Source organism: Methylobacterium sp. NFXW15, assembly GCF_049887755.1.
Lineage (GTDB): Bacteria > Pseudomonadota > Alphaproteobacteria > Rhizobiales > Beijerinckiaceae > Methylobacterium.
In genome coordinates this window covers 447,910-503,783 of the sequence record NZ_JAGEKG010000004.1, presented here as the reverse complement: position 1 = coordinate 503,783, position 55,874 = coordinate 447,910, and the positions used below count along the sequence as shown (strand labels likewise).

At 65.1% G+C, this 55,874-nt stretch carries 54 protein-coding genes, 1 tRNA gene and 4 pseudogenes (2 of these 59 only partly in view); 29 read left to right on the top strand and 30 right to left on the bottom strand.

The genetic code is table 11. The features are described 5' to 3' along the window. Both J4O73_RS12510 and J4O73_RS12505 read right to left on the bottom strand, forming a co-directional pair. Window positions 1–225, bottom strand: the 5' end (the start) of a protein-coding gene (locus J4O73_RS12510; protein WP_426217701.1) for a CatB-related O-acetyltransferase. 414 nt of this gene lie to the left of the window's left edge; the window shows 225 of its 639 coding nt (coding positions 1–225); it begins with the start codon at window positions 223–225; its stop codon lies beyond the left edge, outside the window. A 383-nt stretch (window positions 226–608) separates the two neighbouring features. Further along, a complete protein-coding gene (locus J4O73_RS12505; RefSeq protein WP_426217699.1) occupies window positions 609–3,572 on the bottom strand; it encodes a glycosyltransferase family 2 protein in 2,964 nt (987 codons plus the stop codon). Window positions 3,573–4,279: 707 nt separating this feature from the next. Between J4O73_RS12505 and J4O73_RS12500 the strand changes: the two genes are divergently transcribed. Beyond that, window positions 4,280–5,947 (top strand): methyl-accepting chemotaxis protein, encoded by a 1,668-nt coding sequence (locus J4O73_RS12500; RefSeq protein WP_426217697.1) that lies wholly within the window; start codon window positions 4,280–4,282, stop codon window positions 5,945–5,947. 192 nt (window positions 5,948–6,139) lie between these two features. Here the strand turns inward: J4O73_RS12500 and J4O73_RS12495 are convergent. Continuing rightward, window positions 6,140–6,412: pseudogene (locus tag J4O73_RS12495) on the bottom strand (MBL fold metallo-hydrolase); the annotation flags it as partial. Between the two features lie 467 nt (window positions 6,413–6,879). Between J4O73_RS12495 and J4O73_RS12490 the strand changes: the two are divergent. Then, on the top strand, window positions 6,880–7,974 hold the full coding sequence (locus J4O73_RS12490) for a hypothetical protein (RefSeq protein WP_426217695.1): 1,095 nt from the start codon (window positions 6,880–6,882) through the stop codon (window positions 7,972–7,974). 245 nt (window positions 7,975–8,219) lie between these two features. Here the strand turns inward: J4O73_RS12490 and J4O73_RS12485 are convergent, their stop codons facing one another. Then, window positions 8,220–9,485, bottom strand: a complete 1,266-nt coding sequence (locus tag J4O73_RS12485) for a DUF4214 domain-containing protein (protein WP_426217693.1) — start codon at window positions 9,483–9,485, stop codon at window positions 8,220–8,222. 367 nt (window positions 9,486–9,852) lie between these two features. Next, window positions 9,853–10,062 (bottom strand): annotated as a pseudogene (locus J4O73_RS12480) (type B chloramphenicol O-acetyltransferase); the annotation flags it as partial. Between the two features lie 285 nt (window positions 10,063–10,347). On the opposite strand from J4O73_RS12480, the gene J4O73_RS12475 reads away from it, so the two are divergent. Beyond that, a tRNA-Ile gene (locus J4O73_RS12475) sits at window positions 10,348–10,423 on the top strand. Window positions 10,424–10,488: 65 nt separating this feature from the next. Here J4O73_RS12475 and J4O73_RS12470 read toward each other — a convergent pair. From J4O73_RS12470 to J4O73_RS12430, 9 genes and pseudogenes are all read right to left on the bottom strand, one after another. Beyond that, window positions 10,489–11,508, bottom strand: a complete 1,020-nt coding sequence (locus tag J4O73_RS12470; RefSeq protein ID WP_426217691.1) for a tyrosine-type recombinase/integrase — start codon at window positions 11,506–11,508, stop codon at window positions 10,489–10,491. Window positions 11,509–11,525: 17 nt separating this feature from the next. Next, a pseudogene (locus J4O73_RS12465) lies at window positions 11,526–11,666 on the bottom strand (helix-turn-helix domain-containing protein); the annotation flags it as partial. Between the two features lie 79 nt (window positions 11,667–11,745). Further along, window positions 11,746–12,186, bottom strand: coding sequence for a hypothetical protein (locus J4O73_RS12460; RefSeq protein ID WP_426217689.1), 441 nt, complete (start codon window positions 12,184–12,186; stop codon window positions 11,746–11,748). A 142-nt stretch (window positions 12,187–12,328) separates the two neighbouring features. Continuing rightward, a complete protein-coding gene (locus J4O73_RS12455) occupies window positions 12,329–13,006 on the bottom strand; it encodes a hypothetical protein (RefSeq protein WP_426217688.1) in 678 nt (225 codons plus the stop codon). Continuing rightward, the gene (locus J4O73_RS12450) at window positions 13,003–13,713 is read right to left on the bottom strand and encodes a lambda exonuclease family protein (protein ID WP_426217686.1); all 711 of its coding nucleotides are present in this window, start codon (window positions 13,711–13,713) and stop codon (window positions 13,003–13,005) included. The genes J4O73_RS12455 and J4O73_RS12450 overlap by 4 nt, the downstream gene beginning before the upstream one ends. 63 nt (window positions 13,714–13,776) lie before the next feature. Next, a complete protein-coding gene (locus tag J4O73_RS12445) occupies window positions 13,777–13,992 on the bottom strand; it encodes a hypothetical protein (protein ID WP_426217684.1) in 216 nt (71 codons plus the stop codon). Then, window positions 13,989–14,225 carry a hypothetical protein gene (locus tag J4O73_RS12440; RefSeq protein ID WP_426217682.1) on the bottom strand — a complete coding sequence of 79 codons (237 nt, stop codon included), beginning with the start codon at window positions 14,223–14,225 and terminating at the stop codon, window positions 13,989–13,991. Before J4O73_RS12440 ends, J4O73_RS12445 begins: the two co-directional genes overlap by 4 nt. A 120-nt stretch (window positions 14,226–14,345) precedes the next feature. After that, complete coding sequence (locus J4O73_RS12435; RefSeq protein ID WP_426217681.1) at window positions 14,346–14,501, bottom strand: hypothetical protein; 156 nt, start codon at window positions 14,499–14,501, stop codon at window positions 14,346–14,348. 401 nt (window positions 14,502–14,902) lie between these two features. Next, the gene (locus tag J4O73_RS12430; RefSeq protein ID WP_426217679.1) at window positions 14,903–15,682 is read right to left on the bottom strand and encodes an XRE family transcriptional regulator; all 780 of its coding nucleotides are present in this window, start codon (window positions 15,680–15,682) and stop codon (window positions 14,903–14,905) included. A gap of 5 nt (window positions 15,683–15,687) precedes the next feature. On the opposite strand from J4O73_RS12430, the gene J4O73_RS12425 reads away from it, so the two are divergent. After that, window positions 15,688–15,888, top strand: coding sequence for a helix-turn-helix domain-containing protein (locus J4O73_RS12425; protein WP_426217677.1), 201 nt, complete (start codon window positions 15,688–15,690; stop codon window positions 15,886–15,888). Window positions 15,889–15,899: 11 nt separating this feature from the next. Here J4O73_RS12425 and J4O73_RS12420 read toward each other — a convergent pair whose 3' ends face one another. After that, a complete protein-coding gene (locus J4O73_RS12420) occupies window positions 15,900–16,193 on the bottom strand; it encodes a hypothetical protein (RefSeq protein WP_426217675.1) in 294 nt (97 codons plus the stop codon). 3 nt (window positions 16,194–16,196) lie between these two features. After that, window positions 16,197–16,502: a hypothetical protein gene (locus tag J4O73_RS12415; protein WP_426217674.1), complete on the bottom strand. Its 306-nt coding sequence runs from the start codon at window positions 16,500–16,502 to the stop codon at window positions 16,197–16,199. A 472-nt stretch (window positions 16,503–16,974) separates the two neighbouring features. Here J4O73_RS12415 and J4O73_RS12410 point away from each other — a divergent pair, with 472 nt between their 5' ends. The 3 genes from J4O73_RS12410 to J4O73_RS12400 are packed head-to-tail and all read left to right on the top strand — an operon-like array spanning window position 16,975 to window position 18,163. Beyond that, a complete protein-coding gene (locus J4O73_RS12410) occupies window positions 16,975–17,247 on the top strand; it encodes a hypothetical protein (protein WP_426217672.1) in 273 nt (90 codons plus the stop codon). A 2-nt stretch (window positions 17,248–17,249) separates the two neighbouring features. Then, the gene (locus J4O73_RS12405; RefSeq protein WP_426217670.1) at window positions 17,250–17,672 is read left to right on the top strand and encodes a MucR family transcriptional regulator; all 423 of its coding nucleotides are present in this window, start codon (window positions 17,250–17,252) and stop codon (window positions 17,670–17,672) included. A 56-nt stretch (window positions 17,673–17,728) separates the two neighbouring features. Further along, entirely contained in the window at window positions 17,729–18,163 is a 435-nt protein-coding gene (locus J4O73_RS12400; protein ID WP_426217747.1) for a hypothetical protein, read from the top strand. Between the two features lie 35 nt (window positions 18,164–18,198). Here J4O73_RS12400 and J4O73_RS12395 read toward each other — a convergent pair whose 3' ends face one another. Next, a complete protein-coding gene (locus tag J4O73_RS12395) occupies window positions 18,199–18,453 on the bottom strand; it encodes a hypothetical protein (RefSeq protein WP_426217668.1) in 255 nt (84 codons plus the stop codon). 452 nt (window positions 18,454–18,905) lie between these two features. On the opposite strand from J4O73_RS12395, the gene J4O73_RS12390 reads away from it, so the two are divergent. The 9 genes from J4O73_RS12390 to J4O73_RS12350 all read left to right on the top strand — a co-directional run bounded on the left by J4O73_RS12390 (window position 18,906) and on the right by J4O73_RS12350 (window position 30,236). Further along, complete coding sequence (locus J4O73_RS12390) at window positions 18,906–19,601, top strand: DUF1223 domain-containing protein (RefSeq protein ID WP_426217667.1); 696 nt, start codon at window positions 18,906–18,908, stop codon at window positions 19,599–19,601. Between the two features lie 165 nt (window positions 19,602–19,766). Next, the gene (locus tag J4O73_RS12385; protein ID WP_426217665.1) at window positions 19,767–19,994 is read left to right on the top strand and encodes a pentapeptide MXKDX repeat protein; all 228 of its coding nucleotides are present in this window, start codon (window positions 19,767–19,769) and stop codon (window positions 19,992–19,994) included. A 251-nt stretch (window positions 19,995–20,245) separates the two neighbouring features. Beyond that, window positions 20,246–21,421 (top strand): DUF3095 domain-containing protein, encoded by a 1,176-nt coding sequence (locus tag J4O73_RS12380; RefSeq protein WP_426217664.1) that lies wholly within the window; start codon window positions 20,246–20,248, stop codon window positions 21,419–21,421. Beyond that, window positions 21,418–23,190, top strand: a complete 1,773-nt coding sequence (locus J4O73_RS12375; protein WP_426217662.1) for a patatin-like phospholipase family protein — start codon at window positions 21,418–21,420, stop codon at window positions 23,188–23,190. Before J4O73_RS12380 ends, J4O73_RS12375 begins: the two co-directional genes overlap by 4 nt. A 61-nt stretch (window positions 23,191–23,251) precedes the next feature. After that, window positions 23,252–24,535, top strand: a complete 1,284-nt coding sequence (locus J4O73_RS12370; RefSeq protein WP_426217660.1) for a glycosyltransferase — start codon at window positions 23,252–23,254, stop codon at window positions 24,533–24,535. Between the two features lie 222 nt (window positions 24,536–24,757). Continuing rightward, window positions 24,758–24,991 carry a ferredoxin gene (locus J4O73_RS12365; protein WP_426217658.1) on the top strand — a complete coding sequence of 78 codons (234 nt, stop codon included), beginning with the start codon at window positions 24,758–24,760 and terminating at the stop codon, window positions 24,989–24,991. After that, entirely contained in the window at window positions 24,988–26,292 is a 1,305-nt protein-coding gene (locus J4O73_RS12360) for an NAD(P)/FAD-dependent oxidoreductase (RefSeq protein WP_426217656.1), read from the top strand. The genes J4O73_RS12365 and J4O73_RS12360 overlap by 4 nt, the downstream gene beginning before the upstream one ends. Next, on the top strand, window positions 26,285–27,550 hold the full coding sequence (locus tag J4O73_RS12355) for a cytochrome P450 (RefSeq protein WP_426217654.1): 1,266 nt from the start codon (window positions 26,285–26,287) through the stop codon (window positions 27,548–27,550). Before J4O73_RS12360 ends, J4O73_RS12355 begins: the two co-directional genes overlap by 8 nt. A 598-nt stretch (window positions 27,551–28,148) precedes the next feature. Continuing rightward, the gene (locus J4O73_RS12350; RefSeq protein ID WP_426217652.1) at window positions 28,149–30,236 is read left to right on the top strand and encodes a catalase; all 2,088 of its coding nucleotides are present in this window, start codon (window positions 28,149–28,151) and stop codon (window positions 30,234–30,236) included. A 233-nt stretch (window positions 30,237–30,469) separates the two neighbouring features. Here the strand turns inward: J4O73_RS12350 and J4O73_RS12345 are convergent, their stop codons facing one another. After that, window positions 30,470–32,383 (bottom strand): HWE histidine kinase domain-containing protein, encoded by a 1,914-nt coding sequence (locus J4O73_RS12345; protein WP_426217650.1) that lies wholly within the window; start codon window positions 32,381–32,383, stop codon window positions 30,470–30,472. A 320-nt stretch (window positions 32,384–32,703) separates the two neighbouring features. Here J4O73_RS12345 and J4O73_RS12340 point away from each other — a divergent pair, with 320 nt between their 5' ends. The 3 genes from J4O73_RS12340 (at window position 32,704) to J4O73_RS12330 (ending at window position 34,553) form a co-directional block, all read left to right on the top strand. Beyond that, complete coding sequence (locus J4O73_RS12340) at window positions 32,704–33,558, top strand: hypothetical protein (protein WP_426217649.1); 855 nt, start codon at window positions 32,704–32,706, stop codon at window positions 33,556–33,558. A 110-nt stretch (window positions 33,559–33,668) separates the two neighbouring features. Further along, a complete protein-coding gene (locus J4O73_RS12335) occupies window positions 33,669–34,097 on the top strand; it encodes a hypothetical protein (protein ID WP_426217647.1) in 429 nt (142 codons plus the stop codon). A gap of 180 nt (window positions 34,098–34,277) precedes the next feature. Next, on the top strand, window positions 34,278–34,553 hold the full coding sequence (locus J4O73_RS12330; RefSeq protein ID WP_426217645.1) for a hypothetical protein: 276 nt from the start codon (window positions 34,278–34,280) through the stop codon (window positions 34,551–34,553). A gap of 2 nt (window positions 34,554–34,555) precedes the next feature. On the opposite strand, the gene J4O73_RS12325 is transcribed toward J4O73_RS12330, so the two are convergent. Beyond that, entirely contained in the window at window positions 34,556–34,798 is a 243-nt protein-coding gene (locus tag J4O73_RS12325) for a hypothetical protein (RefSeq protein ID WP_426217643.1), read from the bottom strand. A gap of 186 nt (window positions 34,799–34,984) precedes the next feature. Here J4O73_RS12325 and J4O73_RS12320 point away from each other — a divergent pair, with 186 nt between their 5' ends. The 8 genes and pseudogenes from J4O73_RS12320 to J4O73_RS12285 form a co-directional block, all read left to right on the top strand. Continuing rightward, complete coding sequence (locus J4O73_RS12320) at window positions 34,985–35,815, top strand: recombinase family protein (RefSeq protein WP_426217641.1); 831 nt, start codon at window positions 34,985–34,987, stop codon at window positions 35,813–35,815. Then, window positions 35,812–35,964, top strand: a complete 153-nt coding sequence (locus J4O73_RS12315; RefSeq protein ID WP_426217639.1) for a hypothetical protein — start codon at window positions 35,812–35,814, stop codon at window positions 35,962–35,964. The genes J4O73_RS12320 and J4O73_RS12315 overlap by 4 nt, the downstream gene beginning before the upstream one ends. 129 nt (window positions 35,965–36,093) lie before the next feature. Then, window positions 36,094–36,381, top strand: coding sequence for a DUF5681 domain-containing protein (locus J4O73_RS12310; RefSeq protein WP_426217637.1), 288 nt, complete (start codon window positions 36,094–36,096; stop codon window positions 36,379–36,381). After that, entirely contained in the window at window positions 36,371–37,693 is a 1,323-nt protein-coding gene (locus J4O73_RS12305; protein WP_426217635.1) for a PBSX family phage terminase large subunit, read from the top strand. The genes J4O73_RS12310 and J4O73_RS12305 overlap by 11 nt, the downstream gene beginning before the upstream one ends. Further along, window positions 37,690–39,645 (top strand): portal protein, encoded by a 1,956-nt coding sequence (locus J4O73_RS12300; RefSeq protein ID WP_426217633.1) that lies wholly within the window; start codon window positions 37,690–37,692, stop codon window positions 39,643–39,645. The genes J4O73_RS12305 and J4O73_RS12300 overlap by 4 nt, the downstream gene beginning before the upstream one ends. A 61-nt stretch (window positions 39,646–39,706) precedes the next feature. Beyond that, window positions 39,707–40,132, top strand: coding sequence for a hypothetical protein (locus J4O73_RS12295; RefSeq protein ID WP_426217631.1), 426 nt, complete (start codon window positions 39,707–39,709; stop codon window positions 40,130–40,132). Beyond that, window positions 40,018–40,833: a N4-gp56 family major capsid protein gene (locus tag J4O73_RS12290; protein ID WP_426217745.1), complete on the top strand. Its 816-nt coding sequence runs from the start codon at window positions 40,018–40,020 to the stop codon at window positions 40,831–40,833. The genes J4O73_RS12295 and J4O73_RS12290 overlap by 115 nt, the downstream gene beginning before the upstream one ends. Window positions 40,834–41,233: 400 nt before the next feature. After that, window positions 41,234–41,839: pseudogene (locus tag J4O73_RS12285) on the top strand (DUF4113 domain-containing protein); the annotation flags it as partial. A 30-nt stretch (window positions 41,840–41,869) separates the two neighbouring features. On the opposite strand, the gene J4O73_RS12280 reads toward J4O73_RS12285, so the two are convergent. The 7 genes from J4O73_RS12280 to J4O73_RS12250 all read right to left on the bottom strand — a co-directional run bounded on the left by J4O73_RS12280 (window position 41,870) and on the right by J4O73_RS12250 (window position 49,045). Then, window positions 41,870–42,079, bottom strand: a complete 210-nt coding sequence (locus tag J4O73_RS12280; protein WP_426217629.1) for a hypothetical protein — start codon at window positions 42,077–42,079, stop codon at window positions 41,870–41,872. 49 nt (window positions 42,080–42,128) lie between these two features. Then, window positions 42,129–42,743, bottom strand: a complete 615-nt coding sequence (locus J4O73_RS12275; protein ID WP_426217628.1) for a hypothetical protein — start codon at window positions 42,741–42,743, stop codon at window positions 42,129–42,131. A 420-nt stretch (window positions 42,744–43,163) separates the two neighbouring features. Further along, window positions 43,164–44,270, bottom strand: a complete 1,107-nt coding sequence (locus J4O73_RS12270; RefSeq protein ID WP_426217626.1) for a YeiH family protein — start codon at window positions 44,268–44,270, stop codon at window positions 43,164–43,166. A gap of 20 nt (window positions 44,271–44,290) precedes the next feature. Then, window positions 44,291–44,611, bottom strand: coding sequence for a cytochrome c (locus J4O73_RS12265; protein WP_426217624.1), 321 nt, complete (start codon window positions 44,609–44,611; stop codon window positions 44,291–44,293). Between the two features lie 11 nt (window positions 44,612–44,622). Beyond that, window positions 44,623–45,831, bottom strand: a complete 1,209-nt coding sequence (locus J4O73_RS12260) for a molybdopterin-dependent oxidoreductase (protein ID WP_426217622.1) — start codon at window positions 45,829–45,831, stop codon at window positions 44,623–44,625. A 63-nt stretch (window positions 45,832–45,894) separates the two neighbouring features. Then, entirely contained in the window at window positions 45,895–47,262 is a 1,368-nt protein-coding gene (locus tag J4O73_RS12255) for an MFS transporter (RefSeq protein WP_426217620.1), read from the bottom strand. An 88-nt stretch (window positions 47,263–47,350) separates the two neighbouring features. Beyond that, on the bottom strand, window positions 47,351–49,045 hold the full coding sequence (locus J4O73_RS12250; RefSeq protein WP_426217619.1) for a GMC family oxidoreductase: 1,695 nt from the start codon (window positions 49,043–49,045) through the stop codon (window positions 47,351–47,353). Window positions 49,046–49,201: 156 nt separating this feature from the next. Here J4O73_RS12250 and J4O73_RS12245 point away from each other — a divergent pair, with 156 nt between their 5' ends. Further along, window positions 49,202–50,230: a histone deacetylase family protein gene (locus tag J4O73_RS12245; RefSeq protein WP_426217617.1), complete on the top strand. Its 1,029-nt coding sequence runs from the start codon at window positions 49,202–49,204 to the stop codon at window positions 50,228–50,230. Between the two features lie 16 nt (window positions 50,231–50,246). Here the strand turns inward: J4O73_RS12245 and J4O73_RS12240 are convergent, their stop codons facing one another. The 4 genes from J4O73_RS12240 to J4O73_RS12225 form a co-directional block, all read right to left on the bottom strand. Beyond that, window positions 50,247–51,164, bottom strand: a complete 918-nt coding sequence (locus J4O73_RS12240) for a succinate--CoA ligase subunit alpha (RefSeq protein ID WP_426217615.1) — start codon at window positions 51,162–51,164, stop codon at window positions 50,247–50,249. Next, window positions 51,161–52,288 (bottom strand): succinate--CoA ligase subunit beta, encoded by a 1,128-nt coding sequence (locus J4O73_RS12235; RefSeq protein ID WP_426217613.1) that lies wholly within the window; start codon window positions 52,286–52,288, stop codon window positions 51,161–51,163. The genes J4O73_RS12240 and J4O73_RS12235 overlap by 4 nt, the downstream gene beginning before the upstream one ends. Continuing rightward, the gene (sauS, locus tag J4O73_RS12230) at window positions 52,285–53,718 is read right to left on the bottom strand and encodes an acylating sulfoacetaldehyde dehydrogenase (RefSeq protein WP_426217743.1); all 1,434 of its coding nucleotides are present in this window, start codon (window positions 53,716–53,718) and stop codon (window positions 52,285–52,287) included. The genes J4O73_RS12235 and sauS overlap by 4 nt, the downstream gene beginning before the upstream one ends. 81 nt (window positions 53,719–53,799) lie before the next feature. Next, window positions 53,800–55,104, bottom strand: a complete 1,305-nt coding sequence (locus J4O73_RS12225; RefSeq protein WP_426217612.1) for an MFS transporter — start codon at window positions 55,102–55,104, stop codon at window positions 53,800–53,802. Between the two features lie 236 nt (window positions 55,105–55,340). On the opposite strand from J4O73_RS12225, the gene J4O73_RS12220 reads away from it, so the two are divergent. Next, on the top strand, window positions 55,341–55,874 hold the 5' portion of the coding sequence (locus tag J4O73_RS12220) for a LysR substrate-binding domain-containing protein (RefSeq protein WP_426217610.1). The gene runs 330 nt beyond the window's last position; 534 of the gene's 864 nt are visible here — the first part of the coding sequence; it begins with the start codon at window positions 55,341–55,343; its stop codon lies off the right edge, out of view.

Here is a 55,874-nt window from a genome sequence, read left to right as displayed (position 1 = left end):
GCAGTAGCGGCCGATTTGCGCATTGTAAAAGTCGCCATTTGAGCCGAAATACGTGAACGCGCCCACTCTTGCTGGGGCTCCCCACGTATTGACGCCAAACAGGTTCATCGGTGCTTCAAATTCGGTCGCGTCATCGACGGGAAAGACGCCCTTCGGCACCATTCCTATCCCGATGTCCTGAAGGTGGGCTACAAATTCCGAGGTAAAATCGACAGCTACGAGCACGGGCGCAATCCATTTAAATGAAACTACTGATTTTTTGCCTGAAGCGCTTCCTACGATCCCTAAATCCCGACTGCTCCTCTATCATCGCTTCGCTGCGCTCGTAATGACGAAAAAGCTATGTGGTTCAACTAAACCGTATTGGCTTTGGCCAGCATTGCCCATCTTGCCCTGAAACCGCGTGGCGTACCGGCCCCGCCGGTGAGCCGCGCCACGGCATCGCGCGAGTAATGTGTTGACGCCATTCGGCATCGCGCACCATCATCGCAGTATCAGACTGATTGATCGGTCGTTGATTCACCGGTTGAAGAAACGATGCAGTCGAAGCGGTCTCTCAAAGCTTCCGCAAGTGGCCGCAACTAGCATGCGTGTTCATCGAGGGCATGTTACGCATCAACCCAATCAACCATTGCGTCAGTGCTTTGCTTATATGCAAGTGAGCTCGTCGCCTGCCGCTCGGCGAATGTAGTCTCGAACCAGTCGCCCACCTCCGTGATGGAGGTGGCTCCAATCCGTCGGCCATTGAGGCGTCCGCGCCACCCCCAACTCGGTTCGATCGGAACAGGTGTACCGATCGGGCGAGGCGATGCCGTCTGGCTCTCAATGGCTTGAGCCAATGCAGCGTCGCCTGCGGCCTGAATGCCGGCGGCAGCCTCTGAAGAGATCCGGCCCTTCGCAACTTGGTTTCCGAGGTCGACAACAACCCGCTCGCGCCAGAGGGCATAATCGATCGGACAGGGCCCGATGCGGGGCGCCAGGGTCGAGGCCGCCGCGAGCGCGGCCTCGAACGAGAAGGGTTGCTGCCCCAGGAAGTGGAACCCTGTCCCCTCATGATGGGAGCCGATGTTTTCTTCGAGATCCGTTCCGTAGGCCGTGCCCGCGCCGCTGTCGTGATGCATCGACGTACCGATGCTCTTGTCGTGACGGCCGATGACGACGATCGGCCGGTTGACGAAGGCGACGCCGGCCGACAATCCCGCCGCAACCCGGTAGCTGGTATACTCAGCGAGGCGCTGCGCCATGAAGCGGCCGCCCATGATGTCCCGAACGCGCCGGATGAGGTTTCGGTGCAGGACTACGGCGCCGGTATGCCGAACGTTGCCCGAATTGATGCTGCGGCGTGCAACCTCGTCGCCCTCCATCAGGATGACCGTATCGCTGAAAGTGGCACCATCTAAAGTGTTCGCGAGTTCAGTGGCCATGAAATTTGGCCAATAATATCGGATCCGGTTTGCGTAGATCATCTCGGCGTCGGAATGAGATGCGATGTCATCGATCACTGCGAAGCGCGAGCTCAGGATCTGGTCGTCGTCGCCGAGATGCCCCAGCCATTCGCCCCGGGCATGGCGATAGGCCCAATCCGCGTTGCTCGCGTAATCGACACGCTCGGGAGGTTGCAGGACGGTGAGCCGTTCGTCGCGCAGACTGTTGATGAACTCCCAGGTGCCGTCCTCGGAATGGTTGTCGCTGACCACGACCTCGACGCCATCCGGAATCCGGGACAAGAGGTCGGGCAGGACGACTTCCAGCGTCTGGCGCCCGTTCAAGGTCGGGATCAGCACGGAGTGCCGTGGCGACGCGTGGGTGGCGATCGCTGGTCGCGGAGGCAGAGGCGGGGCGGCTTCGATCGTGATGAAGGTGGAGATAAGCGCGAGCGGGGCGGCTCCTTCCGAAGGCGGCGCGACTTCCCGCGCCTGAACGACAAGCCTCGTCGCGGAATCGACGATCAGGGCCTTGGAGAGACGCGCCGTCAACCGTGCCGCGCCGTCGAGACCGACCTGCTGAGCGGCGAGAATAAGATCCCCCAGACGAAGCTCCGCCGCCTGCCCGGCGCAACCGCCGTGTGTGCCCACTTGGATCGTGATCAGGACGTCGCATCCGACCGGTAGCGGGAGGATCAACTCCGCTTCCCTCGACGTGGTCCAGCGATAGACGATGTCACCGTTCGTTTCTGCTCCGGCCCAGCCTGAGCCGAACCATGCGGCATTGGTGAAATCCAGCCGGTCCGGCACCGCTGACAGGCCCAGGGGTGGTCCGAGGCGGGTGCGGATCGCCTCGACGGAGCGTTCCAGGAGCCGGGACCGCATCTCGTCCACATCCGCGATCGGCTGGGCGAAGTAGCCGACGACCCCATGCGCCTGCCAATGATCCAGTTTGGTGCGCAGATGCGACGAGAGCCAGCCGGGCTTTGCTGCCAGGCTGTTCGGGTAGCTGTAATGGAATGCCCACCAGGCAGCGTTCTCGTCCGAGAACGCATTCTGGCGAGGGCCTTCCGTCAAACTGCGAACCCCCTGTCCTGCGGCGAAGCGGTTCAAGTGGCTCTGCCCCAGCGCATGAAGTGGTTTGTTCCAGAAGAGGGCATGGAGGCCGACGCTGGAACTGGCGGCTGCGATCCGATCGACGCGGCGGGCGAGCATCTGCCCCGAACAAAGAGGCGTCAGCGCATCGGGGATGGCAATGAAGTTGGCGTGGCGCTCCTTGATGAACTCCATCTCGGCCAGGGTCATCCGGCGGCAATCGGGGTGCTCGCTGGCTATGACCGCCCAATGCGGCGGAGCGTTTTCGAGAACGTCGAGCAGTTGATGAACCTGTGAGCGGTATGAACAGCTCGCGTCGAAGAAGAATGAACCGTTCTCATGACCGATCACGAGAAGTGAGCTTTCGTAATTGTTGATCTGGTCCTCGATTTCCAAGAACGGCTTGTTTTGAAGATCATAGGCGAGTGCCAGGGCCGAGCGTAGCTCCCGGGTGGCAGCGATTGTCGCCTGATCGCTCGTTGAAGCCGGCTCGGTCGGCTGAGCCGGGGCCGACCAGGTGTGGAACCCGCGCGGATCGAGTGTGTAGGTCAGCGGAAGCGGTGCTCGCGAGAAGATTGATGTTTCTTTATGGAGGATGAGCGTGTTTGGAAACAACATGCGCAGATGTGGCACCGGGCACCATGTAATGATGATGTCCGGATTGAAGTCACCAAGGGCATTCTCAAGCACTTCTGCAAACAACGCTCGCGTGGCGAGCGCAGCGGGCCGATCCAGGCTGTCGGCTAGTGTCTCGACGGCGTCCGTAGAAAGCGGATCGAAATGGCGATGCAACAGGGTGTTTACATCGGCATGGGGGTTCCAGAGCCGGTTGACGAGGTCATCTTCGCTAACCGTGATCACGGCGTGACGGGGGATGCCGACTTTCCGTGTGACGGGCAGGAAACGCTCGTGAACGAGCATTCGCACGTCATGGCCATCCCGCATGAGCGCACGAAGCCAGGGCGCGTCGCAGCCGAGATGGGCTGATCTACGGAAGAACGATGCGTTGTCTGTTAGAGGATCTTCATAGAAGAGAATTCTCGGATCAGCCATCTATCATAGCACCCTGCGATCGAATTTAATCTTCATTAAGTTCACGAAATACTGCGGCAAGCAGCGTGATGCGTGGCTGCTTGCGGGGAGAAGAAAAACGGCCAACGGTCGACGAATAATTACTACAGGCGCACAGTCAACGCGTCACCCGGCCTCGTCAATGGCTGCGCACCCTGAAGCATGGCCAGCGCCTGCACCTCGTTACGCGTGATAAGGTCGTCGACGACATGCCCGCCGTATTGGGCTTCTGAGGCGTGATCGGTCGGCCACACGCGAAGTTGGCTATGGCGCCGCCCTGGTCGGCATGGGCGATGGCGGTGTCGTTCGTGGCTGAGAGGGTGAGACGTCACGCTGATCTGCGGAGTTTCTGTCGTCCGCCCGTCGCGGCCACAGTTTCAGCCATGTGATCGAGGTGGTGGTGCGCGACGTGCCGACGAAGCACGGCCTCGCCCATGCCCGCGACCCCTGCCGCCTCCTAAGTCGACACGCCTTGCTGCATCATGCGGGTGACGGCCGAATGCCGGAGGGTGTGCGGTGAGACGCCCTGTCTGTGACGAGCTGTCATCATGCGGGGCTGGATCCGTCGATGTTGAGCAGCCGTCGGATTAACCAATTGCCGCTATTTTGCGCATTCATGCAGCGGGCACCCCAGTGGTTTCGGTGGTGCCTGTCTCGGCTGTGATGATCAAAGAGGCAGTTTTTCGACGATGACGATCAAACAGCGGCTCGTTTCGGTCTTGGCCGCCATAGGCCTTATCCTCCTCGGTACGGCAGTGCTTGGGAACTTTGCGCTCCATTGGAGCCATTCAAGTCTGAAAACGGTCTACGAGGACCGAGTCGTCTGTCTCCGACAGTTCAGCATCATTCGTGACGCCTACGATGACATCATCGACGTATCGCGGATGCTGCGTAGCAAGACCATCGCGTTCACCACGGCAAAGGAAAAGATAGACCGCGACCTCTCCAAGCTGCACGCCCAATGGACCGCCTATCAAGCGACTTCATTGACACCGGAGGAACAGATCCTCGCCAAGGATCTGCGGGTTCGGATCGATCAGAGCGGTGTTGTCATCTCCGAGATCCTTAAGCGCATCGCGCAAGGCGGTACTCCGGACTTCGATGCGACGCATGCCGATCTGTTGAAGACCACGCAGGCCTCCAGCGCGACACTGAGCAAGCTGACCACGCTGCAGGTCCGCGAAGCGGAGGCCGAGTTCAATCGCTCCGAGCGCACGGCAGGCTGGTCCCGCCTCGCCCTGCTCGCGGCACTCGTCGTTGCGGCGCTCAGCATCGCCTACGGTGTCTATACGGTCGTCGTGCAGGTCACCCGTCCGCTCGGCAGGCTCGTCAGCGTGCTCCAGCGAATGGCTCGCGGCGAGACCGATGCCGAGATCGCGGAGTCGGTCCGTCACGACGAGATCGGCGCGGTCGGCAAGGCGGTGGACGGCATCAAGGCCATGGTCGCCCGGAAAGCCGCCGAGGAGGCGGAGGTGAAGCGCCTGGCCGATGCAGCAGCAGCGGCCGAACGGCGACGCACGATGATCGAATTGGCGGATGGCTTCGAGCGAGCCGTTGGCGGCATCGTCGGCACTGTTTCGTCGTCTGCCACGGAGCTGCAGGCGACAGCCAGCACCATGACCGCGACCGCGACCGAAACAGCCACCCAGTCTACGACCGTCGCCGCTGCTGCCGAGGAAGCAGCCTCCAACGTCAACACGGTCGCGGCCGCCGCTGAGGAACTCGGCACGTCCGTTCAGGAAATCGGACGTCAGGTCAGCGGCTCAGCACGCCTCGCCCAGCAGGCGGTTGTGGCGGCGGACCAGACGGCTCACCTCGTCCAAGCAATGAGCCAGACGTCAGCTCGGATCGGCGACATGGTTGGCATGATCTCCGGCATCGCCGGCCAGACGAACCTCCTCGCCCTCAACGCGACAATCGAGGCCGCACGGGCTGGTGAAGCTGGGCGGGGCTTTGCGGTGGTCGCTGCCGAGGTGAAGGAACTGGCCAGCCAGACAGCGAGGGCCACCGATGAGATTTCACGTCAGATTGGTGAGGTCCAGGGCGTCACGCAAGAGGCCGTTGCTGCCATCGGCGGCATTACGAGCCAGATCCGCGAGATCGATGTCGTTGCCACCAGCATTGCTGCGGCAGTCGAGCAGCAGGGTGCTGCCACCCAGGAGATCGTGCGCAACGTGAGCCAGGCGGCCATGGGCGCGGGCGAGGTGACGAGCAACATCGCCGGCGTCGCCCAGGCCTCGGATGAAACCGGGGCAGCCGCAAGCCAAGTGTTGGCGGCGGCTTCGGAACTGTCACGCCAGTCCGAACATCTTGGGGCAGAGGTCGGGCGCTTTCTGGCGACCGTCCGCGCGGCGTAAACCACCAACGATCCGAGGATCACAACTGCCTATTCCTCGTTGACTGTCTGCTATCCGATCCGCGCAGCCGGAAAGCGGACAGTCGAAAATTCACCCGAAGCGGTCCTTCCGACCGCGACCGGCTGCGGTCGCCAATGATCCCTTCGCGTGAGTCCGAAAGCAGACAGTTGCAGCCCCCAAGGTCTGGCGCAGCTAGATCAGCGCGAAACCCGTATCCGCGCGCACGATTTTTCCACTTGTAGCGAGGTGCATCCCGGTCACCCTCACGCCGTCTACCGCCGCACGGTCGAGGATGCGCCGCCGCGTCGTGGCCGCCTTCGCGGGATCGGTGTCCCAGATCACCGTCCAATCCGGATGCGGCATCTGCAGGATCCACGAGTGGACGATATCGCCCCAGATCAGCAGCCGGTCGGAGCCGTCCGCGATCAAGACGCCTATATGTCCCGGCGCTCTGCCTTGCCGGGGCGATCGCATGGACCGCATGGGACGCTCGCGCGAACCTCCGCCGGGAGGCTGCCATGTCAGCGAATCGGATCGCCGCGCAACTCGCGCTTCAGCCGGGCCTCGGAAGCGGCAGACCAGCGGCCATGTCCGCCAGCGCACCACACTCGCCGAGGTCCTGACCGGTCGCCAGACCTTCGCGCAACACGCCGAGGCGCGGGGCAAGCCCGGGGAGCACGGTTATATGTCAAGCACTCCGGCACTCTTTGTGGCTATACACGTTGTGGTTGAAAATAAGATACCTCTCAACGCATCTCAAAAAGAACTCAAATAAAAGCGAGCTTGTCGCACAACTTGTGAGATTTAGCGCCATTTTCTACTGTATAAAATATTATCATATGTTATTGCGATGCCGATGATTCGGTAATCACATTATTTTTACAAGAAGCGCTGGAGGGCGCTCCGCATTAGATTGATGTTGGGGGTCGATCGTGACGATTGTCTTTCTTGGTACGTCCAACTGTGTCATGGGCGCATCTATGGTTGACGCTGCCAGACAATCGACCGACGAGCAGATCGTCAATGCATCGATCGGAAGTTCTCCGTCGGAACTAGCTCTATACCTGCTTAATGATCTAAAACTTAAGCAGCATGATGTTATTTTTATCGATTACGCAATAACAGATGGATTTTATTTATTGAACGGCAATATCGATGAGAGCCGTGTACGGCGCGCGTTCAACTCGATCACGCAAAGGCTCAGCGTCGTTGGCTGTTTGCCGATATGCATCATCAATCCCCTGCTCGGATCATTCGACGCGGATCTTCCGGCTGAAAAACTACATAGAAGCATCTGCCAAGAGCTAAGAATACCAATATTCGATGTAACCGCGCTCGTTCGGCAGGTCGCCCGTCTCGGGTGCGAGCCCGGTAAGTTGATGCGAGATCCCGCACACCATTCAGCCGCCGTGAGTATGTCGCTGGGGACCGAGCTCATCAGCGCGGTTGAAGCTGTTCGCACGGCGTCGCGGCAACAAGAGGCAATCACGCACACACGAACGATCGCTCTGGCGCCCTTAGTTCCGATGGAACGCCGAGCGCTCTACAAAAGCTCGTTGCGGTCTTCTGAGATGGCGATCTTGCGACAGGGCGAGCCGCTCAATCTTCCCATCTCACGTGATGAAACAGTATTAGGTCTAGTCGTAAACATGGGGGGATCTGGCGCGAAACTTAGGTTGTATAGCTCGGAGGGTGAAGAGATCCGGGATCTCATATATGATTGGTCAAACACCGATCCCGATGCCTACATGAGCATCTTCGTCGCTTTGCGGAAAGCGCTTCCAGGTGGCGCTGAGGGTGTAACCCTAGAGGTCCTGCCGGTCGATGGTCCGGAAACGGTTCCCGAGCCGGGCAGGCCAAGCGTGCTCGATCAGCGCTACGACGAGATACGGGTTGAGGGTGTTCTCGTTGCAGGCGCGGATACTTCCCGGGTAACCCGGCATGGTGTCCTGCCCAACGGCCTGGATCTGCTCGCTGAGCGATATCAGGCACTGGCTCAGTCGATATTCGCTCTAGTGCACGCGTAGAGGCGCGGTTTCGCGGCGGCCAGACCTGCTCGGTCTCCGGCCCCTTCCGCCCACAGACCGTGCAGCGCAGACGTAGCCCTCCGTCGCGGACGGCCATCGTCCGCGGAAATCGGTCCAGCGCGACCTCGCCTTCGCGGTGGCGCGGTACGGATCGCCCTGTCCCGACCTGTAGGCTGACGAGGGAATGCGCAACCCGATCAAAGGAGCCTCGGCCGCTTCAGCGACCCGAGGCCGATTTACAGCTATCAGGCGAGGTGCCAGCCCAGTTCAATTTGGGCCAAGTGTAGGTTTTGGGACTCGGCCGACTGTGATAGAGACATCGCAAGGTCTGCCCGCGACACACCATGGTCGAGTTGATCGGTCCAATAGCTCAATCCGTTGGCTTCAGCGTGGCGGCCCAGCGCGTTGACATAGAGCGCGTCGACGTAGGCGATATTCGATAGCTTGCCATAAGTCGCTTGACTCTCCGCTGAGTTCAAGAAGGCCTGCGTGATGTTGGAAATTGTTCCGCCGTGGTCGAGCTGGTCCGTGTAGTACGTCAGACCACCTGCGTCCGGCGCCCGGCCGAGCATGGTGTAGTACACCCGTGCCACCTGAGCCGCCTGCGCATCGGGCACGAACAGGCCGGCGTCGAGGGTTGGCTGCAGGTTGACGAAGTGCTCGGGCGAGAACACAAAGTTTTGTGCCACATCGACGCGGCTGACGCCGTGGGCGAGTTCGTCGAGGTGATACTGCAGACCGCTCGCATCAGCGGCACGGTGCAGGGTGTTCTGGTAGAGTTGCTGGATGAAGGCGGTGTTATCGGCGGCCCCGAGGCGTGCTTGACCCTCTGGTGAGGCGAGGAAGTTGGCGGCCAGAGACGCTGGGTTAGTTCCGTGCGCGATCTTATCGGCGTAGTATTCAAGCCCGAGCGTATCGGGCGCGCGGCCGAATATGCCATCGTACAGCGCGTACACCGTGCCGCCGGCGCTTGCCGCAGAGTATTGAATGGTTCCGAACGCATTCGGGGCGCCGTAGAGGGCCTGGATCCCGGAGATATCAGAGGGGGTCAGGTCAGTGATGGAGCGGTCAACGATGGAGTTCATCACTGCCGGGCCGGCATTGTAATGGTCGAGGCCGAGCGCGTGGCCGATTTCATGCACCGCGACGACGAAGAAGTTGACGGCGTCGTTGCTGACAATCTGACTGCCGGAGGCGTGCCAGCCCTCGCCGCTGTCGAAGGTCACGGCTGCAGAGATCATCTTCGAGCCGGAGTAGGTGTAGTTGGTGGTGCCGAGCACCTTGTCCAGCCCATCCATGTAGGAGAGGTTGAAGGTGATCTGGGCACCGCTGATCGAGGCCTGCTGCTTGAAGGTGATGTTGGCCCGGCTCGACCAGTCGGCGAAGGCCGCGCTGATCTGGCTGATGAAGCCCGCCGACACCGTCGAGTCCACGGCCCAGGTGACGGTGCCGCCGCCCGTGCCCACCGCCCCGGTTCCCCAGCGAGGGCCTTCGAGCACGTAGTTCGCCATGTTCGCTCACCCCGAGAATCCGGCTGCAGCGCTACACGTAGAATAAGAAAAAACCGTCAACTCCCCTCTGTCGCACCGGCCGATCCTGACTGACCCCCTCCCCACCAGCAGCGGCATCGCTCTCGGGTAAACTGTGATCCGCAACTCGCCGCGCGTCGTCGCGAGGGCACGCAGAGCCGCCAGTTGCTTGCCACATAGTGGAACGGTCACATCGTCGGCGTCGTCAGGATCACGGCGGTGCGCACCATCGTCCCACGGAATGTGACACAGCTGCTCATCGCGGCTTGAGCTTTGATCCAGCTAGCTCCAATAGCTGTCTTCAGGTCGTTGGTTTGAAGTGCGGTATTATTTTCCACGACACATCATCGGGCCAGTCCCACCATTCAGCGGCCAGCATTCTACGAATCATCTCGTCGTCGAACCTCTGCCTAATGGGACGAGCTGAGTTGCCCGCCACTATGGTATATGGTTCGACAGACTTCGCCGCGAGGCTCTCTCCGCCAATAACCGCGCCGTGACCGATCTTCATGCCAGCCATGGTTGTTGCAGTCCGGCCAATCCAAACGTCAGATCCAATCTCAACACTCATGTTCCTTGAGTTGACCGATATTTGGTAAGGTCCGGCGGCAGACCATATCGAGCGGCTGGATCGGTCAGTCGAGCGCAGTGAGGGCTTCAGCCGCGTCCTGAGCGGCGAGAATGGTGGTGATCGCGGCTTCGTCCATGGCCAGGAGGTAGAGCGGCCCCTTGCCCTACCCTCCCCTGGCCGCTACTAAATCCGTGGTTTCTGTCGCCGTATCGGTCGTCAAGATAAGAAAAGATGCGAAGCAGATACCAAATAGCTGTTCTTCATGAATAGCTTGGGCCTGTAGCTCAATGGTTAGAGCCGACCGCTCATAACGGTCTGGTTGTAGGTTCGAGTCCTACCGGGCCCACCAGCTAACCCGTTGAAGAATATGGTTCCTGGCAAATTCTCTGCGGACTTCTTATAGGTTCAATGAACCTAAGAGCCCACTGACCGAAGCCGACCGAAGTCCAAAGCTGCCGCCTCTTCCTTCAGGTGCTCTGGCGCAAACCGCGCATAGACGCGCTCGGTGACGGTCGTGTTGGAATGCCCGAGATACTGCGCGATCCTTGACATGGGTCGGCCAGCCGCCGCCATGTGGACGCCTGCTGTGTGCCGCAGGACGTGCGGTGAGACGCCTTCGAGTTCGGCGGCCTTCACGCAGGCATAAAACCCCGTCTTGATATTCGCGACCGGCTTTCCAGCCCACTCAATCACGTAGTCTGTCAGCGCCGCGTCGCGCGCGGTCTGAAGCGCGGCGCGCAGCGTCGGGTTCATCGGCACGTTCGCGCGACCCTTCCGGGTCACGCTGTCGGCGGTGCGCAGATTCACATAGCCATCGTCAAACGATACCCGGTCCCAGGTCAGTTCCAGCACGGCACCGACGCGCGCGCCCGTGGCAAGCATGACATGAATGGCAGTCTTGATGTGTAGCGGAGCCGGCGCGTCGAGCAATTTGCCGATCTCGGCATGGGTCAGGTAGCGCTCGCGCGCGGCCGGCTTCTGCGGGCGCTCGATCTTGGGCGCCTTTTCGGCCCCGAGCGCCCAGACAAGCGCGGTGCGCAGGTGGCCGAGCTCAGTCCAGATCGTGCCGTCATGGACACATGTCGCCTTCCCGCGGACAACCGTCTTTCGGCGTGCGGCGGTGTAGGCGCGGCAAGTGCTCGTCTTGATTTGGTCCGGTCGCAGATGGCCGAAATGCGGGCCGATGGCCTTCCATTCATGCTTCATGGCGACCGCGACCCTGCGGCCTTCCTTCTCTGCCCGGTAAGCCTCCCAGATGTCGGCTACCGTGGCGCCGACAGGCGCGACTGCTTCGCGCTTGATTACGTCGAGGGCTTCCCTCTCCGCGCTCTTGGCGTCGCGTGCGTTAAGACGATAACGTCTCCGCTTTCCATCGACCCACCACGAGACGACGTATCGTCCGTTGAGGCGTCCGATCCGATAGTCTCCTGGCATCGCTCGAACTCCTCGACCGCTTCCGTTTTAATCCTAAGCAGGCGTGACCCGACCCTGAAAGCCCGTAGGTCGCCCCGACGTATCAGGTTGCGGACGTGATTTGGTGAACAGTCCCAGCGAGCAGCAACTTGCTCGGGGGTCAGGGGACGAACGATCATAGTCTGCCCTCCCTCTTGAGCCGCATCATCGTCTCGTCCGTCACCTCATCCCGACCGGGGATTCGTTCGCTACGGGACATCAGAAGTCCCCCGGCGCGACCTGACAGCAGACGATCCCGCGCGAGCGCCACAGCGCGACCACGCTGGCTCGGTCTTCGAAGACGAGATCCGGCGTGCGGCCCTCGTCGAGCCATTCGGCCTTCACGACCGTATCGGGGCGGTGGTCTCCGGCCCTGCGGGTGCGGATCGGGATATGGCCGAGCTCGTATTCATCGAGCCAAGCCGTCGTCTTGTCCCGGACCTCGTCCGACCGGCCCGACCAGATCTCGACATGCGCACCGGTCGCGTCGAGCGCGAGGAGCGTCCGGATGATCGGGTGGCAGGGCTCATCCTGGTCGCAGGCGGCGTAGAACCCGCGCCAGTCCTTCCGGCCCGGGCCGTTCAGGAAGTGCGCGCGGTGCTCGGTGAGGGCGAGCGTGCCGTCGAGGTCGAAGACGACGAACATGGGCTGGCCCTTCATTGTAGCTTCCTCCGGCAAGGCAGGGTGACGGGGCGAGGATCGTCGGCCCGGCTGTCGTAGCAGCGCGGATCAACGCCGTCGTAGCAGCCGCAGCGGCCGAACTCGTCAGAGCCGCAGCGCAGATTTCCGCAGGGACAGCACATCAGCGGGCGGACCTCTCGTCGGTGATGGAGGTGGATCCGGGGAAGTCGTCGTCGGCCGCGTCGGCGTAGGAGGCCGCCCGGTCCAGTTCGGAGAGGATCGGCGCCAGGGCCTCGTTCGCGCGCGGGTCCAGCCCGTCGCGGAAGGCGCTCAGCGCGGCGTTGCCCTTACCGGCCGCCTCGCGCGCGGCGGCGTAAAGCCGGTCGCGAGCGCTGGGCTGCTGACGCTGTTCCGTCGGGCGGTCGTCCGCGTCGGTGGAAGGCTGGCTCGGAGCAGGCAAGCGCTCCTCGGCCAGCGGCTTCACCGTGTAGGGCACGCGCCGGGCCTTCGTGGCAGTGAGCGCCATCGTCACCGCCGAGGAGATCCCCGACATGTGGCTGATCCGGATGCCGCCGACGGCCACGCCGCCGAACTGCACGCCATCGTCGCGGAAGAGCGTCATCCGGCGACCGGCATAGGCCGAGCCGTCGGCGCCCCAGATCCGGAGCATGACGCGCCGCATCGACTTGCCGGGCTTGTACGGCTTACCCCCGTCGCCCTCGAAGTAGATCGCGATCGGCTGATCCGGCTCGCTCATCTTCGATACCCGGGTGACGCGGATGGTGCGGGGGCCGACGATCAGGTCGTCGGCATTAAGCTGGTCGCTTCTGGGCGCAACCGTCTGCGAGATGTCGATCACGCGAAGATCTCCCGCTCGATGCGCCTTGTCGGGATCGCGCCAGCCGTGGCCTCGCGGTAGCGGGTCATCGCGTCCCGAAGGCGCTGCTCGAAGTCGTCGGCAGCGGCCAGGATCTTCTCCTGGATCCCCTCGTCGGCGTGGGCGCGGATCACGGCGAGCGGCAGACCGCCCGAGTAGGAGACGAGGTCACACCAGCGCCGCTCGGAGACGAGGAGCCCGGTCTGGATCTGGAGGAGGTATTCGGGCGGGATCGTGCCCTCTGCGACATGCACGAGGAAGGTCTCGACCTGATACTTCTGGCGCCGCGACTTGCACTCGACGAGGCCGTCGCTGCCGACCAGAGCGTCGGGCGAATAGCCGAGGGTGAAGCCCCACCGGTCGTTGGTGATGAAGCCGACGGACTCGGTCTCGGCGTAGTGCTTGGCATAGAGGGCGAGCGCCTCGACCTCGTCCTCCTGGCCGCGCAGCATGTCATCGCTGACGAAGCGCGGCTCGACGTAGCCGGTGATCCGCTGGGCGAGCAGTTCGTACAGGTGCGAGCGCTCCTTCTCGTTCTTCGCCGGCTTGAAGGTCGGCGTGACGATCAGCGACATCTCGCTGGCAGTGAGCATCCCGCAGCGGGCCGCGATCCACTCCTCTGTCCCTTGGTAGAGGTCGGAGTGGATGCGCACCGTGGACGGGCGCTCGCAGTCGTTGTGCAAGGCCACGTCAGGCTCCTGCGTGCGGGGTGGGACCAGCGCCGCGACGGGCGCGGCCGGCGGGGGAGAGGATCACCGGCCCCTCCCCGTCACGAGGTTCCGGTCGGTGCGGTGCTCGGCGAGCTTCGTGCGCAGATCGGCGACGTGGGCGCTCTCGCTGCCGTCGCCGAACCGGAGCGCTTTCATGCCGAAGTCGCCGCGGTCGAGAGCGTGGAGGAAGTCGGCCACGGCCTGAGCGAGCCGGTCACCAGCGAGGGTGACGGACGGGGCGCGGAACGTCGCGTTCATGCCGCCACCTGCAGGTCTTCGGCGTCGTACTCAGCGGCGGCGAGCGCGATGGCCGCAGCCTCGTCGGCCTCGCCTTGAACGATCTCCTCGATGCGGTCCCACGCGCTGGCCTCGCAGCCGAACTCGCGCTCGATGACCTCACGGCCGAAGCCGCCGGAGTGGATCTCGACGATGGCGTAGCCGTCGCGGAGCAGGATGATATCGAAGCGGTCGGGGGTGGTGGGGGCGGCCATGTCAGAGGCCCACCCGGAAGTAGACGCGGCCGCTCATCCAGAGGCCGCCGGTCGCCATGGCTGCGAGGACGAAAACCAGCGTCATCGCCTGCTCGAAGTTGAGCTGCTGGAGCGCGGCCATCAGAAGCTCCACGCCTGGATGCCGTGGGCGGCGCAGTAGGTGCGGGCCTCACGTTTCCCGGCGACAATGACCGTATCGACGGTCACGCCACCGGGGCCTTCCTTGATCGTCAGGAAGCAGCGCGTCTTCGTCTGGGTGAGGTAGGCGACCCGCATGACCGGCTCCGTCGCGGTGGCGATGGAGCGATTTAGCCAAATGGCAAAAATACCGTCAAGCATTTTTTGCCACATGGCGAAATTATCTGAGCGAGGTGCTCGGGCTTAGTCGATCTCCTCCTGCTTGACCGCGATGAGTGTCGCGATAGTGATGTCGCAATCTGCGCAACTGAAGTCCTGGTGCTGAAGCAAAGCGCTTTCCAGCAATTCCTCCACGTTGCCAGGGGCGTCTCCGAAATCGGGCGACTCGATCACTCGCTTGGTTATGTGGTGGCAGCCGTGACACCGCCGACGCATCGTGAAGCGAGCCAGGATCCGCGGAACCCATGAAGACTCGAGCCGCCCAACGCTTTATAAGGGCCATCTATAGATCATAAAGCATAGAGTTCGCGCGTAATATTTCAGCGTCGCGAAGTTTTTCTGACCCGCATAGAGACGTCCCGTACTAGACCTATTATTTCGAGCGCATTCCACTCGCTCGCCTCTGGGTTCATCGGCACCTTAATCGGGCGGTGATTTTTGTTCGTCGAACGCGGACAGAACCAGACTTCGTCGTCATGCAGCTCGATTTCCTTCACGGACCACTCACGAAGGTGTCCACCTTCGCGCGTCCGCTGAAGCACGACAATCAATCCATCAGAAAGCGGCTGTCCGGTTTGCTCGAAGTCTACGCATACTACGCGACACCCGTCTGGCATGGGCGGGTCGGCCGCATTCATGCTGTCGCCCTCCACCGTGAGGGCGAAGCGCCGAGCCTTGGGGAAGTCTTCGTCCTCTGGCTCGAAGACATACTCTGGCTCACCGTCATCGAACTCGACGACTTCACGGAAAACGCCTGCGGCAGTACGGCCGGCAATCGGAACCGGCATCAAACCGCCAAAGACCGGCGAGGCGGCGGGTGCCTCCATCTCAAGTAGCTCCGGCACAGTGCAGCCAAGAGCCTTGGCCAGGTTCTCCAGGTCAGTCTTCTTCGGCTCGCGCTCGCCAGTTTCGAAACGCTGGATCTGCGATAATGACAGACCAACCATCGCTGAGAGCTTCTCCAGCGACAGTTTGAGCGCCTTTCTGCGCCGCTTCAGCTCGGGCATTGCCATCCGGCGAACCTGCGTGCGGCGGCGGCGACCATCCAGAGCCAATCGGCAAACCCCTGATTGACTTTTTTCGCCAAATGGCAAACTCATGCGAAATGGACCTCGCCGCATACCTCGCGAAGCGCAAGATCAAGGCTGCTGCCTTCGCGGCGGAGATCGGCGTGCCGCCATCGACAATCACGCGAATCCTCAGGGGGGAGCGTGATCCTCGAGGCGCAACCATCCGAAAGATCGTCGAGGGATCCGGCGGCAAAATCACCGCTAACGACCTCATCAGCCAGCCGGAAGCCGCGTGATGCTTGTAGGCCTACAGATCGACCGGCACGGGATTTCCGCCGTAGACGCGAGCTCTCTGTTCCGCCAATACTTGGGCTTCGTCGTAAATATCGGCCATCGTGCGAGATTTGCTGAAAACCTGCCGGACCAGCCTTTCGGCGCAGTAGGTACATCTTTCGTCGCCCTCTGCCAGATTTGTCAAAGACCCCATCAGATCCTCGACCTGATCGCGGCTGAAGACGTCGCGCACCATCATGTGTCGGATCAGCTGCACAGTCAGGGTTTCGAGCGCGCGGTAGCGGTCTTCGAATTCGTCGGCGGTCATGGTTTAGCCTTCCAGGGCCATGAGCTTCGGCGAGGAGGGTCGGGTGCCAGCCCGGCCATCCACCATCACCGCATCGGCGCATCGGCTGGCTCCGACAAGCAGGCGCACCGCGCGAAACCTCCTTGACGGAACGCCGACATGATCGCGCGCTCCCTCCCCCATCGCGCAGAGTTTCGTCTCGCGATCGCCCACGCGGTTTCCTCTTCTGACCGCCGGGTCGACGTCCCTCTTTCCGCATCCCTGCCGCGTTGCCGCCAAGCTGTCGGCCGGGATGCTGTTGTGCCTGCGTTCCTCGCCATCCTCCTGCATTCGAACGCCCCTCCTTCGACATCCTCAAGATGTCGCGAAGGATTGGCGCCGTGCGGACAAAGATTGACCGGAAACGGACAATGGTGACGGCCACCGAAGTGCAGGACCAGATCCTGCCGAAACTCGTGAAGCTCGTCCGGCTGGCGCAGGCCGGGACCGGCTCGAAGATGACCGCCTACGACGCGGTTGACCGGTCGGCAGATCGACGAGGCCTTGGCCGAATTCCAAGATTTCTGGGTCGGCGTCCCCGGTGTCCGGGGGCTGAAGCTCGACTGGCTCGCCACCCTTCGGAACCGCCTCCGCGACACTGCCCGCCGCAGCGCTCGACCGCGCGACGCCCCGGCCCGGCGCGGCACCGGCAACGGCTACCTCGACGCTCTCCTCGACGACAACGGGGCTCCCCTGCCCCGGCATGATCTGGAAGGAGCCCGGTCCCGGTGGTCGCTTCGGCGTCTGGGCGGGCGTCCGAACCATGATGTTCCGCTTCGTCGAGCATTGGGGCGAGGAAGCCGCCGCGCTCGGCTGGAGCACGGACTCGCTGTTCGGCGTGCATTCGCTCGCCGGGGCGCTGCGCGCGGACAGCGTGGGCGCCCTCGTCACGATCTACCCGCGCAAAGTGATCGCCATGGACGAGCGCACGATCACCCTGGAGCGCAACGGCTCCCGGCAGGTCTTTCGCGGCCTGACCAACCCCGCCGAGAGCCTCCCGATCTGGGAGTTCTGGCGCTCAACCCGAAAGGTATGACCATGACCGAGACCTTCGTCGCCGCGGGGCAGACCGCGATCCTTCTCACCACCGAGATCGTCTCCGCCTACGTCGCCAAGAACCCGGTGCCGGTATCGGGCGTGCCGGACCTGATCCGCAGCGTTCACGCCTCTCTGGTCGGGCTTGCCGCACCCGTACCGGCCGAGCCCGCGCCGGAGCTGCCTACGCCCGCCGCGATCAAGAAAAGCGTCCGTCCCGACGCGCTGATCTCCTTCCTCGACGGACGGCCCTACAAGACGCTGAAACGGCATCTGACCGTCAACGGCATGACGCCCGAGAGCTACCGCGCTCGGTTCGGCCTGCCTGCCGACTATCCGATGACGGCGCCGAGCTATTCCGCGCGCCGATCCGAACTGGCGAAACAGCTCGGGCTTGGTGTCCAGCACCGACAGGCAGCGGCGTAAGAGAGCGTCCGCGTGCGGCGACATTCGAAACGTGAGGATCTCCGCACGCGGTGCTGATGAAAACCTCTCTGCGTCGCGAGGGTCCCGATCCGCCGGCGATGACGTGTCTCGACGTCGAACGCAGGCTGATCGCCATGTTCATGGCCCTCACCGACGCTCCGGTCTTCAGCGCCCGCGCACGGCGCATCGGGCCGACCAGCCCGAACATCGCGCCCGGCCCGCTCTTCTGGCTGGAGTTCGCGACCGTCGTGCTGGGCGCTGGCACGCCCGAGCTGATCGCGCTGCTGACCTGGGCCAGGGCGAAGGCACGGCGGCGGATCAAGCGCCATCATCGACTGCGGCTGCTGAAGGACGTGCCGGGTGGGACCGTGACCGATCACTGCCGGGAGTTCGGTGTGAATCGGCGGACCTTCGACCGGCAGCGGAAGCGCGCGGCTGAGAGGATCGTCGAGGCATGGAACAAAGACCGGTCGGTTGGGCCTGCACCCTGACCGCTTCCGACCCAACCTCGACGTGCGAGCTGGCGTCAGTGATTCCCAAAAGCAGTCGTGCCTATGCTCTTGCGAGTTGCGGCTTTTGACCGATGAACCTCGGTCCGCACATAGGCAATGCAACGACGGCGTTGCTCCGCTCCAGAGAGGTGCTGAAAAGCTTCCAAAAGTTCGATTGCATCTCGAAGCTTGGCAGCGCGTTCCTGTACGGCCCCGATTGCACGCAACTCGGCTGGTGTGACGTCAAGAGCTTCGGCAATCTCGCGGCACAAGGCGTCGGTGTGGTCCATTATGTCCCCGTGGGCTTCGTGCGTCTCGCCTACGGTTCAGTTTCCCAGAGTACAAGTCACAAGATTGCGCACAACCGGTTATCCGCTGCGAGAAGGCGGGCATAGCTGCGCCAAGTCCCAGCCAGGAGAGCTACCAAGTAACCAAGCTGCCGTTCTGTTTGCAACCCAACTAAGTCGTTCACACGTGACTAGGCGGTTCCCGAAAGCAGAAGTACCCTGCGCCTAAGCTATGGCGGTGATGCGCCCATCTTGGTCATTGAGTTGAGGCCATTTAAGCGCCAAATGCGAAAATTCCGAGAAAAAATTCAAAACAATAATATTTGCATTGTATATCCTAATTCTAAGCGTGGCAGGAGTTTTCCACAAAGGCTTTGCCAGCGAACACGCTCTCTGTAACCGGGTCACAGACCGTTGCGAATGAGCGGCATCGATCCAACGTCGATGGAAACCGCATGATGCCCCTCCCTCCTGTTCGCGCGCTTTGCGTTATGGCGCTCGGTCTTGCATCACTCCCTGCGCAGGCCCGGCCCCTCGTCCTTGAGCTCTTCACGTCACAGAGCTGCTCGTCATGTCCCCCGGCCGAGGAGCTGCTCGCGGAGCTGGCCGAGCAGCCCGATCTTCTGCCCCTCGGTTTCCACGTGACCTACTGGAACAGGCTGGGGTGGAAGGATGCCTTCTCGTTCGAAGGCGCCACGAATCGACAGGCTGCCTACGCCAACCAATTCGGAAGCGTCAGCTTCACGCCGCAACTCGTCGTCGATGGCGTACGAAGTCTCGTCGGTTCTCGTCGTGATGAGGCGGGTGCCGCTATCGCAGAGGCAAGAGCCCATGCATCAACTGCGGCGACTATCTCTCTTGTCAGCACGGGGAACGAGATCGGCATTACGATTGGCGAAGGGAAGGGAACGGCCCGGATTCTTCTGGTCGGCTTCGACCGGAGGCATCGCAGCTCCATCGCGCGTGGCGAGAACGGTGGACGTACGATCCTTCAAGCGAATGTGGTGCGCTCCCTGCGCGACCTTGGTTCCTGGGAAGGCAAGCCGGTGAAGCTCCGTGCCGAGCGGCCAGCCGGTGAAGATTTCGCCTTGATCCTGCAGGAACCAGCTGGCCGGATCGTGGGCGCCGCGCGCCTGCGAGCTGGAACCTGACCGCTTCATCGCAAGCGTACCGACACGTCGTGAGCCGAAAACAGGATCAGCCACCGCGAAAGGCACAATCAGATCAGAATATTATGTAGTTCGACGTAACATCAAAATAATATCGCCGAATTGAAAGCCGTGCCACTCTCGGCACAGCACTGAAGGATCTGCGATATGTCCAACCTTTTTCGATCCGTCTCTGCCGTTCTGCTCGCTGCTTCGTTTCTTGCAAGCCCGGTCTTTGCTGCTGAGTCGATGAACAAAGACCCTATGGCCAAGGACAACATGGCTAAGGACAACATGGCTAAGGATTCGATGCGCAAGGATCCCATGGCCAAGGATTCCATGCACAAAGGCGGCATGCACAAGGACTCCATGGGCAAAGACGCGATGAAAAAGTAGCGCGACGTGAAAGTCAGTCGGGTGGCCGTCACAGGCTACCCGATTGACGCGACTCTCGCGCTACTTATTCATAAGGTCTGTTCCGAACCGTCGTCACGGGATATAAGTCTTGGTGGAGTCGTCGCTTTAGTGCCGAGGATTTTGGCCGCATAGACGAGGGAACCCGCAGTCGGTTGCAGCCCAAATCTCAATTTCGGCCTTTGACGAAAGATCGGCGCACGTGTCTGATCGAGCGGTTGAGGGAGGGGGAGGTGCCCGATCTACGAACTCAGCCGCCTTTTTTCGACTACGCACGGCTGGATCCGATTGAACACTTCTCGGATGTCCTCGACGACGGCCGGTACGTTCCGGTTCCGGACTCATGGTGGATTGCCTTGAGCGATGTCGCCATGTCGACCGAGGCGATCGAGCAAGGGCGCTACCGGGCGGTCAACCTTGCCGGTGCTGCTGCCATTGCCGCAATCCGCAATGCCTTTTCTAAGATCGAGATCCCCTTCGTCTTCGGTGGCGACGGATCGAGCCTGCTCATACCGCCGGACCATCGCGGGACCGTGGAGGCGATTCTCGCCGCGACGGTGGCCTGGGCGCGCGACAGTCTGGGCCTGACCCTGCGGGCGGCTCTCGTCCCGGTTGCCGCCGTGCGGGCAGCGGGTCGCGATCTGCGCGTCGCGCGCTACGCCGCCTCCGCCGACGTCGCATACGCGATGTTCACGGGAGGAGGCCTTGCTTGGGCGGAGGCCGCCATGAAGGCGGGGTCCTATGCCATCGCCGCAGGGAGCAATGGCGTGCCACCCGACCTGACGGGGCTATCTTGCCGCTTCGCCCCGGTCGCGAGCCCTGGCAGGCTCGTGCTTTCCCTGATCGTGCTTCCCCGTCGCGAAGGCGATCCTGCTCGCCTGCGCGCCGTCCTCGAGGAAATCCTGGACGCCGTCGATGCCGTGCCGGAGATGGGCCGTCCTCTCCCCGTCGCCGGACCGGGGCTGCGGCCGCCCTGGTCCGGCTTGGCGGAAGACGCCAAAGCTGCTGGCCCGCTTCTTGGATCTTCTGTCCTGCGCTACCTCCGGCTCTTGGCTGGGCGAAGTGTGTCCTTCGCCGTTTTCCGTCTGGGGTTTCAGATCGGTCGCTTCTCGCCCCGGCTTTACCGCCGTCAGCTCACTGCCAATGCCGATTTCCGCAAGTACGACGACGGTCTGCGCCTCACGGTCGCCTGTCCGCCGGAGACGGCCGATGCGATCGAGACACGGCTGGCACGGGCCCAGGCCGAGGGCGTCGTGACCTATGGCCTCCATCGACAGGAGGCGGCCATCGTCACCTGCATCACGCCCTCGCCGACGCAGGCCGATCATCTTCATTTCGTCGACGGAGCCGGGGGTGGTTATGCCCGCGCCGCCCAGGATCTGAAGCGCGCCGCGAAAGCGTCGCGATGAGCGGGCCGGAGATCCCCCTCCTCGCAGGGCTCGATCAGGCCGCAATGCAGGCCGTCCGGGCACGCTTTGCCTCCATGGCGGTCGCCGGGGGCGTCCCGATCTTCGAGCAGGGCGCGGAAGGCGACGCGCTGTACACTCTGGTCTCCGGCGCTGTCGGCATCTCGACACGCGATCCGGTGGACGGGCAGACACGCCGTCTCGCCCGCCTGACGCCGCCGGAGACATTCGGAGAGATGGCGCTCCTGTCCGCGGAGCCGCGCTCCGCGACAGCCACGGCCCTGCGCGACACGCATCTCTTGCGCCTGAGCCGCAGCGCATTCGAAGAGCTGGTCGGCGACCATCCCGCGACGTTGCTGTACTTCGCGCGCCTTCTGGCCACACGCCTGCGTATCGCCGCGGAGGGGCGCTCCGTGGGCCATGCCCCCCGCAACTTCGCGGTGCTCGCCGTGACCGAAGGGCTCGACGCTCCGGCTTTCGGCCGTCGGCTCGCCTCGGCCTTCGACGTCAGCTTGCCGGGGAAGACCGGCTGCCTGACTGAATGGCCGGACGGCGCCGATGAGTCATGGTTCCACGAATACGAGACGCGGCACGACCGGATGATCCTGGTCGCCGATCGTGTAACCGACTGCCCGTGGTGCAGCCTCTGTTTGCGTCACGCCGATCACATCCTGCTGCTCGCGGAGCCCGGAATGCCACCGAGACCCGGTGCGCGGGCCAGCATCGAGTCCGTCCTTTCCGCCTGGATCCGGATCGACCTCGCGGTTCGCCAGGACGCCGGAGTCACACTCCCGCAGCCTCTTCACCCTGAGGTCACAAGCCTGCCAGCAACGATGCGGATCCAGGTTCGCGACGGCCATAGCCGCGACTTGGCCCGGCTGGTCCGCCTGACGACCGGCACCGCTCGCGGGCTCGTGCTGGGCGGTGGGGGCGCACGGGGCCTCGCGCATCTCGGCGTTCTGGAAGCTTTCGCGCAAGCGGATCTGCCCGTCGATTTTGTGGGCGGCACCAGCATGGGCGCCATCGTGGCGGCGAGTGTCGCGATGGATCTCGACGTGGCGGACATCCGCGCGAGGATGGTGGCAGGCTTCGTCGGGCAAAACCCGCTCAACGATTACACGCTGCCGTTCCACGCCCTGACCCGAGGCCTGAAGGTGGAGGCGGCCCTGCGCGCGGGCTTCGGCGAGGCGAGGATCGAGGATCTCTGGCTCCCCTTCGTCTGCGTCTCGTCGAACCTGACGACGGGGGCGGCCATGGTCCACCGCAGCGGCGATCTAGCGGCGGCGCTCCGGGCCAGCATCGCCATTCCCGGTCTGCTCCCGCCCGTGGTCTCGGAAGACGGCATCCTTGTCGACGGAGGCATGATGAACAACCTGCCCGCGGACGTGTTGGCGGCCATGCATCGCGGACCGGTGCTCGCCGTCGATGTCGGCAGCGACCGTGCCTTCACCGACATGCCGGAGCGATCGTGGCGGGGACGTTTCGTTCGGCGCCTGCTCGGCCTTCCCGATGCGATGCCGGGGATCGCCCCGCTCCTCCTACGTGCGGCGACGGTGTCGAGCGATGCGCAATCCCTGATGTCGGTGAGTCGTGCGACCGTCGTGCTGAAGCCGCCGCTGGCAGGCGTGGATCTGCGGGCTTGGTCGAGCCTGGGTACGACCGCCGCCGTGGGTTACCGCTGCGCGCGGGAGGCAATCGAGGCCGGTCACCTTCGGGACTGGGCGCATCCGGAAGCCGTGCGCCGGCACACTCACCCGAACGTGGGGCCGTAACGGGGCATGGGACTGTCCCGAATGAGGTGAAGGAGACACCAGCCAAAACCGGGAGCTCATGATGAGAGTGTTGATCGCCGCCACACCCTTGACCGGGCATGTCAATCCGCTCCTCGCCATCGGGCGGCTTCTCGCCTCGCGTGGCGACCGCGTCGTCGTCACGACCGACCCGGCCTTCGCCCGTAGAGTCGAGGATGCGGGACTGTCCTTTGCGCCCTGTGACGATTTCGGGTCGGCTGGGTATCTCGAACCGAACCTGCCGCCCGGTCCTGAACGCTGGACGCATGAATTCGAGCGCCGCTTCGTCGAGCCGATGCTCTCGCAGGCCACCCGGCTCCGCGAACTCGTTGCTGAGGAGCAACCCGATGTGATCATCGCGGGCAGCATGTTCCTCGGCGTGGTTCCCCTGCTGCTCAGCGCGAAACCCCGCCCCCCCATCGCCGTCCTGAACGTCAGTTTCCTGTTCCTCGACCGGCCCGACGGAGCCCCCGTGGGACTGGGACTGCCCCCTGCCCGGACCGAGACGGACCGAGCTCATTATGCACGCCTGAAAGCTCACATCGACGCGACCTTCGTGGGGCCGGTGCGGGCCTGCGTGGACCGGCGCCTCGCCGATCTCGGGCTTCCCCGCCTGCCCGCCTCGCTCACCCAATCCATCGTCGTGCTGCCCGATACCTTCCTACAGCCGAGCGTCCCGGAATTCGAATACGACTTCGGCGTGGAAGGGGACTCGGTCCGCTTCGTCGGGCTGCTGCCAGCCGGAGCCGGCACCGTGCCGGTCCCGGATTGGTGGACGATGCGTGATCGGAGCAAGCGCGTGGTGCTAGTCACGCAGGGCACTCTCGCGAATTCCGATTTCGGCGAACTCGTCGACCCGACCCTGACGGCCCTCGCCGAGCGCGACGACCTGCTCGTGGTCGCGACGACCGGCGGCCGGCCGGTTTCCGCCGTCGGCGTACCGGTTCCCGCCAATGCCCGCGTCGCGAGCTTCCTGCCTTTCGCCGAGATCCTTCCGGACGTCGATCTGCTCGTCACCAACGGGGGATACGGGAGCGTATGCCAAGCGCTGGCGGCAGGTGTGCCGATCGTCTCGGCGGGCTTGAGCGAAGACAAGGCCGAGGTCGGGGCGCGCATCGGCTGGTCCGGCGCCGGGATCAATCTCGCGACCAATACGCCCTCCGCAGCGGCGCTGCGCGATGCCATCGGAATCGTGTTGGCGGAGCCGCACTATCGGCGCCGCGCCGATGCCATGGCCGATGCCTTTGCCCGGCGCGACACGGACCGCGAGATCCTGTCGGCGATCGACGCCCTCGCGAGAACTCCGGAGATGGCCGATGCTCGATAGGCTCGCCATTCCCCGCAGACACTCGGCGACGGCAGCACTCCTTCGCCCCGTCCCTCCACACCGGGAACAGCGCGAAGGCGGCGTGACGGCTCTCCTTGCCGCCGTCGTGCTGGCACTCTTGGCCGGCGTTCCATTGCGGTCGGCCCATCTGCTGCTTCCCGAGCCGGAGGACTGAGCCGACACCCTGTTTTCGAGGCCCTTCCCCAAGGCAGGAGCTGCCGCATGCGCGTCGTCGTCGATTTGAATCGTTGCCAGGGCTACGCACAATGTTGCTACGCCGCACCGGAGAGCTTCGAGCTACGGGGGCACGAGATCCTCTTCTATGACCCGGCGCCACCGGAAGAGGCGCGGGCCAGGATCGAACGCGCCCGGTTGGCCTGCCCCGTTCAAGCGATCTTCGTCCAAGCCGCCGATCTGCCGGAGGTTGACCTGCCACCGGAGGCTGACCTGCCATGAGCAAGCGTCCTGGAATCGTGGTCGTCGGCGCCTCCCTGGCAGGCCTGTGCGGGGCCGAGGCGCTTCGCAGAGGCGGCTACGACGGTCCTCTCACTCTCATAGGCGACGAGCCGCACCCTCCCTATGACCGGCCCCCGCTCTCCAAGCATGTCCTGGCGGGGGAACTGGAGGCCGACGCGACGGCTCTGCCGCACCTGGTGGCCCTGCGCGCCCGCTGGCGGTTGGGCCAGCCTGCGACGGGGCTCGACAGGACCGGGCGGACGATCCGTCTCGCCGACGGGAGCGATGTCCCTTTCACCAAGCTCTTCATCGCCACCGGGGCCAGGGCGCGGACTTGGACGGAGCAGGGTGCCGACCTGAGTGGCATCTTCACCATCCGAAGTCGCGCGGATGCCGTTGCCCTGCGCCGGGCCCTCTCACAGCCCCCGAAGAGGGTCCTCATCATCGGTGCCGGGCTCATTGGGTGCGAGGCGGCCTCCTGTTGCCGCGACCTTGGGTTGCCGGTGACACTCGTCGATCCCAACCCAACGCCCCTGGCCCGTGTCCTCGGGACGATGGTCGGCGAGGTGCTCGCGCAGGTCCTCCGACGCTCCGGCGTAGATTACCGCCCCGGCGCGAGGGTTCGAGCTCTCGTCGGTGAGGCCGGGCACGTACGCCAAGCGCACCTTCATGACAGCGGGATCATCGACACAGATCTCGTCATCGTGGCCCTCGGCGCCATCCGGGAGACGGCGTGGCTCACACAGGCCGGACTTGTCGCCGACAGCGGCGGCGTGACGTGCGACGAGGCGTGCCGCGTTCTGACACGGGAAGGCCCTCCGGCCGTCGACATCGTGGCGGCCGGGGACGTGGCACGCTGGCAGAACCCGCTCTATGGCGGGCGGCTGATGACAGTCGAGCATTGGGGCAACGCCGTCGAACAGGCAGCCCATGCGGCGTCCAGCCTGCTGCGCCCCGAGCAGCCGAAGCCCTATTCCCATCTGCCCGCCTTCTGGTCGAGCCAGTTCGGGCTCAACATCAAGGCGGTCGGCCTCGCCGACGGAGCGGATGCGGTCGCGATCGTTCAGGGCGACCGGGCAAGCCGACGCTTTCTCGCCGTCTACGGACGCGCCGGACGCAGTGTGGCCGCCGTCTCGTTCGATCAGGCGCGCTGGCTCCCGGCCTACGCGGGCCGGATCGTCGCCGGCGCGCCGTTTCCGCCGATTCTCGACGCCACCGATCAACGACGGATTCAAATCTTGGCGCCGGGCTTTCCGCCTTCGCGCACCCAACGTCCCGTACCGGAGATGGCCCATGTCTGACGACACGCTGTTCTCGGAGGTTCTCGATGGAGCAAATCGGGCGAACCCCTATCCAATCTACGAGCGCTTGCGGCGAAAGCCGGTCTCGCGACAGCGGGACGGAGCCTACGTCGTCAGCACCCACGCAGCGATCCGCAGCCTGCTCTTCGACCCGCGGCTGAGTTCGGAGGACCTGCCTCCTTCGAAGCGACCGCGCACCGGCAATCCGCTCAAGGACTGGATCGTCAATCCCCTCAAGAACCGGGTGGCCAACGCGCACCGGCCGTTGATCTTCCGCGATCCGCCCGCTCACGACACCCTGCGCGGGTTCGTCATGAAGGAGTTCACCATCGCCCGGGTCAACAACCTGCACGGACGGGTGGGAGCACTGGTGGACACGCTCATCGAGCGGTGCCGCGGACGGGACGAAGTCTGCCTCGTCGAGGACTTGTCCTATCCGCTGCCCGTGGCTGTCATCTGCGAGTTGCTGGGTGTCCCTGAAGCCGACGAGCCACGGTTCCACGCCTGGGCGACCCAACTCGCGACCGCGCTCGAGCCGGATGCCCGCCGGGACGAGGAGGCGCGTCGCGCGACGGTGACGACCTTCGATGCCATCGCCGCCTACATGCGCCGTCTGATCCGCGACAAGCGCCGCCATCCCGCCGACGACATGCTGAGTGGCCTTGCGCGGCGCGGCGATCCCGGCGCGCCTGCCATGGGCGATGTCGATCTGATCTCGACGGCCGTGCTGCTCCTCGTCGCGGGGCACGAGACGACGGTGAACCTCATCACCAACGGCATGTTGACCCTCCTCAGGCATCCGCAGGAATTGGAGAAGTTGAAGTCCGATCCCGAACGGGCCCCGCGTCTGATCGAGGAGCTGCTGCGCTACGAGCCTCCGGTCCATTTTCGGACGCGCAAGGCGCTCGGCGCCATCGACATCGCGGGGACGACGATCCCGCAAGGCGCACCGGTGGTTCTGCTCTTCGCTTCCGGCAACCGCGACCCGCAACGATTCCCCGAACCGGACCGCTTCGACCCGAGCCGGGAAGACATCCAGCATTTCGGCTTCGGGGGCGGGCTGCATTATTGCGTCGGCGCGCCTCTTGCGCGGATCGAGGCAGAGATCGCGCTGGTCACACTGTGCCGCCGTCTCGTCGAGCCGCGACTGATGGCCGATCCGCCGCCTTACCGCGCCGGTGCGTCGCTGCGCGGTCCAAGCAACCTGGGAATTCACATCTCCGGCATCGTTGAGACGCCAAGATCGGCTTCAAGATGAGGCGCGCGGTTTCCAGCTTGCATTGATTGCCGGCGAGAGACACCAACCTCTGAGCACTGGGCCGGTAGACCCGCGTTCTCACCGTCAAAACTTGGCCTGCCGACAGATTTAAGCCCCTTGTCGACGATCTTACCCGATCCGTGCGCGCTCCAAATCGGTGCAGCTCAAATGAATTGAGCCGTTATTGCAGGATTGGTATGTCAAGCCAGCTCTGTGCGGCACCGATGTGGATCCTCTCGACGCAAGCCCGCAGGAAGCCGTCTGCTTTTGCGACCTAGTTTCTCGGAAGCTGCCATTCCACCACCGGCCAGCTTCGACCGGACCCCGGATGTCCGCTCTTTTGGCTCTGCATCCGAAAGCGGACTGGCAGATTTCCACTTGACTCAGCCGCTCAGAGACGCTTGCTCCCGCGACTGGACTTGGCCGTAAGCCGCAAGTCTGCTTCCAAGTCGCAACTGGGGCGTAGCAGACATGTCGTGTCACGGCGGCTGACTCATGGGAGCGAATGAGCCGATCGGCCTTGCCCCTTCGCCCCCCTCGCACGAAAGGGAAACTTACGGCTCAGCTTCCGGTTGGCCTCCTGCCAAGGAGGGATGCCATGACCGAACTGACCTCAATCAACGCCGGCCACGGCGGCGAGACACATCAGACCGCTGATGCAGACCACCCCGTGCTGACGACTAATCACGGCACGCCCATCTCCGATAACCAAAACCAGCTCAAGGCCGGGCCCCGTGGGCCGGTCCTGCTTGAGGATGAGGTTTATCGCGAGAAGATCAACCACTTCGATCACGAGCGCATCCCGGAACGGATCGTCCATGCGCGTGGCTCCGCCGCTCATGGCTACTTCGAGTGCACCGAGAGCCTTGCGGGCGTGACCGTCGCCGATCTGTTTCAACGGAAGGGGCAGCGCACCGAGGTATTCACTCGCTTCTCCACCGTGGCGGGCGGCGCCGGCTCGATCGACACGCCGCGCGACGTGCGCGGCTTCGCCGTCAAGTTCTATACCCGCGAGGGCAACTGGGACCTCGTTGGCAACAACATTCCGGTGTTCTTCATCCAGGACGCGATCAAGTTTCCGGACCTGATCCACGCCGCCAAAATGGAGGCCGACCGGGGCTATCCGCAGGCGGCTACCGCCCACGACACCTTCTGGGACTTCATCAGCCTCATGCCCGAGTCGACCCACATGATCATGTGGGCCATGTCGGACCGGACGCTGCCGCGCACTTTCGCCAATATGGAGGGCTTCGGCGTTCACACCTTCCGGTTCATCAACAAGGAGGGGAAGAGCACCTTCGTCAAGTTCCACTGGAAGCCCAAGGCTGGCCTCGCCTCGACCATCTGGGACGAGACCGTGAAGATCGCCGGAGCCGATCCGGACTTCCAGCGCCGCGACCTGTTCGAGCGCATCGGGCGCGGTGACTTCCCAACCTGGGAACTCGGCGTCCAGCTGTTCGACGAGGAATTCGCCAACAGCCAGCCCTACGACGTCCTCGACGCGACCAAGATCATCCCGGAGGAGGTGCTCCCCGTCCGCATCGTCGGCAAGATGGTCCTGGACCGTTACCCGGACAACTACTTCGCGGAGACCGAGCAGGCGGCCTTCGTGCCTAGCCACGTCGTGCCGGGCATCGGCTTCTCGAACGATCCGCTGCTCCAGGGCCGGCTGTTCAGCTACACGGACACGCAGCTCTCGCGGCTCGGCTCGGTTAACTTCCACCAGCTGCCGATCAACGCCGCCAAGGGGCGGGCCGCGGCGGCGGGCTGCCCGTTCATGAACCAGCAGCGAGACGGCCACATGCAGATGGCGGTGCCGAAGGGCCGCGCCAACTATGAGCCGAACAGCCTCGCCCGTGCGGGCGAGCCGGGCGGCGCCCGCGAAGACGCCTCCAAGGGTTACGTGACCTTTCCATCGGAGGAGGAGGGGCAGAAGCTGCGCATCCGGCCGGAGAGCTTCGCCGACCATTATAGCCAGGCGCGGCTGTTCTTCCGGTCCATGGACCCGGCCGAACAGGCGCACATCGCCTCCGCGCTGGTCTTCGAGTTGTCAAAGGTGAGCCTGGAGCACATTCGGCTGACGATGGTCGCCAACCTACGCAACGTCGATGAGGATCTGGCGACCCGCGTCGCCGACGGGCTGGCGATGGACCTGCCTCCTGCCTCGCCGACCGCCGCACCGGTCTTAGATATGGCGCCGTCGCCAGCCCTGCGTATCATCCGTGGTCCCCTCGAACGACACACGCTGGAAGGCCGCACCATCGGCATCCTGATCGCCGATGGGACAGATGCAGGCGAGCTGAAGTCGCTCAAGAAGGCGATTAAGGCCGCGGGTGGCCATGCGATGACTATCGCCCCAAAAATTGGCAAAGTGCCGCTCTCCGACGGCTCGGCCATCGCCGCTGACGCGCAACTGTTCGGCCAGCCCTCGGTCACGGTCGATGGCTGCGCGGTGATCCTCTCTGAGAAGGCCGCCGGCAAGCTCGTGAAGGAAGCGGCTGCGATACAATGGGTGATGGATGCCTTTGGGCACCTAAAGGCCATCGGCGCCAACGCCGCAGCAAAGCCGCTGCTAGACAAGGCGGGCGTCGAGGTGGACGAGGGCGTGACCGACCTCAACGGTTTTGTCGAGGCCGCGAAGAAGCGTTATTGGGATCGTGAGCCGAAGGTCCGTACGCTGGCCTAAACGACCGTAATGGGCGATCGCTTATACGTGCTGAGATACGTTTGGCGATCGTCCATATCCGCCGCGTCTGAAATGCAGGGCGTACCGACGGTAGCAGCGGAGGTTTGCCTGAAGTCGAAGGGCTGCTTCGGAGTGGGGCCATCAGAAAAGGTGGACGGCTCGCTACCGACCCATTACGGGCATAGGGAGGGTCACAGCGCCGAACTGAAAGCAGCCATACCTCCACTGCCCTCTCAGCCCCGTAGCTGTAAGCTCGTCAGCGGCAGGCTCAACGTGCAATGGACGCCCTCGGGCGGGTAGCTGATGACGACGTGGCCGCCGCCCATGCCACGTTCGATCAGACGCGAGCCAAACCCCTTCCGGGTGGGTGGGACGACCGGTGGCCCATTTCGTTCCTGCCACTCCATCCGAAATTCGGCATCTTCGCCCTCGCTGGACACAACCCACCGCACATCGACCTGACCGGATGTGTTGGAGAGGGCGCCGTACTTGGCCGCGTTGGTCGCTAACTCATGCATCACCAGCCCCAGCATGAGCGCGGGGCTCGGTCCGATAAACAGGTTCGGCCCCGACATGCGGAACCGCTTCGCCTTGTCCTGATGCAGAGCGAGCGTTCCTTGGACGATATCTCGGACGTTGGCGCTCTCCGAGTGCCCGAGCAGCAGCACGTCGTGGGCCTTGCCGAGCGCGATGAGCCGGGCAGCGAGAGCTTCCTGCGCGGCCGGAAGGCTTGCAGCGTTGCGCAGGGTCTGCGTAGCGATGGACTGCACCATGGCCAAGGTGTTCTTGAGCCGATGGCTCAGCTCTCGGTTGAGCAGATCTTGCGACGCCTCAGCCGCCCTCTGGTCGTTGACATCGCTGACAGCCACCACCGCGCCGACCGTTGCGCCGATTTCATCCTCAATCGCCTCGCCAGAAATCGTAATCCAGCATCGTGCGCCGTCAGGCCGCTGATACAGCACCTCCAGGGCTGCGTGTTTGCAGGCACCGCTGGTGATCTGGGCGAGGGGATACTCATGCCCCTCGACCAGACGACCATCCTTATGAAAGGCGACGAACGCGCCGTAGGCATCGCTGGACGAGGCGTACACCGTGTCATGGCCGAGGATTTCCGCCAAACGTCGATTGCCTAGCAAGATGCGCCCTGAGGGTGCTTCGGCGAGCATGATGCCGACCGGCACAGTTTCCATGATGGATTTCAGCCGCGCCTCACCGGCAAAGCTTGCCGCCTCGGCCCTCTTGCGGTCGGTGATATCGACGGCGACGCCGGGCAAGCGCAGCGGCTTCCCGTCGGCATCAAGGAAGCACCGCCCCCGCGCATGAACCCAGGTCAGCGTGCCATCCCCGCGCAACAGGCGGTAGTCCTCGATGAACTCTCCGCCGGTATCGAGCGCGTTCTGGATGCGCTCGCCAACCCATTCCTGGTCGTCGGGATGAATGCCACCCACAAAGGCGGCGAGCGGTGCGCCTGCAGCGGCTTCCTCTGGGTCAACGCCGTACATTCCGGCGAACTGCGCTCCGGCATAGAGCCGGTCGCCAGGAATATCCCAATCCCACCAGCCCAAGCTGCCGGAAGCCGCGAAGGCAAAGGTCAACCTCTCTTGTGACGTGCGCAGCGTTTCGCGGGTCGCTCGCATCTCCGCATTGAGTTGGCGCTCGCGCAGCACGGTCGTAACCTGCCGAGCCAGTCGGCGTAGCCCGTCTGACTGCTTCGCCGTCAGTCCCTCAGGCCGGGGCTTACGATCAATCACGCACAAGCTGCCGAGCACTTGTCCATTAGGGTCATGCAGCGGCGCTCCGGCATAGAAACGGATGAACGGCTCGCCAATCACCAGCGGATTGTTCTGCGTGCGTGGATCTGTGGTCAGATCCGGGATGGTCAGCAGGTCTGCCTCGGCCAACGTGTAGGCACAGACAGAAGCGTTGAGAGCTGTCTCACACAGTGGGAAGCCAACCCGTGCCTTGAACCATTGCCGGTCGCTCGCGACGAGGCTGACCAAGGCCACAGGCGTATCGCAGACGATCGCCGCCAGTTGAGCGATGTCATCGAACTCAGCTTCCGGCGGGGTATTGAGGAGGTTGGTGGTGCCGAGGGCGTCGAGCCGAACGGGATCGTGAACGAGAGGGGGGAGGAGGGACTGTGACATCAGCAAAGGCAATCAATGTTGCAGCCTTCTAGCCGCATTGCGCCCAACCGTCTCGCGTCCCCTCGTCACGACCGCACTTGAAACTCCTCCTATCTACTTGAGCTATCGGCGGCTCGGGGAGCAGCGTCCGCTTCGACCCATTTGGCACTCGGTAGCAGACGGTCGCAAATCTACCCCAAGCGGCTTTTGAGAGCGTGATGAAGAACCCAGTCACCATAGGCTGACGCTTTCAATATTCACGCTTGCATGTGTCCAAAACCGTGCAGAGCTTCGGGTGTCGCGGCCCGGCGAAAGACCGAGGCGCCTTAAGGGGCATCACCGTGACCTCCAGAAAGAAGGCCTCCGTCTCCCTCGCCGGCTCACCGGCCACCCACCCCGCGACGTCCGAGCGGCGCCGGGATCCGCGCGGCGATCGGTACGATCACTCGCAAGCCTTCGACGCCCGCACCAGTCTCTCGCGGGCCACCCGGCGCCGCGGACCGGTACAGGTCACGGCCGTCGCGGTCGCCGATCCGTTCTTCCCCGCCACCCGCGTGATCGCCTCGGCGAACCGCAACGTCGACGTGCTGGAGATGGAGCGCAGTCACGGCCGCATCACCGTCTCGCAATATGAGGTCGGGCGGCAGGTCCAGGCGATCCTCGAGCGCGGCGTCGGCGCCCGGCTCGGCTCCGTCGCGTACGACGTGCGGGGCTCGAAGGATCTGTCGATCGCTCACGAGCTGGCGATCATCTACGCCATTGAGGACGCCCGCCTTGTCGCGATGCTGAAGGACAAGATCATGCGGGCAATCGGCGTGACAGGCGCCCGCTTTCTCGCCGAGGTCCTGACTGGCCGGCAGACCTTCGCGCAGTATGCCGAAGCTCGGGGCAAGGGGGGCGAGCGCGGCACGGCCTACGTCGCCGAGCACTTCCGCATCCTGCTCGAAGACCTCGACGCCGAGTTCGCCGCCGTCGGCGTGCTTCAGGCGATCCGGGCCTTCCAAGGCGAGCCGACCGGCGAAGAAACGGACAGCCGGGGGCGCACCGTCCCGGAAGGCCAGGGTGCCTACTTCGGGGAGCTGCAGGCGCGATACGCCCCGCAGGCCAAGCCAGAGGTTCGGCGGGCGGTCGCCGGGCGGGGTCGGGTCAGAGATCTGGTCTCCGCTCGTTTCCGGACGTCAGATTGTAATCGGTGACCTTATATTCGGCGCGCCGGTATGCTGTTTCTTTTCTATGTCTGACTTCTGACGACCGACATATATTGCGACGCAGACATACGTTTAGTTGCGCGGATATGCGGGGCCAGATGCTTCAGGCGATCCAAGATAAACACAAGCTCCGACGCCTGCAGAAGGAGCGGCGAAAGATTGACCGCGAATGGACTGAGCGGGTTCGCGCAAGCGACAGAGAAGGTGGTTTTACTCCGACGGTCCGGCGCGAGCACGCCCTCATCAGGGAGCAAATTGATTATGAAATATCAAGACACATAACTGAAGTGCTGCGAAATCAGGCTGAGTATTACTTCATACCATTCCCAGAATATGATGATGAGACAAGCTGGCAAGATAACGGCGATCAGCGAATGCCAACACTCAGTCCAAAAGGGGTTCTCGAAGTTCGGTCGGCTATTCGAAAGGAGCGAAAAGAGGCGTGGGAATTCTGGGCTGGTCGATTAACAACAGCGACCGGTTTGATCGGTGCCCTTATAGGCTTGGTCGCCGTCTTCAAGAAGTAGCCCTTGAGGAACGCTTCTTGACCCGTCGGGCGAAACACGGCATTTGGATCAAGTCGCGAGACGCGTGCCCGGGATCGAGAGATCGCCGGGCGTTTGCATGTCCGCTCCCTTCTTCCACAGCTCAGCCGGCATAGGTATCCTCGGGATGCCGCCGCGGACTTGCGCCATGATCGGCCACCGATGACGCTTCGTAAGCGCTTCTGCTACGCGACCGAGTTGCGGGGCTTCGCCCGTGAGGTCGATGCCCTGGCCCTCGCCGACCAGCGGGACCCGGAGGCACCTATCGTCACCAAGGTCGATCTGGCTAAGCGGATGCGCGAGCGCGCCGCCGAAGTGATGCGCCACGAGGATCCGGCCGAGCGCGGGACGTTCCGGGCCGAGACGGTTTTCGGCAAGCGCAGCACCCGGCCGGTTCGAGCCGAGATCCGGGGGCCGCGTAAGGTTCAGGCTGCCTAAGCTTATTTGGCGCTGCAACCAATGCAGATGCCTTTGGCGATACTGTCCTGCCGCTGCTCATTCTGCGAGCGGCGGTTGATGTTGCTGCGCGAGGTCGGACTAGCGTCCCGGCTTGGCGGCTTAGTCTGACCGAGAGCAGTGACATCGCGAACGGGGGTAATCGCTGCGCCCGTCATCTGCGCCTGCGCAACATCGCCGGCGAGCAGCGCGAGCATGATCGCCGTGGCGCGTACAAAAATAAACATGAAGTCCTCCAGTCTGGGGAACGTCCGGTGATGACGGATGGGTCGTGCGGCCCATTCACCGCCCCGAGCCGCCGCCAGATCAGAGGCGATTTCCAAGGTCCCAAGAGACTTTGAAAATACGGGCCATTTAGGCGCTAATAGCGCAGCAAAATCATGGGCTTATCGGTGGTTTCAGGCTCGCGTCGCGTGGGCCGCCAACGGGCCCGGAATAAAATCCAGACGGAGACGAAGGCCTCCCGCGCCACTCGGGCGCTCGGCTACCTCCGGGTCTCCACCGAAGAGCAGGCCGCCAGCGGCCACGGCCTCGACACGCAGGAGAAATCGGTCCGCGCCTTCGCGGAGAGCCAGGGTTACGAGCTGATCGCGGTGCTGACCGACCCCGGTGTCTCGGGCGCGACGCGTCCCGCCGATCGTCCCTCCTTCGGGCAGGCGCTGGAGATGGCGGCGGCCGGCGCCTTCGACGTCCTGCTGGTGGCGAAGATCGACCGCCTCTCGCGCGACATCCGCCACGCCATGACGACGGTCTCCGACCTCGCCGAGCAGCACGAGGTTGCGTTCCGCTCGGTCACGGAATCGGTGATCGACACGTCCAACCCGATGGGGCGCACCTTCTTCGCGATCTTCGCCGGCATGGCGGAGAACGAGCGCTTCGTGATCCGGGACCGGACGGCCGGCGGCCGGGTCGCCAAGGCGAGCAAGGGCGGCTTTGCCGGAGGGCAGGCGCCCTACGGCTACACGAGAGATCTCGAAGGCGGCCTTCGGATCGTCCCGGAGCAGGCTCGCATTGTCCGCCGCATCTACCAGGAGCGCCGCCGCAAGCGGACGCTTCAGGCCATCGCGGACAGCCTCAACGCCGACGGCATCCCAGCCCCGCGCGGCGGTCGCTGGGCGGTGTCGACGATCTCCTACGTCACCGACAACCCGAAGTATCGCGGCGCGATCGAGTACCTGTTCCGGTGGAGCGGGGCCGAGACGCACGTGCTCGCCGAGGGCATCCACCAGGCCATCGTCTCATGAACCGCGAGACGCACACAGCGGCCGATGCCGAGCGCTGGGTCCGCGCGATGCAGCGCGATCCGGCCGCGAAGGCCTACGGCGATCACCTCCGGCGGAAAGGCCTGCTCCCGCCTGTCGTGAAGGTCTCCACGAAGGTCCAGCCCGCATGATCGCCGCCCTCCTTCGGCTGTTCGGTCGCCGCGCCGCCGTCATCACCGCGCCCGATCCGGTCATCCGCACGGGCCGCGTGCTCTCGCAGGGCTGCGGTCGCTGAGGTTTCTGAGAACAAGGTTCGAGCAATGGCTTTCCAACCTGGGCAGTCCGGAAATCCCGGTGGCCGTCCGAAGGCATCGGCGCGCGTCCGCGATGCCGCCCGCGAGCATACCGAGCGTGCGCTTCAGGTCCTCGTCGAGATCGCGACGGAGGGGGAGAGCGAGGCCGCTCGCGTGGCCGCCGCCAACGCCATCCTCGATCGCGGCTACGGTAAGCCCAGCCAGCCCGTCGACGGCGACGGCGAGGGCGGGGCGATCCCGACGAGCATGACCGTCCAGTTCATCCGGCCCGGGCCGCCGCCCGATGAAGGTTGAGTTCCCGGAGAAGCTGGCCTTCCTGTTCGAGCCGGCCCGCTACAAGATCGCCTATGGCGGTCGCGGCGGTGCCAAGTCCTGGGGCTTCGGCCGCGCGCTCCTGATCCTCGGCGCCCAGCGCCCGCTCCGGGTTCTGTGCGCCCGCGAGTTTCAGAACAGCATCGCGGAATCGGCGCACGCCCTGCTCGCGCAGCAGATCGATCTCCTCGGGCTGTCGGGGCACTACGACACGCAGGAAAAGAAGATCCTCGGCCGGAACGGGACCGAGTTCATCTTCAAAGGGCTCCGTCACAACGTCGCCTCGGTGAAGTCGACGGAGGGTGTCGACATCTGCTGGGTCGAGGAAGCCCGCACCGTCTCGAAGACGTCCTGGGACGTGCTGGTGCCGACCATCCGCAAGGAAGGCTCGGAGATCTGGATCAGCTTCAACACGGAGCTGGAGGCGGACGAAACCTACCAGCGGTTCGTGAAGAAGCCGCCGACCGGCGCACGGGTGGTGAAGATCGGCTGGGAGGACAATCCCTGGTTCCCGGCAGTGCTCCGGCAGGAAGCACTCGACCTCAAGGCTCGCGATCCGGTCGCCTACGAGACGGTCTGGGGCGGCAACTGCAAGCAGGTGCTCGACGGCGCGATCTACGCGAACGAGATCCTCGCCGCGACGCGCACGAACCGCTTCACGCGGGTGCCGCACGACCCGTCGAAGCCGGTCCTGACCTTCTGGGATCTGGGCCGGGCCGACATGACCTCGATCTGGTTCGCCCAGATCGTCGGCTTCGAGTTCCGCCTGATCGACTTCTACGAGAGCCGGGGCCACGCCCTGAAGCACTACCTCGACATGCTGGAGGAACGGGCCAAGCCTGGTCCGGACGGCGCGCCGGGCTACACCTACGGGGAGCACTGGCTCCCCCACGATGCCCGGAACGAGCTGCTCGCCTCCGAGCGGACCATCGAACAGCAGATGTGGGCCGCCGGTCATACCGTGCGGATCGTGCCTCGCCTGACCGTCGCCGCAGGGATCGACGCCGCCCGGCAGGTGTTCGACCGGTGCTGGTTCGATGAGGACCGCTGCGCCGACGGGCTGAACGCGCTCCGGAACTACCGCTACGACGTCGACCCGCAGACGCAGCAGTTCTCGAAGAACCCGCTGCACGATGCGGCGAGCCACGCCGCCGACGCCTTCCGCTACTTCGCCATCGGCATCGCCGAGCCCCGCGCGGAGGCTCCGGCCGATGACACACCGAACGACCGCTATGGCCGCCGACGGCGCCGCGACGCGGAACAGACCTCGACGGGATCACCATGGGCGGCATGACGGACAGCGATGAGCGCGCCGATCCCGAGCGCACGCCCGAGGGGAAGGCCGCCCTCGATCGCGACGCGCTGTTCCGGAAGCTGAAGGGCTGGCACCGCACCGACCGCGACGCCTCCTCCAAGTGGCGCGAGGATGCGAAGGAGGATTACGACTTCGTCGCCGGCCGCCAGTGGTCGGCGCAGGATGAGGCCGCGCTGCGCGAGCAGGGCCGCCCGCCGGTCACGTTCAACCGCCTGCTGCCGGTCATCAAGGCGGTGGCCGGTTCCGAGGTGAATGCCCGCCAGGACATCCAGTACCTTCCCCGCGAGGTCGGCGATGCGAACGTCAACGAGCTGCTGACCGAGGCCGGGCGCTACCTCTCGGATGAGGCCGAGGCGGAGGACGAGGAATCGGACGCCTTCGTCGACTGCGCGATCACCGGCATGGGCTGGGTCGAGATGCGCCTCGACTACGAGATCGATCCGGACGGCGCCTATGTCGAGGACCGGGTCAATCCGCTCGAGATGTTCTGGGACGCCTCGGCGCGGAAGAAGAACCTGTCCGATGCCCGCCGCCTGTTCCGGGCGAAGAGCATGGACCGCGCCGAGGCGCAGGAGCTGTTCCCCGACGCGGACCCGGCCGACCTCGACGCGTCCTGGGCCGAGGACCGCGAGGACCAGGAGACGCATCACCAGATCCAGCCGGGGCAGCATCGCTCCGACCGGCCGAACGGCTCCGGCGACGGCTCCGAGAAGGTCACCATCGTCGAGTGCCAGTGGTGGGAGCGCGCCCGCGTTGCGGTGGCGATCGACCTGACCACGGGCCAAACGACCGAGATGGAGCCGGAGAAGGCCGCCATCCTCGAGCGCCGGGCCAACGTGCTCGCGATGCCGGTGCAGATCGTCCACCGCACGAAGCGCGTCTACCGCCGCGCCTTCCTCGGGAACGTGGTGCTGGACGAGGGGAAGGCGCCGGCTGGCGACCGCTTCTCCTATGCCTGCCTGACCGGCGACCGCGACCACAACAAGGGCACGTGGTTCGGCATCGTGCGGGCGATGAAGGATCCGCAGCGCTACGCCAACAAGTGGCTGTCGCAGACCCTCGACATGCTCAACCGCCAGACGAAGGGCGGCTTCTATCTGGAGAAGGGAGCGGTCCCGGATCAGGCCGCTTTCGAGCGTTCCGTGGCCAAGCCCGGCTCCGTCACCTTCGTGCAGGACGGTGCGATCACGGGTGGACGCATCAAGGAAAAGCCGCTCCCGGTCCTGCCGGCGGGCCACTACCAGCTCATGGAGTTCGCGCTCCTCTCGATCCGCGACACCTCGGGCGTGAACCTCGAACTGCTCGGCCAGCAGCGGCAGGAACAGGCCGGCGTGCTGGAGTATCAGCGCAAGCAGGCCGCCATGACGATCCTGGCCACGCTGTTCGATGCGCTGCGCCGGGCGCGCAAGCAGATCGGGCGCGTCCGCCTCTACTTCATCCAGACGTATCTCTCGGACGGGCGCCTGATCCGCATCGTCGGCGATCAGGGCGCCAAGGTCGTGCCGCTGATCCGCGACCAGACCATCGGCGACTTCGACGTGGTGATCGACGACGCCCCGGCCTCGCCGAACCAGAAGGAGGTGGTCTGGGCGACCTTCACCAGCGTGCTCCCGATCATCAAGGACATGATCACGCCGCAGGTGCTCATCGAGATCCTGCCCTATTCGCCGTTCCCGGCCTCGTTCGTGGCCAAGATGCGCGACCTGCTCTCGCAGGCCGGGGACAGCCCGGAGCAGGCGCAGCAGAAGCAAATCGCGATGCAGACCGCCCTCGCGAAGATCCAGGACCTCGCCGCCGGGGCGAACCTGAAGAACGCCAAGGCGGGCCGCGAGCAGGCGCTCACCCATCACGATCACATCGACGGCTTCGCGAAGGTGGCGGCGATGGCCGCGCCTCCCGCCGCCGATCCGCAGGCTGGCGTCGCCGCCTGATCCCCAACGCCCAGCCGGCGCGCCAGTCCGGCTTCCGTCTCCATCACGTCACGAGGACCCCATGAACGACCACGATGTCTCGTCGGGCGAAGACGCCTTCACGGCCGAAGAGCAGGCTGCTTTCGACGCCTACGCCTCCGGCTCCGAGCCCGCAGTCTCGGCGTCCGCCGCTGCGCCGGCCGCTCCCGTAGATGCCGCCGCTGCCGCCGCTGCGCCGGGCGAGCCCGCCGCTCCCGGCGAGGTCGTCGATCCCGAGGCCGAGGAAGGCTCGGTCGACGAGAACAAGGGCAAGTTCGTCCGCCATGGCGCGTTCCACCAGGAGCGCGAGCGCCGGAAGGCTGTCGAGAAGGAACTGGCCGAGTTCCGGGAGCGATACGCGCGCGGCGACGAGCGCCTGCGCCTCCTGACCGAGGCCATGCAGCGTCCAACCTGCGCGACGAGGCCCACGACGGCCTGGTCGACTGGTTCCAGCTCCGCACCTCCGTGACCTTCTTCAACCACGCCTGCGGCTTCACCGCCGCGAACGTGGTCCAGGTCGACGGCTCCGGCGGCGTGAAGTTCACCGGTAACAACGTCGTCACCCCGGCGACCCGCGTCATCCGTCCAAACGGCCGTGCCAATGACGGCGCGCTCGTGGCCGGCGACATCCTGACCCTCGACCTCATTGATGCCGCCGTCGAGATTGCCAAGACCGGCGGTGCGGCCGGCGACGTGAAGATGCGCCCGGCCGAGGTGAAGGGCATGGGCGAGATGTGGGTGATGTACATCCACCCGACCCAGGTCACGCAGCTCCGCCGCAACACCTCGCAGGGTCAGTGGTTCGACATCCAGAAGGCCGCGATCCAGGGCTCCGAGATCTCGAAGAACCCGATCTTCACCGGGGCGCTCGGCGTCTACAACAACGTCGTCCTGCGCGAGTCCCAGCAGGTCACCCAGGGCGTGGCGCCCGACGGCAAGACCATCCTCCCGGTGGTGCGTCGCGCTGTGCTGCTCGGCGCTCAGGCCTGCACCGCGGCCTTCGGCAAGGGCGGCGGTGAGAACAAGTACCGCTGGAACGAGGAGCTGTACGACCACAAGCGCGAGCTTGAGGTCTCGGCGTGGTCGATCTGGGGCCTGAAGAAGACGACCTACAACGGTCGCGACTTCTCGGCGATCGTGATCCCGACCTACGCCGTCAACGCCGGCTGATCGGCTCTCCCTCCTGAATGAACCCGACCCGCGCCCCTGACCGGGCGCGGGCTCCTCCACCCACGCGCGACGGGCCGACCGCCCGCTTCCGCATTTCTTCGAGAGGGGTCTGTCATGGCCACGAACGTGAACCCGACCAAGCCGCCGGTGCGCTCGCTCCTGCACGGTCAGGTCGGCGAGATCCGCACCACCGTCGCCTTCAACGACGCCAATCGTCCGATGAGCGCCGCCTTCCCGGCGGGCGCGCAGATCCTGTCCACGACCATCACCGTGACGCAGGCCTTCAACGGCGGCACCAATGCCCTCACCGTCGGCTCGGCGCCGGGCGGAAACGACCTCGTCGCGGCTGGGGATTCCGCCGTCGGCAACGTCGGCGTGAAGCGTCCCGACACCGCCACGGCGCTGGGTCGGCTGCCTGCCGCTCGACCTCGTGCCCGCCCGGCGGAAGGGCTGTGCCGTCACGCGTTCGTTCTCTGCACGCATCACCGACCGGCCGACCCTCGAGGAAGCAGTGGCCGCCCACGCGACCCGCTTGGGTGAGAAGCTGCGCCGGGAAGGCCTCGGCACCGATCACGTCACGATCTTCTATCATACGAGCGAGCACGACCGGGACGCACCACAGCGCTCGGTCGCCACCACCGTCAGCCTACCGGAACACACCTCGGACACCCTGGCGCTGATCAAGGCGGCGCGATTCGGCGTGGCGAAGACTTGGCGCGATCCCTCCTCCGATCGGCCGGCGTGGCGCTACTCCAAGGCGGGCGTGGTGACGAACGATCTCGCACCCCTCAGCCACAGCCCACGGGCGCTGTTCGGAGCGCTCGACCGGGAGCGCTTTGGCCCACTCATGGCGGCGATGGACGCCTGCAACGCGCGATGGGGGCGTGGCGCCGTCGTTCCTGCAAGGGCGGGGCTGACGACGAAGCGGGATTGGAACACGAAGTTCGAGATGCGGACGCCGCGCTACACGACGCAGGTAGCCGAGCTTCCGGTCGCTGTAGCCTAGCCAAACGACAGCGAGTCGCGTCCGCAGCTGCTACTGCAGTCGCCCAATTGACGCTTGATGCGGCCCGCTTGACACCTGCACCCCATGCCGCGCGGCGAGGCCCATCAGCTCGTCGTTGGTCCAGATCAGATCGCCGATCTGCCAGAGGTCCATGTCGGGGCCGTGCGGGAGGACGGGCCAACCGAGCGCGATCAGGGCTTCGGCCGCGTCCTGGGCGGCGAGTGCGGGGACTTCGTCCATGCCCGCAACATAGCCGGGCATGGGAGGGCGGCGATAGCGATGACATCCCTCAGCTCTGTCGTGCAGCCTTCCGAGCCTGCGCCTCCGCGATCATCGCTGCCCGGTGCCGCCGAGCAGCGGACTCCATCGCCTCACGCTGGGACTCGACCATCTCGTTCGTCAGATCAGCACACAGCTGATCGTCCCAGTGGAAGTCCACCGCAATGAGGCGGCGCGGCGTGCCGTCGAGCCAATGCGTTCGCTGGAAGGGGATGAGCGTGAACCGAGGGCACTCGTCATCGCGGATCGCGTCGAGCAGCTTGTCGACGCTCGAGTTGCCGACCTCAACGATCCAGTCCGCGTCGGCGCTGTAACCGTCGAAGCGGCCGTCATAGCCGCGAACCTCCTCGGCTGCGTCGGTCGCGCCGTTCTCGCGCATCCAAAGCAGAGCGGCTCGTTTTAGATGCAGGTGGTCGACGCTCTCGCGTGCTCCTGACCCGGCAATGACTGACGCCGCTTCGGAGCAGGACGACAATGGAAGTCGGTGCATCATGACCGTCACCCGGTCCGCGCCGACCAGCGAACCTAAAATACGGTGGGCTTCTATCCCAGACCGTGCGCCCCACCCATCCGGCTTGCGGGTGAAGAGCCGCCGCAGCCTGACAATGTTGCGCCCCGCAGCCATGCCTCTACTCCCTGCCACAATCTACGGACTTCTCGCAGGTTCAATGAACCTGGCTCTGAGAACGCAAATCGAACGAAATGCGCAAATCGCGCCGTTACGGCCTTCTCTATTCCTTGAAACCATTGAGAATTTCTGGGGAGCACGTTGCTCATAACGGTCTGGTTGTAGGTTCGAGTCCTACCGGGCCCACCACCAATCAGCTGAGTCGCTACGAACACTCAACGATCCTCGACCATCCGGCTGTCGACGGGGCCGGGATGTGTCACGCACCGCATGACTTGGACGACGACGTGCGCCTCCGATGCCACGTGACCCGCTGGAACGGTGTGGTCCCGGACGGGCGCTGACGTTTGTCGGAGTGCCGGAACCGGACGTCGCAAATGCAGGCTGAGCGCGCTCGGTGCGCTCAGCCACGGTTCGTCATACGAGCCCCAGGGCCCGGATCAGCAGGATGGCGACGGCAAGGAGGACGAGGAGCGAGGCGGTCACCGCTAGGGTCACCCGCCCACCAACCTGCGCCAGTACCCGCACGTCGACGCCGAGGCCCAAGGCCGCCATCGACACGATCGTCAGGAACCCTGCCACGCGCGACAGCGGTGCCACCCAGGCATCCGGCACGAGACCCAGGGAGCGAAGGGCAGCGAGCGCCAGGAAGCCCAGGATGAACCATGGCACCAGTTTGGAGAAGCCGAGCTTGCGTGGGCCCGCCTTGCCGCTCGCCCCTTCCGCTGGCAGCCGCGGGGCGATCAGCGAGAGCGCCAGCACGACGGGCCCCAGCATCAGCACCCGGACCAGTTTCACCAGCGTGCCGACCTGCGTCGCCAGCGCGCTCACCGGCAGGGTGGCGGCGAGGACCTGCGGTACGGCGTAGACGGTCAAGCCTGCGAGCACGCCGTACTGGGTGTCGGTGTAGCTCATGAGGGGCACGAAGAGCGGCAGCCCGAGCACCATCAGCACGCCGAGCACCGCGGTGAAGGCGATGGCTGCGGCCACATCCCGGCTCTCGGCGCCGATGACCGGGGCGACGGCCGCGATGGCGGAGTTGCCGCAGATGGCGTTGCCGCAGGCGATGAGCAGGGCCATGCGCACGGGCAAGCCGAGCGCCCGGCATATGGTGCAACTCGCCAGGATGGTCAGCGCCACGGCGCCGACGATGCCGGCGAGGAGGGCGGGACCTGAGGCAAGGATGGCAGCGAGGCTGACGGAGGCGCCGAGCAGGGTAACGGCGACTTCCAGAACCTGCTTGGCGGAGAAGGCGATGCCGGCACGGAAGCGAGTGCCGGGCACCCAGACGGTGCGCAGGGCCGTGCCGAGGAGGATGGCCAGCACCAGGGCCTCGACGTAGGGATGGCCCGTGAGGTGCTCCTCGCCCCATTGCAGGGTCTGGGCCGCGACGGTGATGGCGAGGCACAGGAGCACCCCCGGCAACAGGCTGCCCACCGACCTGGCCCAGACGAAGGGGGCCGGTTTGGCCAACCTCTCTCCTTCCGACGAAGCCCCCAGGTGGCCAGCGATCCTGGCTGTCATCGTGGTCTCCCCGCGGTCCGTCAGTAGGCCGCTCCGAGATAGGCCGCGATGGCTTTGGCCTGTGCCGGCTCGATCGGCGCATGGTAGACCTTGACCATCTTGGTCACCTCCGCGTCCCAGAAGGCTGCGCCCTTGCCCGGCGGCTGCATCGCGACGTAGTCGGGCGAGTGGCAGGTCATGCAATTCTCCTGCGCGGCCTGGAAGCCCGCCGCGTGTTCCGCATCCGGCGCCGGTTTGAACTGGGCGGTTGGCTCCGGCAGGGCATAGGTTTCCGGTGCGGCCTGGGCCGCGGGGGCGAGAGCGAGGGCCAGGAGCGCCGCCAGGGTGTAGACCTTGTGCATACCTGCCTCCTTCACGCCGCCCGCACGCGGGTGGTCTCGACCACGTTGCGCAGATAGCCGGCGGGGTTCCAGCGCGGCTCCATCGGTTGCGTGCCGCCATCGTTGCCTGTGGCCCGGACGCGCAGGGCGTGCTCTCCCGGTGTCACATCGAGTTCCGTCGTCCAGGTCCGGAAGGCGTAGCGGCCGAGATCTTCGCCCAACTTGGCGGGGCGCCAAGTCTTACCGTCGTCGGCTGAGACCTCGACCTGCCGGATCCCCGAGCCACCGTCGAAGGCGATGCCGCGTAAGCCCACCAGCCCGGCCTTCACCTGTGCCCCGTCGCTCAGATTGGTGAGAAACGAGCGAATGGTGAATCGGCCGATGGGGATGGTCTTGTCCGGCGCCTTGCCGGGCTCGGTGCAGCCGCACGCGTTGTCCGGGATGCGGTAGGCGGTCTTCATCCAGAAGCCTTCGAAGGGCTTGTCGAGGACGGTGATCGCGTTGAGGTGCTTGACCCAGTACGTCCCGTAATAGCCAGGAACGACGAGGCGCAGAGGGAAGCCGTTGAGCCAGGGCAGATCCTGCCCGTTCATGCCCCAGGCCAGCATCACTTCCCCATCACGGGCGTGATCGAGGGTGAGCGCCTTGGCGAAGTCCGGTGTCTCGGGGAGCACCGGCCCGTCGAGCCCCTCGAACGCGACCTGCACGGCCCCGGCCTTCACCCCGGCCTTGTCGAGCACCGTCTTCAGGGGCACGCCGGTGAAGCGGGCACAGCCCATCGCGCCGTTGGCGAGCTGCCCGCCGGCAACCCGGGGGTCGAAGAAGCCGCGGGAATTGCCGGAGCATTGGTTGACCGCCACGACCTCGGTGCCGGGCATCGCCTTCAGGTCGGCGAGGGACAGGGAGAGCGGGCGCTCCACCTGCCCACCGATCTCCACCCGGAAGGCCGCCGGGTCGATCCGGGTCGGAATGTCCGCGAGGTGGTAGCGCACGAAGAAGGCGTCGTTCGGGGTGATCGCGCCGTGATCGAAGACCGCGAAGGGTGTCTCCAGCTGCGGTGGCCGGGCGGTCATCTGCAGGAGCGGGCGTTTACCAGGATAGGCTACAAGGGGCCGCTCGCCGTTGCCGAACGGAAGCTGCACCACCTCTTCAGCGGAGGCCGGACGAAGGCCGAGGCCAGAGGCAGCGAGCGCGAGTCCACCGCCTGCCAGGATGCCGCGCCGGGTGGGAGCTTGGTTCATCGGGACCTCCTCGAACCGTTACCGTGGTTTGGCGGCCGGGAGACCCAACCGCCAGCCGCATTCTTAGGCGACCTGCGGACGGACGCTGCCGCCCGAGGGATGCCGGGGCGCCTCCTCCAGAAGGCGACGTCGGTGAATCCGGGCAATCCATATCGCCGACAGAGCGCTCACGATGCCCGACAAGGCGCAGTAACCGCAGACGAGCCAGGGGTTGGTGGGGCCGGAATACTGCAGCAGGGCCGTGGCGATGATCGGCGTCAGGCCGCTCGCGAAGATCCCGGAGAATTGGTACACGAACGAGATGCCCGTGTAGCGGACCCTCGCGGAGAACAATTCCGAGAACAGGGCTGCTTCCGGCCCATAGATCGCGGCGTAGAAGATCCCGAACGGGATGATGATCGCGAACCAGATCGCCCGGATGTCCTCGGGATGGGTGACGAACACCCAGAAGGCCGGAAAGGCGGCGAAGCCCGAGATCACGGCGCCCCAGGCGAAGACCTTCGTCCGTCCGAGCCGGTCGGACAGCCAGCCGAAAAATGGAATCGTCGCGCACATCACGATCGCGGCGGCGGTCACGCCGAGCAGCGCTTCGGTGCGCGGCACCTTCAGGGTCTGCGTCAGGTAGCCGATGGCGAAGACGGCGAAGATGTTGAACACCACGCCGTCGACCATGCGGGCGCCCATACCGGCGACGATCTCGGCCGGGTAGCCCTTCATCATCGATACGAAGGGGATGTCCGCCTCGCGGTTCGCCTGCTTCACCTTGGCGAATTCGGGCGTCTCCATCACGTTGAGCCGGATGTAGGCGCCGACCGCGACGAGGACGACGCTGAGAAGGAAGGCGATCCGCCAGCCGTAGGACAGGAACTGCTCCTCGGTCAGACCGTAGGACAGGAGCGCGACCACGCCGGAGGCGAGGCACAACCCCAGCGCAAGACCGATCTGCGGGATGCTGGCATAGAAGCCGCGCTTCTCCTTCGGCGCGTACTCGAAGGCCATCAGCACCGCGCCGCCCCACTCACCGCCGAGCCCGATCCCCTGCAGTACCCGCAGGAAGAGCAGCAGGATCGGAGCGGCGACGCCGATCTGCGCGTAGGTCGGCACGAGACCGATCAGGAAGGTCGCGACGCCCATCAGCATCAGGGTGATGACGAGCATGCTCTTACGGCCGACCTTATCGCCGAAATGCCCGAAGATCACGCCGCCGAGGGGCCGTGCGATGAAGCCGACGGCGAAGGTCGCGTAGGCAAGCAGGGTCGAGACGAGGGGGTCGCTCACCGGGAAGTAGAGCTTGTTGAAGACGATGCCGGCGACGACCCCGTAGAGGAAGAAGTCGTACCACTCGATCGTCGCCCCGATCAGCGAGGCCGTGACGACCTGGCCGATCTTGCCCCCGCCAGGCTGCGCTGATCCCTGCTCCCGATACGACATCCGTCCCTCCTCGCTTCGATGGTTTGGCGTTGTCCTCGCATCACGGACGCCTTCACCGGGCGTCTCATGTGAGTTTCGTCGTCCGTTTTCAGGAATGCGCCGGCTCGGCCAGCGGCGCCCCGCGCGGGGTCGTCTTGCGAGCCTGCGCGGCTTCCCGGGCCTCGGCCAGGATCAGGTCCGAGGCCTTCTCGGCGATCATCACCACCGGGGCGCTGGTGTTGCCGGAGACCAGCGTCGGCATGATCGAGCAATCGACCACGCGCAGCCCGCTCAGGCCGTGGACCCGTAGCGCCGGGTCCACCACCGCCGCCGGATCGGTGCCCATCTTGCAGGTGCCCGACGGGTGGAAGATCGTTGCGCCCGAGGCACGGGCGAAGGCAAGGAGACCGGCATCGTCCGTGACTCCGGGACCCGGCTTTTCCTCGGAGAGGATCAGAGGGCGCAGGGCCTGGGTCGCAGCGAGACGCCGGGCGAACTTCATACCCTCGACGGTGCAGCGCCGGTCGGTCTCGGTGGCGAGGTAGTTGGCCCGCATGACCGGTGCCGCGAACGGGTCGGCGCTGCGCAGGGTGACGGTGCCCCGGGATTCCGGCCGCAGCTGACAGACGGAGAAGGTGCAGCCGGACCAGGGATGCGGCTGCCCGCCCGCCATGTCCGCCGAGAGGGTGGCGAAGTGGAACTGCACGTCGGGCGTGCCCGGTCCCGGCATCACCCGGGTGAACAGCCCGCCCTGGTTGATGCCGACCGCGAGGGGCCCGCTCCGAGTCAGGAGCCAGCGCAGGCCGATCCGCGCCTTGCCGAACAAGGTTCGCAGATCGTCGTTCGTGGTGATCGGCTTGGAGAGGCGGTACATCAGGCGGATCTGCAGATGGTCCTGCAGGTTCTCGCCGACGCCGGCGAGTTCGTGCCGCACCGGAATGCCGTGCGAGCGGAGCGCTTCTGCGGGGCCGATGCCCGACAGGAGCAGGAGCTGCGGGCTCTGCAGGGCTCCTGCGGCGAGGATGACCTCCCGCGCCGCCGCGATCTCGACCTCACGAGTTCCGATCCGGGCGCGGACGCCGGTGGCGCGGGAGCCGTCGAGGATCACCCCCGTCGCGTGGGCGTCGGTCTCGACGCGGAGGTTCAGACGCGTCTCGGCCGGGCGCAGATAGGCGACCGCCGTGCTGCACCGGAGCCCGTTGCGCGTGAAGAGCTGGTAGTAGCCCACCCCCTCCTGATCGCCGCCGTTGAAATCGTCGGTGCGGCGGACGCCGAGTTCCCCCGCGCCCTCGATGATCCGCTCAATGAGCTCGTGCTTGTGGCGGATATCGGAGCACCAGAGCGGGCCGTCGCCCCCGTGGGCGGCGCTTGCGCCCCGGGTATTGTGCTCGCTGCGGATGAAGTACGGCAGCACATCCCGCCAGGACCAGCCGTGATTCCCGAGTTCGGCCCAGTGGTCGTAATCGTCCGATTGCCCGCGGACGAAGATCAACCCGTTGATCGAGCTCGAGCCGCCGAGTGTCCGGCCACGGGGCCAGTAGATCGCCCGGCCGTTCATGGCCGGCTCCGGCTCGGTCGAGAATCCCCAGTTCAGGGTCTTGTGAACCATCGTCTTCCCGTAGCCGATGGGAAGGTGGATCCAGGGGGAGCTGTCCCGGGGGCCCGCTTCGAGCAGCACGACCCTGTGGCGCCCGTCCGCCGACAAGCGGTTGGCCAGGACGCAGCCGGCGGTCCCGCCGCCGACCACGACGTAATCGCAAGCGATGCGCTCGGGCGCAGCCGCGGATGAAGGGTGTTTCCTCAAGATTGTCTCCGTCCCGAGGGTTTGTCTCGAAAAACGGTACGTTATGTTCTATTTGATGAGAGGATTGCCGGTGTGTCAATATGGCTGCCGGTGATTTCACGAGACAGGGCCGAACCCTCGATACGGGGCTTACGCCGAGCGGCAGGGAGTGGTGCGATGCAGGTGTTCCACCGTGGCGACAGCCTTCGGCACGATCCGGACCGCTACTTCCGGCGCGGCGCGATCGTCGACCATCCCGAGCGAGCCGAGCGCTACGCGGTGCTGCTGGAGGCGGTACGGTCCGGCGGGCACAGAGTGAGCGAGGCGGGGGATCTCGGACTCGATCCGATTCTCGCCATCCACGATGGGGGCTACGTCGCCTTCTTGCGGAACGTCTGGGCGCGTCGAGGGGAATTGCCGGGCTCCACGGACGAGATCCTGACGGGGCACTTCGCCCGCCCGCACATGAACCGGCGGCCGGAGGGCTTGCTCGGACTGATCGGCCTCTACACCGCCGATACGTCGACACCGGTCCGGGCGGGGACCTGGGATGCGATCTATGGCTCGGCGCAGGTCGCCGTCGCGGCCGCCGACGCCGCCCTGACGGGAGCCACCGCCTACGCCCTGTGCCGACCGCCGGGCCACCACGCCTACGCCGATTCGGCCGGTGGGTTCTGCTACCTCAACAACAGTGCCATCGCCGCAGAACGCTTGCGTGCCACGAGCGGCGGCCGGGTCGCCATCCTCGACATCGACGTCCACCATGGCAACGGCACACAGGGCATCTTCTACGAGAGGGCGGACGTGCTCACCGTCTCGGTCCATGCCGACCCGATCGATTACTTCCCGTACTTTGCGGGCTATGCCGATGAGACCGGCGCAGGCGCGGGCGAAGGCTTCAATCGCAACCTGCCCCTGCCGCAGGGATCGGGCGACGCGGCTTGGCTCGCGGCGATCCGTGAAGGGTTGTCCGCCATCGCCGCCTTCGCGCCGACGGCCCTCGTAGTGGCGCTCGGCCTCGACGCGTCCGAGGACGACCCGATTGGCGCGCTGAAGGTGACGAATCGAGGCTTCCAAGAGGCCGCGATGCTGATCGCCGACGCCCAATTGCCTACCGCCATCGTGCAGGAGGGCGGCTACCTGTGCCCCGCCCTCCCCCGCAACCTCGCCGCCTTCCTCGCCGGGTTCGACGGCGGGCGGACTTGAACGCTCCGCGTCTGGCTCAAGCCCCGGCGTGAAGGGCGATCCCGGCCGATTTCGGCACGGGATGCCCGAGCGCGGTCCGCAGCAATTCCGGTAGCTCCCCCGGTGTGTCGGCAACGGCCACGCCTGCTGCCTCCAGGGCTGCGCGCTTGCCCGCGTAGCTGCCGCGATCCCCGGAGACGATGGCGCCGGCATGCCCCATCTTCTTGCCGGGGGGCGAGGCGCGGCCGGCAATGAAGGACACGACCGGCTTGCTCATCCCGGCGGCGTATTTGGCCGCCGCCTCCTCCATCGCCCCGCCGATCTCGCCGACGAGGACAACGGCGCGGGTGCGCTCATCCCGGTCCAGTGCCATGAGCGCGTCGCGGGTCGTGGTGCCGATCATCGGATCACCGCCGATGCCGAGGAAGGCCGACTGACCGTAACCCGCCCGCGTCAGGTTCAGGCAGACCAGGGTGCCCAGGCTGCCGCTGCGGGAGATCACGCCGATCTCCCCCGGCTGGAAGATGTTGGGGTTGTGCCCCGGCATGATCCCGACGAAGCCCTCGCCCGGCGTCACCACTCCGGCAGTGTTCGGCCCCACGATCCGCGTGCCGTGGGCGCGCGCTGCATGGTGGATGGCCAGCACGTCCCGCATGGGGATGTGTTCGGTCAGCACCACCAGAGTTTTCGTCCCCGCCTCGATGGCGTCGATGGCGGCAGCCTTCGCGGCGGCGGGGGGGATGAACATCACCGCCCAGTCGTAGGGCGTACCGGCCATGGCCTCCCGTGCCGTGGCGTAGACCGGCAAGCCGAGATGTTCCTCGCCCGCCCGTTTCGGGTTCACGCCGGCCACCACCGACGTGCCGCAGGCGAGCATCTTCTCGGTCCAGAAGCTTCCTTGCTTGCCGGTGAGCCCCTGGACGAGGACGCGGTCGGTCTGGCGATAGATCGTCATCGGGCTGCCTCCACCGCGGCCTGTACCGCGTCCTCCATCAGGTCGTAGGGCTCGACTCCGAGCCCTTCGCGGACGAGGCGCACCGCCTCGTCCTCGCCGGTGCCGTGGATCGAGAAGAAGACCGGCACCTCCGGGTTGAGGCGCTTCCAGGCCGTCACGACGCCCTCGGCCATCACGTCGGTGCGGGCGAAGGCGCCGCAGAAGTTGACGACGAGGCTCTTCACGCCGGGATTGGCCAGCACGAGCTTCAGCGCCGCCTCCGACTTGGTGTAGGCCTCGCCGCCGATCTCCAGGAAGTTCGCCGGGCGCCCGCCGCAATGGCTGATGACGTCCATCGTCGTCATGGTCAGCCCGGCGCCGTTCGCCAGCACGCCGACATTGCCGTCGAGCTGGATGAACTTCAGACCCTGCTCCGCCCCCTCGCGTTCGAGGGCGCTCATCGGTTCGGGCGAGGCTCCGGTGGCGAGGTCCGAATTCCGGAACGCCGCCGAGTCGTCGAGGGTGAGCTTGCAATCGAGGGCGACGACTCGGCCGTCCTCCAGAAGGGCCAACGGGTTGATCTCGATCAGCTCCGCATCGACGCCGCCGCCGACCCGGTAGAGAGCGGGAAGGATCGCTTCGATTTGCTCCCGTGCCGGCCCGAGGTCGAGCCCGTCGAGGAGGGCGCGGGCCTCCGTCTCACCGAAGCCGTCGTCGAGATCGACCCGGTGGCGGCGCAGCGCGTCGGGTCGCGTGGCCGCGACCTCCTCGATGTCCATGCCCCCTTCGGTCGAGAACAGCACGAGGGGCGTGCGGCTTTCGGTGTCGGTGAGGATCGCGGCGTAGAACTCGCGGGCGATGGCCGCGCGCTCTTCGAGCAGCACCGACTCGACCCGGTGCCCGTCGATGGTCATCCCGAGAATGGCGGAGGCCACTTCGCGTGCCTCGTCGGGATTCATGGCCGCGCGGATGCCGCCGGCTTTGCCACGCTTCCCGGTCGGGACCTGCGCCTTGACCATGCAGGGTCCGAGTTCCGCCGCGGCGACGGCCGCATCTTCCGCGGTCACGCAGTGGATGGCTTTCGGGACGGGAATGCCGGCAGGGGCCAGCACCCGCGCTTTGGCGACATGCTCCAGAAAGTTCATCGCGCGTCCTCCCGATGACCGATGGCGTCCCAGTGGGGACCGAACAATTCGTCTTCGCTCGGTTTGTCTTCGGGGATCGGCGTGACGAGGTGAGTAATATTGAGGAAGTGGCGGTAGCTCAGGTTCTCGGAGATGCTGTTCTTCTGCCAGGAGCCGCAGCCCATGCTGAGGGTGAAGCCCAGGCCGGAATTGAAGCCGCCGCCATTGCCGAAGGTGTGGGCGAAGTTCACCAGCACCCGCACCACGTCGAGATCTTCGGCGAGCTCCCGGGCGCGGGCCATATCGGTGGTGTGGATGCCGCAGGAATGGCCCTTGCCCTGGTGGTCGAGGATCGCCGCGACCGTCCTCTTGGCGTCGGCGAAATCCTTTGCCCGGTAGACGGTGAGCACGAGGGCAAGCTTTTCGCCGGAGAACGGGGCGCCGCGCCCGATCCCTTCCTCCTCTACGAGAAAGTACTGCTTTCCGTTTGCCGCCGGGGGCAGATCGAAGGCGCGGGCCAGAACATCGGCGTCCTTGGCAATCAGATCGCGGTTGAGCTTGCCCCGCACCCACAGCCGCTCGGCGATGCGCTGCTTCTCCTGGGGCGTGCACAGATAGGCCCCGGCCCGTTCCAGGGCGGCGATGGCTTGGTCGTAGACCGCATCGACGATGACCACCGCGTTCTCGGAGGAGCAGGAGGTCGAGTTGTCGAAGATCTTCGAGTCGCGGATCTTCGCAGCGGCGGCGTCGAGATCGGCGGTCTCGTCGATCATCACCGGCACGTTGCCCGCGCCGACGCCGATGGCCGGCGTCCCGCTAGAATAAGCCCGGCGGACATTGTCCTGCGAGCCCGTGACCACAACGAGGTCACAGGCGCGCATCATCGCCTCGGTCGAGTCCTTCGTGACTGGAGAGGGGATGATCTGCACGAGGTCGGCGGGGAGCCCGATGGCTTCGAGTTCGGCGCGCATCAGTTCCACCACGCGGGCGGTGGTGCGGTAGCCTAGCGGCGACGGGGCGATGACGATGGCGTTGCGGCCCTTGATCGCCATCATGGCCTTATTGACCGGTGTGGCGCCGGGATTGGTCGAGGGCGTCACGGCCCCGATCACCCCCATGGGCTTGGCGTATTTCACGAGGCCGCGAGCCTCGTCGCGCTCGATGATGCCGACCGACTTGGCCCGCAGGAGATCGCGCAGGGTCCCGAAGGTCTTGCGTTGCTTCTTGACGATCTTGTCCGCGACGTTGCCGAGGCCGGTATCGGCCACCGCGAGTTCCGCGACCTCTTTCGCATTCTCCGGCTTGTACAGGGACCAGGCGATGGCCCGCACGGCGGCGTCGGCGCGAGCCTGGTCGACGTCTGCGAACAGGCGGTGGGCGGCCCGGGCCCGTTCCATCACGGCGGCAACGGGATCGTGGGCGGCCGGATCATCCGGCATGGCGAGGGGCATGACAGCGGCAGGCGACATGGCGCGCTCCTTGGTGTGGAGGATGTTTCGGGTCGGGGTGGGACGGCGCGGGGCCGGGGCCGGTCAGGCGGTGGGCCTGACCGGGACGGGACGGGTCAGGACAGGCTCGTCCTGGGGGGCATCCACGAAGGGCTCGTTCGGCCGCATCCGCAGGGCGAGGCCGGCGCCCAGGAGCAACAGGCCCAGCGAGGCCATGAACGGCAGGTCCCAGCGGCCGGTCATGTCGATGATCAGCCCGAACACGACGGGGGAGATCATGCCGGCGAGGCCGAAGCCGAAGTTCATGAAGCCCGAAGCGGTGCCCGAATACTGGGGCGCGATGTCCATCGGTACCGCCCAGATCGGCGCGACGATCAATTCGGCGAAGAAGAATGCGCCGGAGAGGCAGAGCGTGATCGTCAGGAGGTCGGTGGTGAACAGCACCGGCAGCATGAAGGCGAAGGCTCCGAGGAAGCCGACGACGATGACGCTGACGCGGGCCTTGGAGACGTCTCCCGTACGCCGCAGGATCTTGTCGCTGACGACGCCACCCACCGTATCTCCGACGACGCCCGCGAAGAACACGCCCGAGGCGAAGACCGCGGATTTCTTGATGTCGAGATGATGTTGATGGAGGAAGTAGGAGGGGATCCAGTTGAGGAACAGCCAGAGGGTCCAGCCGTAGCAGAAGTCCGTGAGCGTCACGGGAAGCATCCGGCGAAGCAGCGGCCCCCACGGCACCGCGCGGCGTTCGCCCGCGATCTTCACCGGCGGCAGGACGGCGATCTCTTCCTCCGTGACGCCCTTGTGGTCCCGGGGATCGTCACGGAAGTAAAACCACCACAGGCCGACCCAGGCGAAGCTGATCACGCCGATGATGATGAAGCTGTCACGCCAGGAGAGCGCGACGATCAGGAAGGCGATGAGCGGCGGTGTCAGGGCGTTGCCGAGCCGGGCGGCGGCATGGGTGATGCCCTGCGCGAAGCCCCGCCGGTCAGCGGCCATCCAGTTGGAGAGCGCCCTGGTGGCGGTGGGGAAGGCCGAGCCCTCGCCGATGCCGAGGAGGAAGCGGGCCGCGACGAGGGACATCGCTCCCTCCACGAAGCCGATCATGATCGTGGCGGCGGACCAGATCGCGCCGCAGATCAGAAGCGTCTTGCGCGGTCCCAAACGGTCGCCGAGCCAGCCGCCCGCGATCTGGAAGAAGGCGTAAGGATAGGCGAAGGCCGAGAAGGCGAGGCCTAATTCGACGTTGGTAAGCCCCAGTTCCTTTTGCATGGCCGGGGCCGCCGTGCCGATGTTTACCCGATCAATGTAGGTGATCAGGTACATCAGGCAAATGACGAACAAGACTTTGTCCGTCGCCTTGAAGCGTACGAGCCGTAGCATTCCGCCCTCCTGAAGTGGAGGCGCCTGAGTTTTCCTGATTCGACCGCATGCGATGGCGTGCGGGTCACGAGAACCCGGCGTCCTTGCCTCACGTTTCCACCGTGATCGACGCGAGGGAACCGGGTCTTATGCCCGGCTTCAGGGTCCCTCACCGTTCGATAGACTCACGCTAGCCATTGCGTCCGGGCAGGAGAAATCTATTCTCTTCATCCCGATCATTCAGAAAATTGATCGATATGATTCCGGATCTTGAGATTCCCCTGTTGCGAACCTTCGTGGCGGTGCACGATACCGGGAGCATCACGCTGGCCGGAAAGCAGGTCGGGCGGACCCAACCGGCGATCACGCACCAGATGCACCGGCTGGAGCGGGCGCTGGGCCGCCCGCTGTTCGACGGCGAGCGGCGGCACGGGGCTCTGACCCGCGACGGGGAGGTCCTTCTGGCCTATGCCCGCAAGCTCCTCACCCTCAACGATGAGATCCGCGACCGCTTCCAGGGGCCTGACATCGCAGGACGGGTGCGCCTCGGCGTGCCCGATCTCTACGCCGCCTTCCTGCTGCCCTCGGTGCTCGCAGGCTTCGCAAGGGTCTATCCGCAGGTGGAGATCGAGTTGCGCTGCTCGCGCAGCAACCAATTGCGCGCGGCACTCACCCGAGAGGAGATCGATCTCGCGCTGATGACCAAACAGCCGGATCAGGAGGGCGGCGTCATCGTGCGGGAGGAGCCTCTGGTCTGGGTGGCGGCGCGAGACTTCGACCTCGACTCAGGT

Coding starts and splice junctions, on each gene's coding strand:
- J4O73_RS12235 (WP_426217613.1), bottom strand. CDS start 52,288: ATGAACTTTCTGGAGCATGTCGCCAAAGCGCGGGTGCTGGCCCCTGCC.
- J4O73_RS12445 (WP_426217684.1), bottom strand. CDS start 13,992: ATGAACGCGACGTTCCGCGCCCCGTCCGTCACCCTCGCTGGTGACCGG.
- J4O73_RS12255 (WP_426217620.1), bottom strand. CDS start 47,262: ATGTCGTATCGGGAGCAGGGATCAGCGCAGCCTGGCGGGGGCAAGATC.
- J4O73_RS12365 (WP_426217658.1), top strand. CDS start 24,758: ATGCGCGTCGTCGTCGATTTGAATCGTTGCCAGGGCTACGCACAATGT.
- J4O73_RS12430 (WP_426217679.1), bottom strand. CDS start 15,682: ATGAGTTTGCCATTTGGCGAAAAAAGTCAATCAGGGGTTTGCCGATTG.
- J4O73_RS12370 (WP_426217660.1), top strand. CDS start 23,252: ATGAGAGTGTTGATCGCCGCCACACCCTTGACCGGGCATGTCAATCCG.
- J4O73_RS12460 (WP_426217689.1), bottom strand. CDS start 12,186: ATGAAGGGCCAGCCCATGTTCGTCGTCTTCGACCTCGACGGCACGCTC.
- J4O73_RS12400 (WP_426217747.1), top strand. CDS start 17,729: ATGAAAACCTCTCTGCGTCGCGAGGGTCCCGATCCGCCGGCGATGACG.
- J4O73_RS12425 (WP_426217677.1), top strand. CDS start 15,688: ATGGACCTCGCCGCATACCTCGCGAAGCGCAAGATCAAGGCTGCTGCC.
- J4O73_RS12470 (WP_426217691.1), bottom strand. CDS start 11,508: ATGCCAGGAGACTATCGGATCGGACGCCTCAACGGACGATACGTCGTC.
- J4O73_RS12300 (WP_426217633.1), top strand. CDS start 37,690: ATGACGGACAGCGATGAGCGCGCCGATCCCGAGCGCACGCCCGAGGGG.
- J4O73_RS12350 (WP_426217652.1), top strand. CDS start 28,149: ATGACCGAACTGACCTCAATCAACGCCGGCCACGGCGGCGAGACACAT.
- J4O73_RS12500 (WP_426217697.1), top strand. CDS start 4,280: ATGACGATCAAACAGCGGCTCGTTTCGGTCTTGGCCGCCATAGGCCTT.
- J4O73_RS12260 (WP_426217622.1), bottom strand. CDS start 45,831: ATGAACCAAGCTCCCACCCGGCGCGGCATCCTGGCAGGCGGTGGACTC.
- J4O73_RS12410 (WP_426217672.1), top strand. CDS start 16,975: ATGATGTTCCGCTTCGTCGAGCATTGGGGCGAGGAAGCCGCCGCGCTC.
- J4O73_RS12355 (WP_426217654.1), top strand. CDS start 26,285: ATGTCTGACGACACGCTGTTCTCGGAGGTTCTCGATGGAGCAAATCGG.
- J4O73_RS12275 (WP_426217628.1), bottom strand. CDS start 42,743: ATGGCTGCGGGGCGCAACATTGTCAGGCTGCGGCGGCTCTTCACCCGC.
- J4O73_RS12280 (WP_426217629.1), bottom strand. CDS start 42,079: ATGGACGAAGTCCCCGCACTCGCCGCCCAGGACGCGGCCGAAGCCCTG.
- J4O73_RS12405 (WP_426217670.1), top strand. CDS start 17,250: ATGACCGAGACCTTCGTCGCCGCGGGGCAGACCGCGATCCTTCTCACC.
- J4O73_RS12390 (WP_426217667.1), top strand. CDS start 18,906: ATGATGCCCCTCCCTCCTGTTCGCGCGCTTTGCGTTATGGCGCTCGGT.
- J4O73_RS12330 (WP_426217645.1), top strand. CDS start 34,278: ATGACGCTTCGTAAGCGCTTCTGCTACGCGACCGAGTTGCGGGGCTTC.
- J4O73_RS12505 (WP_426217699.1), bottom strand. CDS start 3,572: ATGGCTGATCCGAGAATTCTCTTCTATGAAGATCCTCTAACAGACAAC.
- J4O73_RS12440 (WP_426217682.1), bottom strand. CDS start 14,225: ATGGCCGCCCCCACCACCCCCGACCGCTTCGATATCATCCTGCTCCGC.
- J4O73_RS12360 (WP_426217656.1), top strand. CDS start 24,988: ATGAGCAAGCGTCCTGGAATCGTGGTCGTCGGCGCCTCCCTGGCAGGC.
- J4O73_RS12395 (WP_426217668.1), bottom strand. CDS start 18,453: ATGGACCACACCGACGCCTTGTGCCGCGAGATTGCCGAAGCTCTTGAC.
- J4O73_RS12265 (WP_426217624.1), bottom strand. CDS start 44,611: ATGCACAAGGTCTACACCCTGGCGGCGCTCCTGGCCCTCGCTCTCGCC.
- J4O73_RS12245 (WP_426217617.1), top strand. CDS start 49,202: ATGCAGGTGTTCCACCGTGGCGACAGCCTTCGGCACGATCCGGACCGC.
- J4O73_RS12270 (WP_426217626.1), bottom strand. CDS start 44,270: ATGACAGCCAGGATCGCTGGCCACCTGGGGGCTTCGTCGGAAGGAGAG.
- J4O73_RS12225 (WP_426217612.1), bottom strand. CDS start 55,104: ATGCTACGGCTCGTACGCTTCAAGGCGACGGACAAAGTCTTGTTCGTC.
- J4O73_RS12295 (WP_426217631.1), top strand. CDS start 39,707: ATGAACGACCACGATGTCTCGTCGGGCGAAGACGCCTTCACGGCCGAA.
- J4O73_RS12345 (WP_426217650.1), bottom strand. CDS start 32,383: ATGTCACAGTCCCTCCTCCCCCCTCTCGTTCACGATCCCGTTCGGCTC.
- J4O73_RS12310 (WP_426217637.1), top strand. CDS start 36,094: ATGGCTTTCCAACCTGGGCAGTCCGGAAATCCCGGTGGCCGTCCGAAG.
- J4O73_RS12385 (WP_426217665.1), top strand. CDS start 19,767: ATGTCCAACCTTTTTCGATCCGTCTCTGCCGTTCTGCTCGCTGCTTCG.
- J4O73_RS12305 (WP_426217635.1), top strand. CDS start 36,371: ATGAAGGTTGAGTTCCCGGAGAAGCTGGCCTTCCTGTTCGAGCCGGCC.
- J4O73_RS12335 (WP_426217647.1), top strand. CDS start 33,669: ATGCTTCAGGCGATCCAAGATAAACACAAGCTCCGACGCCTGCAGAAG.
- sauS (WP_426217743.1), bottom strand. CDS start 53,718: ATGCCCCTCGCCATGCCGGATGATCCGGCCGCCCACGATCCCGTTGCC.
- J4O73_RS12240 (WP_426217615.1), bottom strand. CDS start 51,164: ATGACGATCTATCGCCAGACCGACCGCGTCCTCGTCCAGGGGCTCACC.
- J4O73_RS12325 (WP_426217643.1), bottom strand. CDS start 34,798: ATGTTTATTTTTGTACGCGCCACGGCGATCATGCTCGCGCTGCTCGCC.
- J4O73_RS12485 (WP_426217693.1), bottom strand. CDS start 9,485: ATGGCGAACTACGTGCTCGAAGGCCCTCGCTGGGGAACCGGGGCGGTG.
- J4O73_RS12415 (WP_426217674.1), bottom strand. CDS start 16,502: ATGCAGGAGGATGGCGAGGAACGCAGGCACAACAGCATCCCGGCCGAC.
- J4O73_RS12375 (WP_426217662.1), top strand. CDS start 21,418: ATGAGCGGGCCGGAGATCCCCCTCCTCGCAGGGCTCGATCAGGCCGCA.
- J4O73_RS12435 (WP_426217681.1), bottom strand. CDS start 14,501: ATGCGGGTCGCCTACCTCACCCAGACGAAGACGCGCTGCTTCCTGACG.
- J4O73_RS12315 (WP_426217639.1), top strand. CDS start 35,812: ATGAACCGCGAGACGCACACAGCGGCCGATGCCGAGCGCTGGGTCCGC.
- J4O73_RS12420 (WP_426217675.1), bottom strand. CDS start 16,193: ATGACCGCCGACGAATTCGAAGACCGCTACCGCGCGCTCGAAACCCTG.